Below are 56,714 nucleotides of genomic sequence, written 5' to 3' on the forward strand. Positions count from 1 at the left end.
TCGGGGGATACAAAGGTGTTCCAGGCCGCTTTGTACCACTGCAGGCTGTAGCTACTGGGCGGGAAATCCAGGTTGGAGGCGCCACTGAACGACATGACAATCATGGTCAGGATCGGCAACACCGCCAACAGCAGGATGAAGCCCGACAACACACCGGCAAACTTGCCGGTGTCGCCGGGCAGCAACGATTGGCGCTTCTTGATCAAGGTGCTCATTGCGAAGCCTCCAGCCTGCGCCGACGACGGCCAGTGATGAATTCGGACAAGGTCATGATGGCGAGCGTGGTGACAATCAGCACCACACCGGCAGCGGACGCGGCCGGCCAGTTCATCAATGGGGCGATCTGGTCGTGCACCATGACCGCCAGCATCGGCACGCGCCGGCCACCGAGCAGCAAGGGCACCACAAAGCTGCTGGCGTTGTAGGCAAATACCAGGGTGGCACCGGTGATGATCCCGGGCAGGCTCATCGGCAGCACCACTTGGCGAAACACTTGCAGGCGACTGGCCCCCAGTGTCGCGGCCGCTTCTTCGTAGGTACGGGCGACGCCGCGCATGGCACTGGCAATCGGCAGCACCGCCAACGGGAAGGCGGTTTGCACCAGCCCCATCAACACACCGTTCTGGTTGTACAACAACATGACCGGCCGCTTGATCAGGCCCAGGCCCATCAAGGCTTGATTGAGCATGCCGCCAGGCCCCAGGATCACCAGCCAGCCGTAACTCTGCAGCAACAGGTTAACCAGCAGCGGCAACAGCACCGCCGCCAGGAATACCCGACGCAGCAAGGGTGAGGTCAGGCGTGACATGGTGTACGCCACCGGAATCGCCAGCAGCACCGCGATCACCGCGCTGATCAAGGCCAGGCGCAGGGTCAGCAGCAAGGATTTGAGGTAATAGGGTTCCAGCAACTGGGCATAGCTGGCCAGGCTGAAACCGCTCCACTCCGCGCCTTTGGTGCCCACGCTCATGCGCAGCACCAGGAGGCTGGCGGCAATCAGCACGCCGAGAAACAGCATCGACGGCGACAGGAAAAGCCAGGCCCGCGTCGTCGGCGAAACGCCACGGTTCGGGCGCACGGCAGCAGCGCCAACCGGGTGGGTCAGGGGTTGGTGTTCCATAGCAATGATCTCGTCAGGGTACAACCGGGACATCATGGCGAGTGCTGCGCACTCGATCGCGGGCAAGCCTCGCTCCTACAGGGATCACCTCGCTCTTGTAGGAGCGAGGCTTGCCCGCGATAAGGTCCGAAGGACCTTCCAGCGTCATCGGATCAGGAAGAAAAGATTTCCGTGTAACGACGGATCCACTGGTCATGCACCGTCGCCAGGAAGGCGTTGTCGTGCATGATCGCCTTCTCGGCAATCTGCTCCGGCGTCAGGATGTACGGGCTCTTGCGCGCTTCGGCGGAAATGATGGCCTTGGCGTTGACCGGGCCGTTGAAGATGTCTTCGGCCATCTTGCCCTGCACCAGCGGGTCGAGGGAGTGGTTGATGAAGGCGTAGGCCAGGTCGGTGTCGCCAGGACGATTTTTCGGCATCACCGACAGCATCAGGTCCGTGTAGAACCCTTCCTTCATGCCGAAGGTGGCCCCCAGGCCATACGCCGGGTCGCGGATCTGCTTGGGGAAAAACGCCGGGGCGTAGAGGCCGCCCATGTCCAGGGAGCCGGTGCGGAACAGCTCGGCGATCTGGTTGGGGTTTTCGCCCAGGGTTACCACGCGGTCCTTGAGCTCGGCGAGCTTCTTGAAGCCCGGCTCGATGTTGTGCTCGTCACCGCCGGCCAGTTTCGCGGCGATGATGATCAGGTCCATCGCCTCGGTCCAGTTCGGTGGCGGCAGGAAAATGTTCGGCGCCAGGTCGGCGTCCCACAGCGCGGCGTAGCTGTCAGGCGTGTCCTTGACCGTGCGCGTGCTGTAGACCAGGCTGTTGCACCACAACAGGTAACCGATGCCGTGGCCATTAGCCCCGGTGCGGTACTGCTCGGGGACGTCGACCAGGTTAGGGATGCGGTTCAGATCGGGCTTTTCCAGCAGGCCCGCAGCGGCCAGGCCTTCGGCACCGACGCCGGCCAGGGTGATGATGTCGTACTGCGGGCGATCACCCCCGGCCTTGAGCTTGGCGACCATTTCCGAGGTACTGCCGGTACGGTCGGCGATGACCTTGGCACCGGTCTTGGCTTCGAATGTCGCGGCAATGTTGCGCAGCGCCGCAAGCCCGGTGTCATCGGACCAGGTCAACAACCGCAGGGTCTTGCCCTGGAAGCGTGTGTCGCTGGCATTGGCGCGAATGAACGGTACGCTCATGGCCGCCGCGGCAACCGAGGCGACACCGACGGTCTTGATGAATTGCCTTCTGTTCAGATCATGCTCGCCCATGAAGGACTTCCTCTATTGTTGTTGGTATGAGGTAACTGCATCCCTTGCGACCGCGCGATTGGATCCGCATCAAGGCCCCGGGACACAGGGACTTGAGCAAGGTTGCGGGTCCATCCTGAGGTCACGCAAAACGCGTAACAATCGAAAAAAAATCATTGGTGCCATGTTCCGCACGCATGCCTCACGACGAGGCATGCGTGCGCTGTTTGCGTGCCGTCAGAGCGCCCGGATCACGTGCTTGATTTCCTGGAACGCCTGCAGGCCCCACGGCCCCAGCTCGCGACCGAGGCTGCTCTGTTTGTAGCCTCCCCAGGCGGTCTGCGGGAAGATCACCTGCGGCGCGTTGATCCACACCAAGCCCGCCTGCAAGGCATTGGCCACGCGCTCGGCGTTCGCCACATCGGCGCCGACCACGCTGGCCACCAGGCCGAACTGGCTGTCGTTGGCCAGCGCGATGGCCTCCTGCTCAGTGGCGAAGCGACGCACACACAGCACTGGGCCAAAGATTTCCTCGCACCACAGCGCACTGTCCCGGGGCACGTCGGTGAAGATGGTCGGCTGCAAAAAGTACCCACGCGACAGGTCGGCCGGACGGCCGCCGCCACACACCAGGCGGGCGCCGGCGCTCAAGCCGCGATCAATATGGCCCAGCACGCGCTGGTACTGCGCCTGGTTGACCAGCGCGCCCATCTCCACGTCCGGGTCGAACGGGTCGGCCACGCGAATCGACTCGGCCTTGGCCGTCAGGCGCCGCAGGAATTCATCCGCCAGCTCATCGGCCACCAGCACCCGGCTGGTCGCTGAACACATCTGCCCGGCGTTGAAGAAACCACCGCCACTGGCCAGCTCCACCGCCAGGTCGAGGTCGGCATCGGCCAGCACCAGCAGCGACGACTTGCCGCCCAGTTCCAGGCTGACGCCCTTGATGGTTTCGGCCGCACGCTGCATCACCTGCACGCCCACCGCGTTACTGCCGGTGAAGGAAATCTTCGCCACGCGCGGATCGCCCGACAACGGCGCACCGACCGCCAGGCCCGTCCCGCACACCAGGTTGAATACCCCCTTGGGCAACCCGCTTTCGGCGATGATCGCCGCCAACTCCAGCTCCGGCAGCGGGGTGACTTCCGACGGCTTGAGCACCACGCAACAACCGGCGGCCAGCGCCGGGGCGAGTTTCCAGGCGGTGGTGACCATCGGGAAGTTCCACGGCACGATCAACCCGACCACACCGCATGGCTCGCGGCGCACGCGGGCGGCGAAGTCATCGCTGGGCAACTCGACCATGCGGTCCAACCCGCCGTCCATGGCGTCGGCCAGGCCGGCGTAATACTCGAAGGTAGCGATCACGTCATCGACGTCGATACCCGCTTCGAACTGCGGCTTGCCGTTGTTGCTCGACTGCACAAACATCAGGCGTTCACGACGGGCCTGCACCCCGCTGGCAATGGCCCGCAGGATCGCGCCGCGCTGGCGGCCGGTGGTGTGCGACCAATCGGCAAACGCCGCACTGGCGGCGGTTACCGCCAGATCGACGGCACGTTCGTCGCCGCCATTGACCGTGGTCAACAGCGCCTCGGTGGCCGGGTTGATGACCCGCAGGTGCTCATCGCCCGCCGACCATTGGCCGTCTATGTACAGACCGTCCAGGGTGATGGGAAAGCTCATGCCGACACCGCCTTCGTCCACTGGGTCTGGTCGATTTCGATCAGGGTCGGGCCCTGGCGATCCACTGCCGCACGCAGGGCCAGTTGCAGCGCTTCCACACTGTTGATGGCTTCTGCGGCGCAGCCCAGGCCCTTGGCCACGGTGACGAAGTCCGGGGTGTAGATGTCGACGCCCACCGGGGTGATGTCGCGGTTGACCATGTACTTCTTGATCTCTTCGTAACCCTGGTTGTTCCACAGCAGCACGATGACCGGGGTGCGGGCTTCGACCGCGCTGGCCAGCTCCGGCAGGGTGAACTGCAGGCCGCCATCACCGATCAGGCACACCACCGCAGGACGGGTGTTGCGCTCGCTGCCACCGCCCAGCCACGCGCCAATGGCCGCCGGCAAGGCGTAGCCCAGGGTGCCGTAGCCGGTGGACGAGTTGAACCAGCGGCGCGGGCGCTCCGGGTTGAACGTCAGGTTGCCGGTGTACACCGGTTGGGTCGAGTCGCCGACGAACACCGCCTCGGGCAGGACGTCCTGCACGGTCTGCAGGAACAGGGTCTGGGCCAGGGTCGGCGCGTCCCAGGCGCTGTTCAATTCGGCGCGCAGGGTCGCGGCGCGGGCCTGGCCCCAATCACTGCGGCGCTCGGCCATGGGGGACTTGGCCACGCCGTCGAGCAACGCCTGGGCGGCGTTTTTCGCATCGGCCACCAGGGCGACTTTCGGCGGATAGTTACGCACGGTCTGGTCCGGGTCGATGTCGACGCGCAGCAACGTGCCCGGGATCTCGAAGCCACCGGCGAAGGTCACGTCGTAGTCGGTCTCGGCCAGTTCGGTGCCAATGGCCAACACCACGTCGGCGTCCGCCACCAGGGCTCGGGTGGCCACCAGGCTCTGGGTCGAACCGATCAGCAGCGGGTGGGCCGCAGGCAGCATGCCCTTGGCGTTGATGGTCAGGGCCACCGGGGCATCCAGCCGTTCAGCCAAGAGGGTCAGTTCGGCAGCGGCATCGATGGCTCCACCACCGGCGAGGATCAGCGGGCGCTTGGCGTTGGCCAGCAGCTCGCTCATCCGCGCCACGGCCGAAGGCGCGGCGCCAGCGCGGTCGATGGACACCGGCTGGCTGTCGAGCAACGCGTCAGCGTTCTCCACCAACACGTCCAATGGAATCTCGATGTGCACCGGACGCGGACGACCGGCCTGGAACAAGGCAAAGGCACGGGCCAACACACCCGGCAATTCGGCGGCCGACATCAGCGTATGGGAGAACGCCGCGACGCCCGCCACCAGTGCGCCCTGGTTCGGCAGCTCGTGCAGCTTGCCGCGCCCACCGCCCAACTGGCTGCGCGATTGCACGCTGGAAATCACCAGCATCGGGATCGAGTCGGCATAGGCCTGGCCCATGGCGGTGGTGATGTTGGTCATGCCAGGGCCGGTGATGATGAAGCACACACCCGGTTTGCCGCTGGTGCGCGCATAGCCGTCGGCCATGAAGCCAGCGCCCTGCTCGTGGCGCGGGGTGACGTGATTGAGACTCGAACCGGCCAGCCCGCGATACAGCTCCACGGTGTGCACGCCGGGAATGCCGAACACCTGCTCAACCCCGTAACCTTCGAGTAACTTGACCAATACTTCGCCACACGTCGCCATGTCGTTGCCCTTCTTATTGAGTGAGACACTGGCCCCGCACGGCATTGGAGGCGCGCGACGAGGCTCAGTCATGCGGGTATTGGAACGGTCTGTGGGTAGCCGCAACAATCGATAAAAAGTCATACTCGCCATGTCCTCACCTCATGCCTTGGCGTTCCATGAAACGACTTCCTCCCCTTCCCGCCCTGCACACGTTCCTGATCACGGCCCAGTGCTGCAATTTCACCCGGGCGGCCGAACAGTTGCACATCACCCAGGGCGCCGTGAGCCGGCAGATCGCCGGGCTCGAGGAGCACCTGGGTTATCCACTGTTTCGGCGCCAGGCACGGGGCTTGAGCCTGACGGCCGAGGGGCTGGAATGGTTGCCACGGATTCAGCAGGTGTTCGGCCTGATCGATGAGGCGGTCGAACAGGTCGGCGCACACCGCGAGACCCTGCAATTGAAGGCGCCCACCTGCGTCATGCGCTGGCTACTGCCGCGCCTGCTGCAATGGCAAAAGGAACGCCCCGATGTGCCGGTGGAACTGACGACCACGGTGATGCACGGCGTGGACTTTCATCGTGAGCAGTTTGACGCCGCCGTCATGTACGGCCCACCACCGGACAGCTCGCTGAGTTCACTGCATCTGTTTGACGAGCAACTGACCCCGGTCTGCTCCCAGCCACTGCTCGACGGCTCGGTGCCCCTGCACAGCCCTGCGGACCTGGATAAGCATTTGCTGCTGCACCCCACGCGGGACCAGCGCGACTGGAAAGCCTGGCTGAACGCAGCGCAGATCAACTTCAGCACCGTGGGCAAGGGCCAACACTTCGAAACCCTGGACCTGGCCATGTCCGTGGCCTCCCAGGGCACGGGAGTGGCGATTGGCGATTGGTCGCTGATTGGCGATGACCTGAGCGCCGGCCGGCTGGTCATGCCCTTTGACTTGAAAGTCCGCACCGGACTGGCCTACTACCTGGTGTTCCCACACACCCCCGCGCCGGCACCGCAACTGCACGAGCTGCTGGAATGGCTGGTGGTACAGGCGCGGGCGCGCTGAGACTTGAAAAGCTTCGCGAGCAGGCTCGCTCCCACAGGGATTTGATGCACATCCGCCAGAGACAGGTCGGCTGATAGGCCGCCATCGCGACGGTGCGGCGAACCGACAGGCTCGCTCCCACAATGAGTCCGAGCACAACCGCTAAAAATGACCACCATCAATGTCGGGAAAAATCGGCTACCACTTCACCTCCCCCTTGGCCACCTTGGCACTCAGCTCCAACGAGCTTTCGTCCCCCAGATTGGGATAACGCTGCTTCATCGCCCCTATCAACTCGGCAGAATCCTTGGCCTTGGCGGTTTCCTCGTCAAACGCCTTGATGTAGTCAGCCGTGAACCGCACGGCAGCCAGCGAATCGCGACTGTCACCCAGAAAGTGACCGGGCACCAGCGTGTTGGGCTTGAGACGCTCAATGGTCCCCAGGGTAGCCAACCAATCGGCATGGGATTGGGCACTCTGGGTATCAGCCATCCACAGGTGAATGTTGTCGGCCACCACCACACCGCCAACCACCGCCTTGATCGACGGGATCCAGACAAAGGTGCGATCCGGTTGCGGGCCGTCCAGGCCAATGACCTCCAACGACTTACCTTCCAAGGTCAAGCGGTGGCCCTTGAGCACACCAGGCACGATGGTCTTGGCCGGCACGTCGGCGCCCATTTTCGGCCCCCAGAACGCCAGCTTGCCGTCAACGGTGGCCTTGATGTGATCCACCGTCGGCTGCGAGGCCAGCACCTTGGCCTTGGGGAAGGCGGCAGTGAGGGTGTCCAGGCCGAAGTAGTAATCCGGATCGCCGTGGCTGATGTAGATGGTAGTCAGTTGCTTGCCGCTGGCGCGGATCTTGTCCACCACCTGCTGCGCCTGGGACTTGCCGAACTGCGCGTCCACCAGGATCGCTTCTTTCTCGCCGCTGACCAGCACCGAACTCACCGGGAAGATCGCCGCCTCCCCCGGGTTGTAGACATCCAGGGTCAGCGCCGGGGCCGCGAGTGCATGGGCGCTGAAGCCCAGGGTCGCGCCGACGAGCAGCAGGCGTTTGAGTGGGGTGAAGTCGATCATGGGGTTGCTCCGTGTTCCGTTGGCCGGGTATGGCGGTGGAACAGAGCTTAGTTGCCAGACCCAGTACAAAAAATGCGATGCTGGGACATAGTTTGTTTCTGAAAGCGGGCAAATCATGGATCGTCTTCACGCAATGCAGGTGTTCGTCAGCGTGGTCGAGCTCGGCAGCCAGTCAGCCGCCGCCGATCATCTGGAGCTGTCCCGTCCGGTGGTGTCACGCTACCTGGCGGAACTGGAGGATTGGGTCGGCGCACGCCTGATGCACCGCACCACCCGCAAGCTGAGCCTGACCACCGCCGGGAGCGAGATGCTGCCCCGGTGCCGGCAGATGCTGGAGCTGTCAGGCGACATGCGGGCCGCCGTCAGCGCCCCGGACGACACCCCCCGTGGCCTGCTGCGCATCAGCGTCAGCACCTCGTTCGGCCAGGCACAACTGGCCGACGCCATGGCGGCCTACGTCAAGCGCTTCCCCGGCGTCAGCGTCGACCTGCAGATGCTCGACCGCACGGTCAACCTGGTGGACGAGCGCATTGACCTGGCGATCCGCACCAGCAATGACCTGGACCCGAACCTGATCGCCCGGCGCCTGACCGTCTGCCGTTCGCTGATCTGCGCCTCCCCCGCCTACCTGCGCGAACATCCGGCTCCGCAACGGGTGGAGGACCTGCGCCTGCACAACTGCCTGACCCATTCTTACTTCGGCAAGAGCCTGTGGCACTTCGAACAGGACGGCGAACACGTCTCGGTGCCGGTGCAGGGCAACATCAGCGCCAACGAAGCCAGCACCCTGATGCGCGCCGCGATGGCGGGTGCCGGTGTGGCCATGCTGCCCAGCTACCAAGCCTTCGAGCCGATCCACAGCGGCGAACTGGTGCGCCTGCTGCCCAACGCCGAGCCACGGCAAATGAACATGTACGCGGTCTACGCCTCGCGCAAACACATGCCGCCTGCCCTGCGCAGCCTGCTGGACTTCCTGGTGGTGAGGTTTCCCGCGACGCCGGCGTGGGATGCGGGGCTGTAGACCCCGTAGGAGCGAGGCTTGCCCTAATGCCAGTCAGTTAAGCGAAACCCACGTGGGAGCGAGCCTGCTCGCGATAGCAGTAGGTCAGTCAACGGAGATGTTGGCTGTGTTGCCGTCTTCGCGAGCAGGCTCGCTCCCACAGGTTTGGCGCCTTAACTGACTGGCATTAAGGCTTGCCCGCGAACAGGGCTACGGTGAATGAGCCAGAGGATCAGGTTGGCATTGCCGACACCTTCGCGGACAAGCCCCGCGCCTACAGGGCTGTGTGGCAACCTGGCCCACCTGGCCTATGCTGAAAGTAATACCCATGGGTATGGGTTCAGAGGCCAGCGCCATGAGCATTAAGACAAGAAGATACCTCGCGGTCTTTTTCACCTGCACCGCCGCGTTGGCGCTGTACGGCACGGCTGCCTACCGCGTTGAACAGGCCCGGCAACTGCCACGCGAGTACGCCAGTTGCAACTTCGAGCGTTGTATCCCACACAACGCCACCCTGAATGCCCTCAGGTAGCGAGCGCTTAAACCTCGCCGTCCTGCTCGGCCTTCAAGCGATCCCGAAACGCCTTGGGCGAGATCCCGACGCGACGGCGAAACAATCGAGTGAAATTGGTCGGATCGGAAAAGCCCAGCATCTCGGACATCTCATAGATGGTCATCCCGGTATAGGTCAGCAGGCGCTTGGCCTCCAGTAACTGGCGCTCGTGCATGATCTGCAACGCCGGTTGCCCTCCCAGTTCACGGCAGATGCCATTGAGGTGGGAGACCGAGATCCCCAGGCGATGCGCCAGGTCCTCGACCTTTACATGCTGGCGGTAGGTCTCCTCGACCCATTGAATGAAGCCATTGAAGTACACCCGTGCCCGCTGCGGCCGCTGGCAGGCGCTGCGACGCTGCAGCGCCTGGCGGCTGACCCAGACCATGATCGCGCTGACCAGCGCGTGCATGAGCATTTCCCGGGCCGGTTGGTGCCCGACGTATTCGCGCTGCAAGGCGCTGAACAGGCTGTGCAGATAGGTCGCGTCGTCCCCCGCCAGGTAGCTTTCGGCCAACGCCTGGGCATTCAACGCACTCCCCAGTTGCCCTTGCAACTGAGCGAGCAGCGGCGCCGCCAGCGTGACGACAAAGCCTCGTGCATCCTCGCTCAGGCGAAAGCCATGCACCGACATCGCGGGCAGGACCTGGATCGCCGGGGCGTTCAACGGCGTGCTCTGGTCATCGATTTCAAACTGCGCCTGGCCCTCGGACAGAAACAGCAACTGGCAGAGGTCAGCGTAGCGCTGCGGCTTGGTTTGCCAGTGGGGCTCGCCGCTGCCCGCGGTGATTGCCTGGCAATGCAGCAGGTCCGGGGTCGGCCACTCCTGGCTTTCGCCCAAGGGTGTGAAGGCTGGCGTCAAAAGAGGGACAGGCTTGTTCATAGCGTCAATCCAGACCTCGGCGAAACGGGCGAGAGTCACCCTTGTTGGCGGAATGTTCAGGAAACAGCAGTGTTCACCGGCCATTGACCGGTCCACAAGTGAAAAATGCAACGACTGGGTACAGCTCGTCTTGGCGCTGGGTATCTTACGAGGCTATCGAATAGCCTGCTATCGACTTACACTCACCGACATTCCCGCTCGCCCCTTCCTCGCGAGTCAATCCGCGCCCACAGGTTTTACCCGTGCCCCATCTGAACCCGCCTGACCTTCCCAAACCGGCCATCCGCAGTGTGCTGATCGCCTTGATGCTGGCGATTTTCCTCGGTGCCCTGGACCAAACCATCGTCGCCGTATCGATGCCGGCGATTTCCGCGCAGTTCAAGGACGTCAGCCTGCTGGCCTGGGTGATCTCCGGCTACATGGTGGCGATGACCGTCGCCGTGCCGATCTACGGCAAGCTGGGCGATCTCTATGGGCGGCGCACGCTGATGCTGTTCGGCATGGGCCTGTTCACCCTGGCGTCGGTGTTCTGCGGCATGGCCCAAAGCATGGAGCAACTGGTCCTGGCCAGGATCATCCAGGGCATTGGCGCGGGCGGGATGATTTCGGTCAGCCAGGCCATCATCGGTGACATCGTGCCGCCCCGTGAACGCGGGCGTTACCAGGGTTACTTCAGCAGCATGTATGCCGTGGCCAGCGTGGCCGGACCGGTGCTCGGCGGCTACATGACCGAGTACCTGTCGTGGCGCTGGGTGTTCCTGATCAATGTGCCCCTGGGTCTCGGGGCCTGGCTGGTGGCCAACCGTACGCTGGTGGGGCTGCCGGTGCCGCAGCGCAAACCGGTGATCGATTACCTGGGCACGATGCTGATGATCATCGGCCTCACGGCCCTGCTGCTGGGCATTACCCAAGTCGGTCAGGGCCTGGCCTGGCGCAGCCCCGAGGTGGTCGGCCTGCTGGCCGGCGCGGTGCTGACCCTGGCGCTGTTCGTCTGGCATGAACGCCGGGCCCGCGAGCCGCTGCTGCCGATGCACCTGTTCGCCAACCGCAACGCAGTGTTGTGCTGGTGCACGATCTTCTTCACCAGCTTCCAGGCCATTTCGCTGATCGTGCTGATACCGCTGCGCTTCCAGAGCGTCACCGGCGGCGGTGCCGACAGCGCCGCGCTGCACCTGTTGCCGCTGGCCATGGGCTTGCCGATCGGGGCTTACTTCGCCGGACGCCGAACCTCGGTGACCGGGCGCTACAAACCGATGATCCTGATCGGCGCGCTGCTGATGCCGTTCTCCATCCTCGACATGGCCTTCAGTGCACCGCAAGCGACCCTGCTGAGCAGTGCGTTCATGCTCCTGAGCGGGATCGCCAGCGGCATGCAGTTCCCGACTTCGCTGGTGGGTACGCAAAACGCGGTGGAGCAACGGGATATCGGCGTCGCCACCAGCACCACCAACCTGTTCCGCGCCCTGGGCGGCGCAGTGGGGGTGGCCTTGATGTCGGCGTTGCTCCTGGCGTTGCTGCAGGATTCGAGCTTCGCCCATCTGAGCGGTTCGGCGCTGATCGGTGAAGGTCATTCGGGGAACGTGCTGCTCGATGGGTTGAATGCCGCGGCGGGGGATGAGCAGAACGCCTTGCGCGGCGAATTGCTGCTGACCTTCCGCCATCTGCTGATGGTCAGCGCGGCGGTGTCGTTGCTGGGGTTGGCCGCGGCGATTGCGATGCCGAACCGGCTGCTGCGTGGGCGCGAGCATAATGCCCGGTGAATGAACTGTGGGAGCGAGACCGCTTTCGCGAGCAGGCTCGCTCCCACAACTACAGCTACAGCTACAGCTACAGCTACAGCTACAGCTACAGCTACAGCTATCGCCTCAAGGGCTGTAGTACCCCACCGCCACCAGCAGGTTGCCGGCCTTTTTCAGGTAGGCGTGCTTGTCTTCCACCTTGCCGGTGACCGGGTTTTTCCAGCGGTATTGGTACTCGCCCTGGTCCTGCTTGGCCATCATGGCCAGGATCGGCTCGCCGACGGGTTTGCCGTCCGGGTCCTTGATCTTGCCGAAGTCGGCGTTGATCAAGCGCAGATTGGTGCCGTGGGCCACGTAGCGCTGGGTGTCCAGGTTGACCACGAACACATACAGGTCATCTTGCAGGAAGCCGCCTTGCAGCGAGTTGATCGCGGCCAGCGTGCCCTTCTCGTCCTTGCCCAGGTCGGCTGCCGCCTTGTCGAGCAAGGCCTTGGCCTGCTCCGCCGACGCCCTTGGCAGGTAGTAACCGACGGCCAGGATCCGATCACCGATGCGCTGGTAGTACACGTGCTTGCGCTCCACCTTGCCGTCGGCCCAGTTCTGCCAGCGGTACTCGGCTTCCTGGATACCGTTACCCTCGGGCACCAGCAGGGCATGTTTGAAGGCTTGCTGCAGGTCCGGGCCGAGGACTTCGGAGACATCACGCCCGATCAGCGCCGAGGACGGGCCGCCGCTGGCCAGCATGGTGCCCTTGGTGTCGACCACGAACACGTACTTGTCCTTATCCACGAACTCACCCTGGCGACTGAACACGGCGAACGCCTTGTCGCCGTTGTCGTGGTAATAGGCCAGGGCCTTTTCCAGCAGCTTCAACGCGCCCTGATCGTCAGCCTCAGGCTTTGCGGCGGCGTGAACCGGGCCCAGGCACAACACCAGCAGCCAGCCCAGCAAGGTGGTCCTTTGCACAAACCCCATGGTGCGTCCCTCGTTCTTGTTGATGTTTCAAGAGCGTAGACGGCTTGCGGATATGTACGAGTTTACGGTGGTTACCTTTAACACTCTGTGGGAGCGGGCTTGCTCGCGAAGGCGGTGGATCAGTCGATATCAATGTCGGCTGACAGATCGCCTTCGCGAGCAAGCCCGCTCCCACGGGGGATCTCCATTGTTTGCCTCTAACCGCCCGGCTGTCGGTCGATCAAGGGCGAGCACTGATCTGCTGTTGCAGGTTCTGGATCTGGCTCTGCAGGGTGGTGATGTTGCGCGTGACCTGGCCACGGAACGCATCGAACTCAGCCACATTGGCGCCGCCTGGCGAGGACGCAGGGCGGTTGTCCTGCTCGCTCTTGAGCACCATCAACTCTTGCTCCAGGCGCTCGATGGCCACGCTGGGGTTGCCTTGTTTCTTCAGGGCGGCGATGTCGGCGCCGAGGCTCTTGAGTTGGGCGTCGAGCTTGCTGGTATCGGCCGGGGTGTTCTTCAGCGCGGCCAGTTCAGTGCTCAGGCTCTTCACGTCGGCTTGCAGCTGCGCATTGATGGCGTGCTGCTCGGTGCTCTGGGCGGCGATCTGGGCCAGGCGTTTATCCAGCTCGGTGGCTTGCCCGGCCACGCCCTGCTGCTGTTGATTCTGCTCCAGCAACTTGCTTTCCAACTGCTTGACCTGCAGCTTGAGCGCCTCGCTGTCGCTGACCACGCTCGACTGGCTGGCGACCACCTTGCCGGAAATATCCTGCAACCGTCCGGCCGCGTCCTCACTGATACGGGCGAAGCTTTCCTGGGTGGCCACCAGTTGCTGCTCCATCAGGGTGATCTGCTGGAAGCTCCACCAGGCCAGTCCCATGAAGGCAAAGAACAAGGCGCCGACCAGTGCCCACAACGGCCCGGTACTCGGGCCCTTGGCCTTGGCCACCGGCACCGCGCGCGCCTGCACCCGGGTGCGCTCGCGGACCGGGGCTGGCGGTTCGAAATCATCGTGATCGTGGATGTCGGCACGCAGGCTGGGAACATCATCGAAGTCGTCGTTGGCATCGTTACGCATGGACATGGGTCAACCTTTCAAAACCACAGTGATGGCTAAATTGCGCCGAGTATAAACTGCTTGCCCGGCGCATTGATCGACCCTGAGCCCGGCACTCGGTTCAGTGCGACGTGTGTGCTGCCATGTCCTGGGCCTTCCACCAGCCACAGAATTCGTCCAGCGCGGCCCACACGCTGACCTTCGGGTCATAGTCCAGGTACTGCCGGGCTCGGCTGATATCCAGGGTGAAGTTTTTGTTCATGACCTGCATGCCCAGTCGCGACAGGGTGGGTTCCGGACGCCCCGGCCAGAGTGCGCACACGCCCTCGTTCAACGCCGCGACGCTGTAGGCCAAGCCGTAGGAACGGTAGCGTGTCACCTGTGGGACTTCCATCTGGCGCATCACGTAATTGACCACGTCCCACAACGGGACGGGGGTGCCGTTGCTGATGTTGTAGACCTTGCCCAGCGCCGATCCCGTGGCCAGCAGGCAACTGAGCATGGCTTCGTTGAGGTTCTGCACGCTGGTGAAGTCGACCTTGTTCAAGCCGTTCCCGACAATCGCCAGCCGCCCTTTACGCTGCATCTTCAGCAACCGCGGGAAGATGCTCATGTCACCGGCCCCGGTCACGAAGCGCGGGCGCAGCGCCAGCACTTCCAGGCCAAATTCCTGGGCCCCGAAGACCTTTTGCTCGGCCAGGTACTTGGTGGCGGCATAGGGGTGCTTGAAGCGCTTGGGCACTTGCTCTTCGGTCAGCCCCAGGTGGTCGCGGCCATCGAAGTAGACCGAGGGCGAGGACAAATGCACCAGGCGCGGGACGTTCTGCTTGAGGCAGGCTTCGACCACGTTTTCGGTGACCAGCACGTTGCCCTGATGGAAGTCCTGGTAGCGGCCCCACACACCCACCGCGCCGGCGCAATGCACCACCGCGTCGACGTCCACGCACAGGTCGTGCACCAACTGGGCATCGGTCAGGTCGCCCGGCACGAACTGCGCGCCGCGCCGCACCAGGTGCTCGACGCTTTCGGCCCGGCGCCCGTTGACCCTCACGTCCAGGCCCTGCTCCAGGGCGAACCGCGCAAAGCGCCCGCCGATGAAGCCGCTTGCGCCGGTGACCAGAATTTTCATGTCGTGCTCCGCTGTGTTTCGTGATGACGTCGTTCGTGAAGTCTTGACGCCAGCCATCAGGCCAACGGCACCAGCCATTGCCCGGACGTACGCACCAGATGTTCGGTGAGCAGGCCAAGCAACTGGCCACCATTGCGCCAATGATGCCAGTACAACGGCACATCGATGGGTTTATCTGCCAGCAACTCCACCAGGGCGCCGCTTGCCAGTTGGTCACGCACCTGCAACTCCGGCACCAGCCCCCACCCCAAGCCGACCTCGGTCAAGCGGATGAAGCCTTCGGACGAAGGGCACAAATGGTGTTCGAAGCCACCATCCACACCCAGCGACGCCAGGTAGCGGTGCTGCAGGAAGTCATCCGGACCGAACACCAGCGCCGGGGTGCGGGCCAGCAGTTCGGCCTTGACCCCGTCGGGAAAGTGCCGGGCGATGAACGCCGGGCTGGCCAGGGCGCGGTAACGCATGGCCCCCAGCAACACACTGCGGCCACCGGCCACCGGACGTTCGCTGGCACACAGGCACGCCGCCACTTCACCGGCACGCATGCGCTTGAGGCCCACCGTCTGGTCCTCCACCACCATGTCCAGCAACAGCCGTTGCTCGGCGCAAAAGTCCCCCACCGCCGGGGCCCACCAGGTGGCCAGGCTGTCGGCGTTGAGGGCGATGCGCAGGCGCTCGGGCAAGCCTTCTTCATCCAGCGCCGGCACCAGGCTTTGCAGGTCGCGTTCAAGCAAGCGCACCTGCTGCACATGGTTGAGCAGGCGCCGGCCAATCTCGGTCGGCGCCGGCGGCGTGGCCCGGACCAGCACCGGCTGGCCGATCCGCGCCTCAAGCAGCTTGATGCGCTGGGAGATCGCCGATTGCGACAAGCCCAAGACCTGGGCGGCCCGTTCGAATCCCGCTTGTTCGACCACGGCGGCCAGGGCGGACAACAATTTGTAGTCGAACATCAGTTTCTCTAATGAGCGATCAGTAATATTGGTTTTTCTTATACAGCCTGTCCCCGGAGAATAGCCAGCAAGAACTCTCGGACAAGGATCAGCGAAATGGCTGGCGAAACCTCACTCAACACCCTGCTGCGCAGCATGAGCCCGCAGCTCAATGCCGGCGAATACGTGTTCTGCACCCTGGGCGACAGCCCGCTGCCCCCAGGTTGCGATGTCATCGGCAGCTTCCGCGAACAGGAAGGCCTGACGGTGATCCTTGAGCGTGCACAAGCGCTCAAGCACGGGTTCAGCTTCGATTACGTGGCGGCGTGGATCACCCTCAATGTGCATTCGGCCCTGGAGGCCGTGGGCCTGACCGCCGCGTTCGCCACGGCCCTGGGCCAGGCCGGTATCAGCTGCAACGTGATTGCCGGCTACTACCACGATCATCTGTTTGTCGGCCAGGCCGACGCCAGCCGGGCGATGTCGGTGTTGCAGCAACTGGCGGCGAACGCGGAGTAAAGGTTATGTGGCAAAGCTATGTAAACGGCCTGTTGGTCGCATTCGGATTGATCATGGCGATCGGTACGCAGAACGCATTCGTCCTGGCGCAAAGCCTGCGCCGTGAACACCACCTGCCGGTGGCGGCGCTGTGCGTGGTCTGTGACGCCCTGCTGGTGGCCGCCGGGGTCTTTGGCCTGGCGACGGTCCTGGCGCAGAACCCGACCTTGCTGGCCATCGCCCGTTGGGGCGGCGCCGCGTTCCTGTTGTGGTACGGCAGCCTGGCACTGCGCCGGGCCTGTTCGAAACAAAGCCTGCAACAGGGCGAGAACCAGGCCGTGCGCTCGCTGCGCGCGGTCATGCTCAGTGCCCTGGCGGTGACCCTGCTCAACCCCCACGTGTACTTGGACACCGTGCTGTTGATCGGCTCCCTCGGCGCCCAACAGACCGAACCCGGGGCCTATGTGGTGGGCGCCGCCAGTGCTTCATTGCTGTGGTTCTTCACCCTCGCCCTCGGGGCGGCGTGGCTGGCCCCGTGGCTGGCGCGGCCCAGCACCTGGCGGATTCTCGACCTGTTGGTGGCCGTCATGATGTTCGCCGTGGCCTATCAACTGCTTGCGTCGAGCTGATCAGGGTAAAAGGCTCTGGGACCTCTATCCCACACAGTTGCTGCGTGGTTATGCCGCACCCTCGGTGCTATGATCCGACACCTGCGCCGCAAAGAGTACAAACTCCCCGGCGCTTGTCTGGCCGCCCGTGATCGGCCTTGCGCCCACCGCAACTGACCTGATTAGGAGAATCATCATGGCTTTCGAATTGCCGCCACTGCCTTACGCACACGATGCCCTGCAGCCGCACATTTCCAAGGAAACCCTAGAATTTCACCACGACAAGCACCACAACACCTACGTCGTGAACCTGAACAACCTGGTGCCAGGCACCGAGTTCGAAGGCAAGACCCTGGAGCAGATCGTCAAGACTTCCTCGGGCGGTATCTTCAACAACGCCGCTCAAGTCTGGAACCACACCTTCTACTGGAACTGCCTGGCGCCAAACGCCGGCGGCCAACCCACCGGCGCCCTGGCTGATGCCATCAACGCCGCGTTCGGTTCGTTCGACACGTTCAAGGAAGAGTTCACCAAGACTTCGGTCGGCACCTTCGGTTCCGGTTGGGGCTGGCTGGTGAAAAAGGCTGACGGTTCCCTGGCCCTGGCCAGCACCATCGGCGCCGGCAACCCGCTGACCAACGGCGACACCCCGCTGCTGACCTGCGACGTCTGGGAACACGCCTACTACATCGACTACCGCAACGTTCGTCCTAAGTATGTCGAAGCGTTCTGGAACCTGGTCAACTGGAAGTTCGTGGCTGAGCAGTTCGAAGGCAAAACCTTCACCGCGTAAGTCCGCTTGCTGTGAAAAACCCGGCATTGCCGGGTTTTTTTATGCCCGCGCGCCCTGCCGCCAGACGGCACAATCGGTGTCGGTGCGCGGCTTGCCCTTGCCCCCGCGCCACAGCCGTCTACCATCAAGTTGGAAGAAATAGTGCGTGCAATGGCTCAAGTTGCGCAGGGTACCTACCGACACACTATTAATGAGCGCCTGCGACTGGTTACGAGCGTAATGAAACAAGGCTCGCAGACGACGCCTGTGCGGCTTGAATGTCCCTTTGACTGCCATCACGGGATTGCTAATACTCATGGCAAATTGATGCCGCCCGCACGAAACAAGGAATTACCCTTTGAAGCTGGAACTCAAAAACAGCTTGTCGGTGAAGTTGCTCCGGGTCGTGCTCCTCTCGGCATTGATCGTCGGGGTGATCTTGAGCTGCGCGCAGATTGTGTTCGACGCCTACAAAACCCGCCAGGCCGTGGCCAATGATGCCGAGCGTATCCTCGACATGTTCCGCGACCCCTCGACCCAGGCGGTGTACAGCCTCGACCGGGAGATGGGGATGCAGGTGATCGAAGGCCTGTTCCAGGATGACGCCGTGCGCAAGGCCTCCATCGGCCACCCCAACGAAACCATGCTCGCGGAAAAAACCCGCGACTTGCAGCAGTCCGACAGGCGCTGGCTGACCGACCTGATCCTGGGCAAGGAACGCACCTTCACCACTCAGTTGGTGGGTCGCGGTCCCTACAGTGAGTATTACGGCGACCTGAGCATCACCCTCGACACCGCCACCTATGGCCAGGACTTCATTGTCAGTTCGGTGATCATTTTCATTTCCGGGGTCCTGCGTGCGTTGGCCATGGGCCTGGTGCTGTACCTGGTCTATCACTGGCTGCTGACCAAGCCACTGTCGCGGATCATCGAGCACCTGACCAACATCAACCCCGACCGCCCCAGCGCGCACAAAATCCCGCAGCTCAAGGGCCATGAGAAAAACGAACTGGGGATCTGGATCAACACCGCCAACCAACTGTTGGAGTCAATCGAACGCAACACTCATCTGCGCCGTGAAGCGGAGAACAGTTTGCGGCGCATGGCCCAGTACGATTTCCTCACGGGCCTGCCCAACCGCCAGCAATTGCAGCAGCAACTGGACAAGATCCTGGTGGATGCCGGCCGCCTGCAACGCCGGGTCGCGGTGATTTGCGTCGGGCTGGATGACTTCAAGGGGATCAACGAGCAGTTCAGCTACCAGACCGGCGACCAATTGCTGCTGGCCCTGGCCGATCGCCTGCGGGCCCATAGCGGTCGCCTCGGTGCCCTGGCCCGCCTGGGCGGCGATCAGTTCGCCCTGGTCCAGGCCGACATCGAGCAGCCCTACGAAGCGGCCGAGCTGGCGCAAAGCATCCTCGACGACCTGGAAGTGCCCTTCGACTTCGACCATCAGCAAATCCGCCTGCGCGCCACCATCGGCATCACCCTGTTCCCCGAGGACGGCGACAGCACCGAGAAGCTGTTGCAGAAGGCCGAACAGACCATGACCCTGGCCAAGACGCGCTCGCGCAACCGCTATCAGTTCTACATCGCCAGTGTCGACAGTGAAATGCGTCGACGCCGCGAGCTGGAAAAAGACCTGCGCGACGCCCTCGGCCGCGAGCAGTTCTACCTGGTCTACCAGCCGCAGATCAGCTACCGCGATCACCGCGTGGTCGGCGTCGAAGCCCTGATCCGCTGGCAACACCCCGAGCACGGGCTGGTGCCACCCGACCAGTTCATTCCGCTGGCCGAACAGAACGGCACCATCATTGCCATTGGCGAGTGGGTGCTGGATCAGGCCTGCCGGCAACTGCGCGAATGGCACGACCAGGGGTTCAGCGACCTGCGCATGGCGGTCAACCTGTCCACCGTGCAACTGCACCACGCCGAGCTGCCTCGGGTGGTCAACAACCTGCTGCAGATCTATCGCCTGCCGCCGCGCAGCCTGGAACTGGAAGTCACCGAGACCGGCCTGATGGAAGACATCAGCACCGCCGCCCAACACCTGCTCAGCCTGCGTCGCTCCGGCGCGTTGATCGCCATCGACGACTTCGGCACCGGCTACTCGTCGCTCAGCTACCTCAAGAGCCTGCCACTGGACAAAATCAAGATCGACAAGAGCTTCGTCCAGGACCTGCTCGATGACGACGATGACGCGACCATCGTGCGCGCCATCATCCAACTGGGCAAAAGCCTGGGCATGCAGGTGATCGCCGAGGGCGTGGAGACCGCCGAGCAAGAGGCGTACATCATCTCCGAAGGCTGCCACGAAGGTCAGGGCTATCACTACAGCAAGCCACTGCCGGCACGCGAGTTGAGTGCCTACCTGAAACAGGCCCAGCGCAGCCGCGCCGCCATCCTCTGAGGGCGGCACATCGGCTAAAGCAGAACATTCCCCATCATGGCCCTTTACAGGTAATGCGAAAGATTTGCATTATGTCGCAGTTTTGCGCACCCCGCGCCTGTCCATCACCACCCAAGCAGGATGTTCGCCATGATTCGTATGCCTCTGGCTGCCGCCAGTTTGCTGGCCATCGCTATTTCCCTCGCCGGTTGCGGCGAAGGTAAAGACAAGGCTGCCGCTCCAGCGCCTACCCCCGCCGCCAGCACCACCGCACCCGCGGCCCCTGCTAGCGCTGGCAAAGTCGATGAAGCCGCTGCCAAAGCCGTTGTCGCGCACTACGCCGATATGGTTTTCGCTGTCTTCAGCGATGCCGAATCCACTGCGAAGACCCTGCAAACCGCGATCGACGCATTCCTGGCCAAACCCAACGCCGACACCCTGGCCGCCGCCAAGGCTGCCTGGGTCGCTGCCCGCGTACCGTACCTGCAAAGTGAAGTGTTCCGCTTCGGCAACACCATCATCGACGACTGGGAAGGTCAGGTTAACGCCTGGCCCCTGGACGAAGGCCTGATCGACTACGTCGACAAGAGCTACGAGCACGCCCTGGGCAACCCTGGCGCCGCCGCCAACATCATCGCCAACACCGAAGTACAGGTCGGCGAAGACAAGATCGACGTCAAGGACATCACCCCGGAAAAACTCGCCAGCCTGAACGAGCTGGGTGGTTCCGAAGCCAACGTCGCCACCGGCTACCACGCCATCGAGTTCCTGCTGTGGGGCCAGGACCTGAACGGCACGGGCCCTGGCGCCGGCAACCGTCCAGCGTCGGACTACCTGGAAGGCGCGGGCGCTACCGGCGGCCACAACGACCGTCGTCGCGCGTACCTCAAGGCCGTGACCCAACTGCTGGTCAGCGACCTGGAAGAAATGGTCGGCAACTGGAAGCCGAACGTGGCCGACAACTACCGCGCCACCCTGGAAGCCGAGCCTGTCGGAACCGGCTTGCGCAAAATGCTCTTCGGCATGGGCAGCCTGTCCCTGGGCGAACTGGCGGGCGAGCGCATGAAGGTGTCCCTGGAAGCCAACTCCCCGGAAGACGAACAGGATTGCTTCAGCGACAACACCCATAACTCGCACTTCTTCGATGCCAAGGGCATTCGTAACGTGTACCTGGGCGAGTACACCCGTACCGACGGCACCAAAATGTCCGGCGCCAGCCTGTCGTCCCTGGTGGCCAAGGCCGACCCGGCTGCCGACGCGGCCCTCAAGGCCGACCTGGCCGCGACCGAAGCCAAGCTCCAGGTCATGGTCGACCTCGCCAACAAGGGCGAGCACTACGACCAACTGATCGGCGCCGGCAACGCCGCAGGCAATCAGGTCGTGCGCGACGCCATCGCCGCCCTGGTCAAGCAGACCGGTTCGATCGAGGCCGCTGCTGGCAAGCTGGGTATCAGCGACCTGAACCCGGACAACGCTGATCACGAGTTCTGATCAACCCGGTTCACCCCGGCCCCCTAAAAATGCCCCGACACGTTCGGGGCATTTTTTTGCCTGCGCGAACCTCAGACCCGCAAGATGAACAACTGGGCCGCCGCGCCCTCGATCGGCAGGTGAATACCGCCGATCAGCATCACCAGGTTGTTACTGGCCTGTGCCTGACTGACCAGGTGACGGGTGGCCGTGTCCACCATGCCCAGCCGGGGTTCGACGTACTGGCGACCGTCGAGCACATTGCCCAGCACTCGCCGCAGCGACAACCAGAACACCTGCTCGCCACCCGCTCGCCTGAAGATCAGTTCGGAGACCGGGCTGAAGCCGGCGAGCATTTCGTAGTGGCTGCCCACCAAGCGCTCGGTCATCAGTTCCCTGAGGGCGCCATCGGCTCCGGAGGCCAGTGCCCGATGCAACAATGATTGGACCTCGTAGGTGCTCAAGTGCACACGATTGTAAGCGCCAGGCGCACTGTCGATCAGCCAACTGCCATTGTGGCCCCGCACCGTGAGCGGCAGCATCGACAGTGGATCAGCGACCCCGCCTGCGCTCGCCATTGGCCATGAACGCCACGCCTGCAACGTACGTCGCAGGTCGATGATCCCCCACAGCGTCAGACCATCGGCGTTGAGGCGATGAAACAGGGCGCCGGCGATCTCCAACTGCGTGCTCGCGCTGAACGTTGGAAACGCGTCCGCCACATAGGCCCCCAGGCTCTTGTCGAACGGCAGCTCCATCGGATTCAGCCACCGCGACAGGCCGCTGTTGAATTCGGCCAGCCGGGGCTGCCCGAACAGGTCGGTCCACAGTAACTGCTCGTACTGCGCGAAGGTAGTGATGGGGTGGTTCGGATCAAACATCATGACCACCCCCGGCGGCGGCTCGCCACCGGCCGGCAGGACCGGATAAAAACGCTGGTCGATCTTGATGTACTCGCGCCCCAGCAGCCATTGATCACCGGCGATACGCCGGTAGATCCCCAACTGCGCCTGCTTGAGCTCAAGCTCGACGGGGTCGATGACCTGCCCCCAATTGACGAACTGTTCGGCGGGGGGGCGGACCGGACGCGCCGGTAGCGCAGGCGGCTGGCTCGCCCCGGCAATCGGCTCGACGGGGCGCGGGCGACTGGGTCCGGCAATCGGTTCGACGACGGGCGGCTGGTCGGGCCGCGTCACGATCCCGCCGCCACTGAAGGCATGCGGTGCGTGCAGCCCCATGAGGCGCAGGCGCAGGGTTTCAAGGCTCACCACCCGGTACGGGTCGAAGGCCGTCAGGGAGGCACCGGAGCGCAAGTGTTGAACCAGGCTCAGGCCCAAATCAAGGTCCCGGTCACTGGGGAATACAAACGACTCAAACACCCGATTGGCCTGGGCCTCACCCAGAAACGGATACAGGTCCCTCAGCGCGCGTTGCGGGGAGATCCCTCCCAACGCAGGCGCGTCGTAGTGCGTGCCAATCTCCCATTGCCCCATTGCGTTGCGGCGGATCGGTGAGTAATGCCTCTGGATCGGCTTGCGCATGTCTCGCACGCGCCAGGCCTCTTCAAAGCCCTCATCGAGGATCGAGTACCACTGCTGCCGTTCATTGAGGAAGTACTGCTTGGGCCCCGCCCCGTCCGCGCGCTTGAAATAGATCCCCTGGCTCTCCCACCCCGCTAGCGGTGTCAGGCCTTCGGGCTTTTTGGCCAAGGCCATCTGCGGGTTCAGCCGACGCACATCGGGCGCAATCCTTGGCACGCTCGCGCCCGGGCCCCGGGCCATCACCGAGCCGATGGCGCCATCGGCCAACGCCCCGGTAAATTCCCCCAGCGCCCGGACGATATGATGCGCCACGCTGGCCCGATCCCCCAGGTTCGCGGCCTCCACCGCGTTGAACACCGAGATCAAGCTCCTGGCCAGGCCGATGGGCAGTGTCACGTGCACTGGCAAGACCATGGTCAGGACATCGAACACCGTCGTCGCGACGGACAGCCCGGTCTCGACATCGGTTTGCCCGGTGGTGGTGGCCTGTGCCGCCGCGTCATTGATCGCGAAATTGGCGGCGACTTCATAGGCGTCCTCAAACACATTGCCCGCGATCCTGGCCATGCTGACCATCGAGACATCGCCGCGCCCCTTCAAGGTGGCCAACACCGAAGGCCGGGAAGCCAGTTCCACCCGGCCCACCAGGTAGTCACGCCAACGGCTGTTGTGCACAAAATCGCTCATCAAGCGTTCATTGACGTACTCATGAAAGACCCGGCCGCCAGGCGCCTGTGGCGTGTAGACCACAATCGTGCCCGCGCCCACCGTTGCCGGATGAAACAACAACACACCACGCACCGACTGGCCGCGCAGCTTCAAGCGTTCGACCACAATCCGATGGCCCTCGACTTCGGCCCGCTGGTCGCTGTCGACGGGGCTGTCCAGCACCGCCTGCACCCAGTTGAAACCACGGGCCAGCCGATCGACTAAAAAATCACCGTTGATCTTGGCTTCAATCGCGTCCAGGCGCAGTTGCCGCTCCAGGACCCGGGCGAACGTGTGCTTATGCGCGAGGGCCGCCGCCGAGGTGATCAGGTTTGCCTTCAAGAAGTCCTGATAGCCCTGGCCGACGTTGACCGTGCGAATCAAGTTCTTGACCTGTTGCAGGGTCAGCCCTTCATACGCGCGAAGGGGTTCGCTGGCGCCCTCCGGCTTCAAGGTCAGCCGGGAGAAGTTCGTGAAGTTGAAGTCCAGGCTACCCAGGTTATCCAGGGCCAGTTCGGTCAATGTCCGTTGCCGGTGCACGTACAGCGCGGTGCTGGGGTCGCGAATGGTTGAGGCAGGCGCGCCGGGGGGCATGATCAGTGTCGGGAGATTAGGCTCTTGGGTGTGGACGATGATGTCATCGGGATTGACCGTCAGGCCATGCTCGGACTCCAGCGCAATACGCAATTGCCGGTTGCCGTAGGTCAGCAGCTCCTGTCGGTCACTGAACTGGTCCAGTGAGGGCAGTCCCTCGGCCGGCCCCAGGTTGGCCAGTTCCTCACTGTAGTCAGAGAAGGCGCGGGTCCAGGCGTCGCGGTCCGCCGCCGACGCGTCCTTGAGAAAGGCCACCAATCGGGCCTGGCCACGTTTTCTGAGGCGGGCATGGAGAATCGCTTCGGTGCTGAAGGCGCGACGCAGATCGGTGATCCGGTCGAGCGCACGGGGCAGGTTCGCCCGGTCGGCGTGCTCGGCCCGGGCCTGATAGTGGGCGATGGTCGAGGCGCGGTTGTGTTCAATCAGTCGGCATTGCGCCTCGATGCCGTAGACCAGCGGTGAGTCCAGGCGCTCGGGGTAGCGCAGCAGGTCGCGCACCGCCGCCTTGCGGTGCAGCGCCAGCCCCTGCGCGTGATCCTCGTCGGCCATCAGTGCCAGCAGCGTGGCGACCTCGGTGCCATGGCGCAAGCGCCGATGCAACTCGCGATCAAGGCTGGCCAGGGCGTCGAACTCTTCCAGCCCGCCATTGGGGGTAAACAACAGCACCAGGCCGACATTCTCGCTCGGCTCCACGGCGCGGGCCACCGGCGCCACGGCCTCGGCGTCCCATAACGCCTCGGAACCCGGCGGTTCCCGGGACGCCAGGATAAAGGCGCCGTGCAGGGCAAGCTCGTCGCCCTCACTGTCCTTGAGGGCCACCGCGTACACGCCCGGGCGATACCCGCGCAGCACCTGCCGGGCTGCCGCATCCGGATAGCGCAGCACTTTGTTGAACAACGATTGACCGGCCGCGCTGAGCAGGCCATCGCTCTTGAGCAAGGCCACCTCGGCGTGCAGTTGCCGGGTGCGGGATTCGATCAACCATTGTTTGTGGCTGCGGGCGTCAGTCGGGCCGCAGGGACGCGCCCAATAGGCGTCCACATACCGGCTGTAGCGCGCCGGCACGTCGCCGGCCATCTGATCGAGAAAGGCATCGAACGCGGACCCCGTGAGTGCGCGTTCGAGCGTCAGTTCGGCGCCCGCCTCGGGGCTGCGGTAGAACCGCGTGTCCGTCGCGGCGTAGTCTGCGGACTGCTGGCTAACGACGCGCTGAACCACGGCATCCATCAGGCTGGGCAGCAACGATGGGGCCTCGGCGTTCGCTTGCGGCACGCCGTCGGGCGCAGTGTCTACTTCGCGGTCGGCGCTCGCGGGCGACTCACCACGGTGGATGAAACTGCGCAGCAGGTCCAGCCGTGGGCTGAGGTCGGCAAAGTGTTGGTCGAAGGCCTGCTGCACAAAGGCATGGAAGGTGGGCTGTTGCGCGAAGCGCTCTGTCGCGTGCTGATCCAGAGCGGTGAGCGTGTGGCGCAAGGCAGTTTGTGCCGGGCTGTCGCTGGCATTCAATAGCGCGGCCAGTTCGGGTGATAAGGTCTGATTTTGCATGGTGGATGACTCGTTGGGATGAAGTGCTCATGCTGGCGCGCCGGCCACCCACGCTGGCGGTACATATGCATCGGCTGGCCTGAACGCGGAGGTGTCCACCAGCAAACGATAATTCCTCTTATTCAAAGTCCGCGGCCCTGTTAGACTTTGCCCCCTTTGTTTGGCTCGTCTTCCAGGATCCCTGATGCCTTCGCTGCCTCTTCGCCTGTCCGCACTGTTCCTGGCCCTGGGCCTGAGTGCCTGCGACGACGCCCCGCGCTTTACCCAGGCCGAGCCTGGCGAGGCGCGCTCCGGCGGTGCGGCAACCGTGCGCAAGAGCGATCAGAACGCCTTCTCCCTGCCCTCGGCCAACCTCTCGCCGACCCGGCGCCTGGACTTCAGCGTCGGCAACAGTTTCTTTCGCAGCCCCTGGGTGATCGCCCCGTCGACCACCACCGCCCGCGACGGCCTGGGCCCGCTGTTCAACACCAACGCCTGCCAGAACTGCCACATCAAGGATGGGCGCGGTCATCCACCCTTGCCCAACGCCAACAACGCCGTGTCGATGCTGGTCCGCCTGTCGATCCCCAATGCCCCCGAGTACGCCAAACTTATCGAGCAACTCGGCGTGGTGCCGGAGCCGGTCTACGGCGGGCAGTTCCAGGACATGGCGGTGCCGGGTGTCGCCCCCGAGGGCAAGGTCCGGGTCGACTACGATCCGCTGACCGTACATTTCAAGGACGGCACCGAGGTCGAACTGCGCAAGCCCAAGTTGGTGCTCAGTCAATTGGGCTACGGCCCGATGCACCCCGACGCGCTGCTCTCCGCCCGCGTCGCCCCGCCGATGATTGGCCTGGGGCTGCTGGAGGCGATCTCCGACGCCGACATCCTGGCCAACGCCCAGGCCAACACCAGGGACGGCATCGCCGGCCGGCCGAACCGGGTCTGGGATGACGCCCAACAAAAGACCGTCCTGGGCCGCTTTGGCTGGAAAGCCGGGCAACCGAACCTCAATCAACAAAATGTTCACGCGTTCTCTGGTGATATGGGCCTGACCACCCGCCTGAGACCGTTCGATGACTGCACCCAGACCCAGGTTGACTGCCTGCAAGCGCCCAATGGCAATGGCCCGGACGGCGAGCCGGAAGTCAGCGACAACATTCTGCGCCTGGTGCTGTTCTACAGCCGCAACCTGGCCGTGCCCGCCCGGCGTGACGTCAACGATGCCCACGTGCTGGCCGGCAAGAACCTGTTCTTCCAGGCCGGTTGCCAGGCGTGCCACACGCCCACGTTCACCACCGCCGCCAATGCCGCCGAGCCTGAGTTGGCCAATCAAGTGATTCGCCCCTACAGCGATCTGCTGCTGCATGACATGGGCGAAGGGCTGGCGGATAACCGCCCCGAGTTCCAGGCCTCCGGCCGCGACTGGCGCACCGCGCCGCTGTGGGGCATTGGCCTGACACAGACGGTCAGTGGCCACACCCAGTTCTTGCACGACGGCCGTGCCCGCAACCTGCTGGAAGCCGTGCTCTGGCACGGCGGCGAAGCGGCAGCGGCACAGCAACAGGTTTTAGCTTTTAATGCCGAGCAACGCGCTGCGCTGCTGGCCTTCCTGAATTCGCTTTAGCGCCATTTCCCCACCTGAAAGGGAGCCCGATATGTTTCGTCCCAAGTTGTTGTTCACCAGCCTCGCTGCCCTCGCCCTGGGTGCCTGCGCGCCCCAGGATCCACAAGCCGTGACCTCGGCGGCCATCGCCAAGCAAGTGATCCTGCCGACCTACAGCCGCTGGGTCGAGGCCGACCGCCAACTGGCCGTCAGTGCCCTGTCCTACTGCGAAGGCAAGATCGACCTGGCCACCGCCCGCGCCGACTTCCAGCACGCGCAAAAGGCCTGGGCCGAGCTGCAACCGTTGCTGGTCGGGCCGCTGGCCGAGGGCAACCGCTCGTGGCAAGTGCAGTTCTGGCCGGACAAGAAAAACCTGGTCGGGCGCCAGATCGAGCAACTGGTCACTGCCCAGCCGCAGATCGATGCGGCCGCGCTGGCCAAATCCAGCGTCGTGGTCCAGGGCCTCTCGGCGTATGAATACATTCTGTTCGACGACAAGAGCAACGTCGCCGACGCCACACAAAAGGCCCGCTACTGCCCACTGCTGACCGCCATTGGCGAACGCCAGAAACAACTCGCCGAAGAAATCCTCGCGAGCTGGAACAGCACCGACGGCATGCTCGCGCAGATGACCACGTTCCCCAACCAGCGCTACGCCGACTCCCACGAGGCGATCGCCGATCTGTTGCGCGCCCAGGTCACCGCGCTCGACACCCTGAAGAAAAAGCTCGGCACGCCGATGGGCCGCCAGACCAAGGGCATCCCCCAGCCGTTCCAGGCCGATGCCTGGCGCAGCCAGTCGTCGCTGCCAAGCATGAGGGCCAGCCTCGCCGCCGCCCAAACCGTGTGGGCGGGCGTCGACAACAAAGGCCTGCGAGGCCTGCTGCCAGCCGATCAGAAGCCTCTGGCGGACAAGATCGACGCTGCATACGCCGCGGCCTTGAAGCTATTCGACAGCACCCCGCGCACACTGACCGAGATGCTCGGCGACGATGCCGGCCGCCAGCAGTTGAACGACATCTATGACAGCCTCAACGCCGTCCATCGCCTGCACGAAGGCGAACTGGCCAAGGCGCTGGGCATCCAACTGGGCTTCAACGCCAACGACGGTGACTGATGAGGGTTCGCGCCATGCTACGACGCCAGGCTCTGACTTTGGGCAGCGTGTTGCTGGGTGCCGTGACGCTGGGCGGCTGGACCCTGTTCAAGCAAAAAGACCGGGGCCCCTTGCTGCTCTCGGCCCGCGATGACAGCGAGGGTAAGCACTACGCCGTCGGCTACCGGCTGGACGGCACCCAGGTGTTCGCCACCGAAGTCGGCCAGCGTTGCCACGACATCATCAATCACCCCACGCTGCCGCTGGCCCTGTTCGTCGCCCGGCGACCGGGCACCGAAAGCTACCTGGTGGACCTGCGCGACGGCAGCCTGCTGCAAACCGTGGTCGCGCAAGCCAACCGGCACTTCTACGGCCACGCGGTGATCCACAAGGACGGCGAGTGGCTGTACGCCACCGAGAACGACACCACCGATCCCGGTCGTGGCGTGCTCGGTGTGTACCGTTTTGACGGTGAGCGCTTGGTCCACAGTGGCGAGATTGCCACCCATGGCATTGGCCCGCACCAAGTGTCATGGATGCCTGACGGCGAAACCCTGGTGGTGGCCAACGGCGGAATTCGCACCGAAGCCGAAAGCCGGGTCGAGATGAATCTCGACGCCATGCAGCCCAGCCTGGTGCTGATGCTGCGTGACGGTACGCTGCTGAGCAAGGAAGCCCTGGGCCAGCAGATGAACAGCGTGCGCCACATGGGCATTGCCCGCGACGGCACGATTGTCACCGGCCAGCAATTCATGGGCGCGGCCCATGAGTCGTCCGAGCTGTTGGCGATCAAGCGTCCCGGCCAGCCCTTCGTCGCCTTCCCGGTGGCCGAGCAGCAGTTGCAGGCCATGGGGCACTACACCGCCAGCGTCGCTGTCCACAGCGACCTGCGCCTGGTGGCACTCACCGCCCCGCGAGGCAACCGATTCTTCATCTGGGACATGGACAGCGGCGAAGTCAAACTCGATGCCCCGCTGCCTGATTGCGCAGGGGTCGGTGCCGTGGCCGATGGCTTTGTCGTGACCTCGGGCCAGGGCCGTTGCCGCTACTACGACTGCCGCCAGGTGCCGCTGGTGGCCAAGCCACTGGAACTGCCCGCCGGGCTCTGGGACAACCATTTGCATCTGGTGTAGACCCAATGGATGCCCCCCGTGGGAGCGGGCTTGCTCGCGAAAGCGTAGTGTCAGGCGACATCAATGCTGGATCTGCCGGCCTCTTCGCGGGCAAGCCCGCTCCCACAGTGGGCCGGGGTGAAGACAAAGCTTGTGTCCAACCCCAATTCCCCGTGGGCCGGGGTGAACACAAAGCCTGTGCCCACCCAAAATCCCCCGTGGGAGCGGGCTTGCTCGCGAAGGCGTAGTGTCCGCCGACATCAATGCTGGATCTGCCGACCTCTTCGCGAGCGGGCTCGCTCCCACAAGGTCTGTGCCCTCCCACAAAGGGCGCACCAAAAAAAAAGGCCTCGCAGATGCGAGGCCTTTTCGGTGGGGTTGGATGAGCTCAACTCTGTGGTCTCATTCCCTGGGCCATGCCGAACATGAACAACAGTAAATCATTGTCGGGCTTGGTCACCCCGGGCGCCTTCGCGACCCGTGGCAACGGGCAATTCGCATCACCATGCGCCGAGCTGACGACCTGCATGCGCGACGGTTCCCAGGCCGCCACCGCCAACGAGGCAACTGCCAAGGCTCCTACTAAGAACAAACCTCGTGCAATTTCTACTTTCATCGCTATAAACCCTTGATAGCGCTGCCAAACGCCGTCTCATAAAAGTAGACGAGTTTCTCCCAATCCGCCGACTTCCACGACGAGTGGCGACGCAGTTGCTTCATATCGTGCGCCGCCGCTTGCTTGCTCAATGGACGCTTGCGGCACTTCTCCAGGTCCAGCAGTGCTACTTCGGCCTTGGCCGTTTCACCCTCGCCCGTCACCCGCAGGAAAATGTGCTTGATATACAGGCAACTGTGCTGCCAGCGCCCCTTGTGCATCCGTGCCAGGTTTTGCGCCAAGTCCAGAAGCACCTGATCATGGAACGCCTCGCCATGACGCTCACGCCCACCGCTGGCGTACCAGTCTTCGATCTCGACAAAACCGTCCAGGGCCTTGGTCACCAACAATGCGCGCCACTGGTGGACCGGATCACGCCGGGCACCACAGAACACCACTTCAGGTACACGGACATTCAGCGCGCGCAACCCCGTCAAGGCATCCAGCTCACGCAACACGGTCGGACGTCCGAACGGAAACAACCAACTGCGATAGATATGGCCGGTCTGGCGCTTGGCGTACAACAGTTGGCCATCGTCTCTACGGATCCGCTGAACACCGCTCTCCCCGCCACGCCGCACGTTGGGTTCTTCCACCCATTCTCCGTGCTGGCTCCAGAAGTAATCGAAGCGATCCTCGGGAGCCGCTTGCGCTTGAGATACCTGTTCAACTGCCATCGAAGTTACCTCTTACGCAAGATATAGACGCGCCACATGGCGTAGAGCGGGATAAAGTCCAAATGTTCCTGAATGCGAAAGCCTGCCTGCTCGAACTCAGCTTCGACTGTGGCAACCGGTAACACAAAACGGTTTTGGTACCCTTCCTGCGCCCGCTCTTTTTCTGCGCGCTTGCGTTTCCAGGCCTTGAAGTTGCCATCGACCCACAGTGAAATAATCACGCTGTCGCGGGTAACACGTTGAAATTCCTTGAGGATGGCCAGTCGATGCTCCGCTTCCCCGATGTGGTGCAACAGGCGCATGCAGAAGATGCTGTCCACGGAGTTGTCGGGCAACGCAATGTCGAATGCCGATGTCTGCAAAGGCCGTACCCGTTCGACCACATGGGCAGGCTGCGACTGGGTTGCGATCTTGACCATCGAGGCCGAGTTGTCGGCGCCAATGATCACACGGTTGGCTTTTTCCGCGAGCAGTGGCCAGAAACGTCCGGCACCGCAAGGCAAGTCCAGGACCAACCCAGGCTCACCGACACGCTTGAGCGCCGTGCGAGCCAGTTGCAGGTCACGTTTATGGGACAGTTGACGACCAAGACCATCCTTGTGCTTGCGCAGGTAGCGCTGGGCATGTTCGTCATCGTACTTGTCGGAAAATTCAAGCTTGATCGGGTCTTCCATCATCAATACCTCCTGAGCTGATGAGGGCAACCATAGGTAATACGGTGTGAGCAACAGGTCATCCAATTGTGAAAATTTTGTAGGAACCAGCCACCAATTATTACAGAATCTTACACAAACGGCGCAGGACTAGCTAACCGTCAGCGTAGGAAAATACGCAAAAAAGACAGTGACGCCAACCGCTCAAGAGGCTTTGCCGTGCAACGCCACATAGAAACGACAACCATTTGGCTCCATGGTACTCAGCTCTACGCTCCAGCCCCGGCTTTCACAGATCCGCTGCACCAGCGATAGGCCGAGGCCCAACCCCTCACCGCGCTTTTCACTGCCACGCACGAACGGTTCGAACATGGCTTCGCGCTTCTCTTCGGGAATGCCAACGCCACTGTCTTCCACCAGGAAACCGCCGGGCAGCAGGGTCAGGCGGATAAAACCGGAGTCGGTGTAGTGCAGCGCATTGCGCAGCAGGTTGCTCATCACTGCATGCAACAGCGTGGTGTTGTAACGAGTATCCAGGGGCGTGCCAGGTTCATATATCAGCTCCAGGCCCTTGGACTCGATAGGCTCGCGCCACAGTCCGAGCAAGTCTTCAGCCACCTGCTTAAGGGTTTGTTGGGGTGACATGCTGGCATCTTCACTCTGCGCACGGGCGAGCATCAGGAAGGTCTGCACCAGCTCACGCATCTCCTCACAGGCCCGGGCGATGCGTTCGACCTGGGCACGACCGCGCTGATCGATTCCGGGGTTTTCCAGCAACAATTCACAGGAGCTGGCCAGCACCATCAACGGGGTGCGCAGTTCATGGCTGACGTCGCTGGTGAACAACCGCTCCCGGCTCAACGCCTGGCGCAAGCGACCCAGGGTGGCATCGAAGGCCACGGCGAGTTCACCGACTTCGTCGGCGGCATAATCGGGGGCCAATGGCGGCGCCAGCCCCAGCAACTGGTCGCGATGGCGCACCTGGCGGGCCAGGCGCACCACCGGCGCCATGACCTTGCGGGCCAGCACCCAGCCAAGGAACACCGCAAGCGCCAGGCTGAGCACGAACCCAACCAGCACCACGGCGAACAGCACTCGCTCACGCTCTTCAAAGTCGCTCTGGTCCTGCAACAGCACGTAGCGGCGACCGTCAACGATCTCGACCATCGCGTGGTAGGACAATGGGTCGCGAAACACCTCGTGGAACCCGGCGTCCAGGTGACGCAGGTCCTTGGGCAATGCGAAGTCACCTGGGCCGCCGCTGAAGTAGAACAGTTGATCGGGCTCTGGTCGGTGGCTCCAATCGCTCATGCTGTCCATCAGCAACAAACGCTGCAGATCGCCACCCAGGCCTGCGGAAATCAGTTTCTCTTCCACCAGGTGCACTGTCGCCACGATGCCCAGGGCGAATGCGCCCGCCACCAACGCACTCATCAAGGCAAAGGCGATGATGATCCGTTGTGCAAGGCTCTGCTTAAACTCCATCTCGTCCCTCGGCCAAGCGATAGCCAACACCATGCACCGTTTGCAGCAATGGCTTGGCGAACGGCTTGTCGATCACCTGGCGCAATTGATGAATGTGGCTACGCAGGCTGTCGCTGTCCGGACAGTCATCGCCCCACAGGGCTTCTTCGAGGATCTCCCGGCGCAACACGTGCGGGCTTTTCTGCATCAGCACCGCCAGCAGCTTGAGGCCCACCGGGTTGAGCTTGAGCAAGCGCCCCTCGCGGGTGACTTCCAGGGTATCGAGGTCGTAATTCAGGTCACCGACCTGCAACGTCCGGCGCCCACCACCCTGGGTGCGGCGCATGACCGCCTCGATGCGTGCCGCCAACTCTGACAAGGCAAACGGCTTGATCAGGTAATCGTCCGCACCGGACTTGAAGCCTTGCAAGCGATCATCCAACTGGTCGCGGGCCGTCAACATGATCACCGGGGTGTCGCGTCGGGCGTCTTCGCGCAGGCGCTTGCACAAGGTATAGCCGTCGATGCCGGGCAGCATGATGTCGAGCACGATCAAGTCGTAGTGTTCGGTGGCGGCCAGGTGCAGGCCCGACAAACCGTCCTGCGCGCAATCCACGGTATAGCCTTTGAGCCCCAGGTAATCCGCCAGGTTGGCGAGGATGTCGCGGTTGTCTTCAACCAATAAAATTCGCATGGGCATTTGCTCCGTACACAGTAACGGCCGTCTTGGCTCGCGCAGCTTAAGGCCAAGTTTCGCTCAGGGCCAGCGGCAAAGCCGGCAAGTAAAGGTATTGCCCGAGATAACATTTTTTTCACTCTTGGCTCACATGTTCATAACAGCGATTCATTCACAGTTACGCACTATTTGACTAATGGAACGTGGATCAATGGACTTTCTCAAGACCGCCCCCATGCGTTTTCTGTTGCTGGTCACGGGCTCGTGGCTGGCGATTTTTGTGCTGACGCGCACCGTCCTGCTGTTCACGCACCTGGATGAGGCCGGCAGCGGCTTTATCTCGATCTATGGCATTGGACTGCTCTACGACCTGGGCTTCCTCGCCTATGCCGCCCTGCCGCTTGGCGTGTACCTGTTGCTATGCCCGCCGGGGTTGTGGCGCCGCCCCGGGCACCGCTGGTTTTTGCAGGGGGTGCTGACGGTCAGTCTGTTCGCCATGCTGTTCACCGCGGTGGCTGAGTGGCTGTTTTGGGATGAGTTCGGGGTGCGCTTCAACTTCATCGCGGTCGACTACCTGGTGTACTCCGACGAGGTGCTCAACAACCTGCTGGAGTCCTACCCTATCGGCCTGTTGCTGGGCAGCCTGGCGGTGCTCGCCGTGGTATTGAGCCTGGTGTTGCGCAGGGCCTTCAACGCCGCCGTCAATGCGCCACTGCCCACCGCGCGCAAGCGCCTGGCCTGCGCCCTGGCAGTGTTGGTGGCCGGTGGCCTGAGCCTGCAGCTGCTCAGCCAAGGCAGCCCGCGTGCGCAAGGCGGCAACGCCTATCAAAACGAGTTGGCCAGCAACGGGCCGTATCAGTTCTTCGCCGCGTTCCGCAACAACGACCTCGATTACCCGCAGTTCTACAGTACCCTGGCGCCCGACGTGGTCGCCCAGCAGATGCGCGCCGAGCTGAACGAGCCCAACGCCCGCTTCATCGGCCAGGACCCGCAGGACATCCGCCGCGAGATCGACAACCCCGGCACGCCGCGCCAGCCCAACATCGTGCTGGTGACGATCGAAAGCTTCAGCGCCAAGTACATGGGCAGCAACGGCGATAACCGCAACCTGACACCTAACCTCGATGCCCTGCGCCCGCAAAGCCTGTACTTCAACAACTTCTACGCCACCGGTACCCGTACCGACCGCGGCCTGGAGGCCATCACCCTGGCGATCCCTCCCACGCCCGGGCGTTCAATCGTCAAGCGCATCGGCCGTGAAAGCGGGTTTGCCAGCCTCGGCCAACAACTCAATGCCGTGGGCTACGACAGCGTGTTCGTCTACGGTGGTCGTGGCTACTTCGACAATATGAATGCGTTCTTCAGTGGCAACGGCTACCGGGTCGTCGATCAGAGCAGCGTTCCCGAGGCCGAGATTCACTTCAAGAACGCCTGGGGCATGGCTGACGAAGATTTGTACACCCAGACCCTGAAGCTGGCCGATGCCGACTACGCCAAACAGCAGCCGTTTTTGCTGCAACTGATGACCACGTCCAACCATCGTCCTTACACCTATCCCGATGGCCGGATCGACATCCCGTCGGGCAATGGCCGCGATGGCGCGGTGAAGTACACCGACTATGCGATTGGCCATTTCCTTGAACAGGCGCGTAACAAGCCGTGGTTCGACAATACGATCTTTATCTTCGTCGCCGACCACACCGCAGGCAGCGCCGGCAAGGAAGACCTGCCCATCGCCAACTATCAAATCCCGTTGTTCATCTACGCGCCCAAGCTGATCCAAGCCCGGGAAAGCGCTCAGTTGGCCAGCCAGATCGATCTGGCCCCGACACTGCTGGGGCTGTTGAACCTGGATTACCAATCGACCTTCTTTGGCCGCAACCTGCTGCAGGACAACCCGCTCCCGCCACGCGTGGTGGTTGGCAACTATCAGCACCTGGGACTGTTCGACGGCAAGGACCTGGCGATCCTCAGCCCGCGCCAGGGTCTGCGTCGCCACGATGATGCGCTCAGCGAAAGCCGCGAGTCCCATGCCCCGAGCAGTGACCCGCTGATTACCCGAGCGATCACCTACTACCAGAGCGCCAGCTACGGCTTCAAGCACCAACTGCTGGGCTGGAAACCGCTCAAGGCAGATGCAGGACTCGCCGTCCAGCCCTAACCCAACAGCCCCGGGCGGAGTGGCCGTCCCGATGTCGAAGCAACACCTGTGGCGAGCAGGCTTGCTCGCGCCGGGGCGCGCAGCGGCCCGATAAAAAGGACGGCTACGCCGTCCAGCGCGAGCAAGCTCGCTCACCACAAAGGGTTGTTGCCAGCCACATCGCGTCTAAGTGAACAGCATTGCGGACTCAGTCCGAGGCTTTTTCTTTCCAAGTGCTGATCTCATTCCCCCACGGTCAAAACCCGGCCAATAAAAAACCCCGCCTGCTTAACGCAGGCGGGGTTTTTAGGTATCGGGTAAGGCTGGCTTACATCATGCCGCCCATGCCACCCATACCGCCCATGTCTGGCATACCGCCGCCAGCTGGGCCGTCTTCCTTGATCTCGGCGATCATGGCTTCGGTGGTGATCATCAGGCTGGCGATGGAAGCCGCTGCCTGCAGAGCCGAACGAGTCACTTTAGCCGGGTCCAGGATACCCATTTCGATCATGTCGCCGTATTCGCCGGTAGCAGCGTTGTAACCGTAGTTACCCGAACCCTGCTTGACCTTGTCGACCACAACGCTTGGCTCGTCGCCGGAGTTGGCAACGATCTGGCGCAGCGGCGCTTCAACAGCGCGACGCAGCAACTGGATGCCCACGTCCTGATCAGCGTTGTCGCCTTTCAGTTCAGAGATGGCCTGCAGAGCGCGAACCAGTGCCACGCCACCGCCAGGTACCACGCCTTCTTCAACGGCTGCACGGGTAGCGTGCAGGGCGTCTTCAACGCGGGCTTTCTTCTCTTTCATTTCAACTTCGGAACCAGCGCCAACCTTGATCACTGCAACGCCGCCGGACAGCTTGGCCAGACGCTCTTGCAGTTTTTCACGGTCGTAGTCGGACGAAGTGTCAGCCACTTGCTGGCGGATCTGCAGGACGCGAGCCTGGATGTCAGCCTCAACGCCAGCGCCGTCGATCACGGTGGTGTTTTCTTTGGACAGGATCACGCGCTTGGCATTACCCAGGTGTTCCAGGGTAGTGCTTTCCAGGCTCAGGCCGATCTCTTCGGAGATAACGGTACCGCCCGTTAGAACAGCGATGTCCTGCAGCATGGCCTTGCGACGGTCGCCGAAGCCTGGAGCCTTGACGGCTGCGACTTTAACGATGCCACGCATGTTGTTCACAACCAGCGTCGCCAGGGCTTCGCCTTCAACGTCTTCAGCCACGATCAGCAGTGGACGGCCGGCTTTGGCAACGGCTTCCAGCACTGGCAGCATTTCGCGGATGTTGGAGATCTTCTTGTCGACCAGCAGGATCAGCGGACCGTCCAGCTCAGCGGTCATGGTCTCTGGCTTGTTGACGAAGTACGGGGACAGGTAGCCACGGTCGAACTGCATGCCTTCAACAACCGACAGTTCGTTTTCCAGGCCCGAGCCTTCTTCAACGGTGATCACGCCTTCTTTACCGACTTTTTCCATGGCTTCGGCAATGATGTCGCCGATGGAGTTGTCGGAGTTGGCCGAGATGGTGCCGACCTGAGCGATGGCCTTGGTGTCAGCGCAAGGCTTGGACAGGGCTTTGAGCTCTTTGACGATAGCGATGGTCGCTTTGTCGATGCCGCGCTTCAGGTCCATCGGGTTCATGCCGGCAGCGACGGCTTTCAGGCCTTCGTTGACGATCGACTGAGCCAGAACGGTAGCGGTGGTGGTGCCGTCGCCTGCGTCATCGTTGGCACGGGAGGCAACGTCTTTAACCAGCTGCGCGCCCATGTTCTCGAAGCGATCTTTGAGCTCGATTTCTTTGGCGACGGAAACGCCGTCCTTGGTGATGGTCGGAGCGCCGAAGCTCTTCTCGATGATCACGTTACGGCCTTTAGGGCCCAGGGTCGCTTTTACTGCGTCAGCCAGGACGTTGACACCGGCGAGCATTTTCTTACGGGCGGAATCGCCGAATTTAACTTCTTTAGCAGCCATGATCGATATTCCTTAAATACTTGAGTAGTCGCGGGAAAATGAGCGGGTCAATCAGCCTTCGATAACAGCGAGAATCTCGTTCTCAGCCATTACCAGCAGGTCTTCGCCATCAACTTTCACAGTGTTGCTGCCCGAGTACGGACCGAACACAACCTTGTCACCCACTTTAACGGCCAGTGCACGCACTTCACCGTTGTCCAGCACACGGCCGGTACCGACAGCGAGGATCTCGCCGCTGTTGGCTTTCTCAGCAGCCGAACCCGGCAGGACGATACCGCCGGCGGTTTTCTTTTCTTCTTCGCTGCGACGGATGACGACGCGGTCATGCAGAGGACGAAGCTTCATTGTCGATCTCTCCTAATTGTAGTTTCAGCGGCCGGTGTAATCCCGGCGGGGGTTGATTTCCGGCGGTGCCGGGTGCGACTCGTCGAGCGAGACGCGGAAGTCTGTCTGGTGATCACCACCAGAAACCTTGCGGTGACCGTTACATAAGGGCGCATAAGGTTATTACAAGGGCAGCTCGGTGAATATTTTTTACCTGGCTGCCCATAAAAAACCACACGGCACCCGAAGGTGCCGTGTGGTGCAGGTCGTTACTTGGTATCGCGGTGCTCGAACTCGCCTTCGATCACATCCGGTTCGCGTCCCAGCGGTTGGCGCGGGGCCGGACCGCCACGCGGTTGCAGGTCATCGGCAAACGCACGCTGGCGAATGGCTTGCTCCTCGGCACGCTGGCGCATTTTGTTGGCCAGCAGTCGGCGCGTCAGCGGCAGCATCATGATCAGGCCAAGCACGCTGCTGACAAAACCCGGCAGGATCAGCAAGCCGCCACCCAGGGCCAGCATCAAGCCTTCGATCATGGTCTGGGCAGGCAGCTCGCCCCGGTTCAGGCTTTCACGGGCACGCAGTGCCGTGGCCAGGCCCGCGATACGCAGCACGAACACACCGAACATCGAGCTCAGGATGACCAGCAGCAGCGCCGGGAAAAACCCGATGGCCGCGCTGACCTTGACGAAGACGAACAGCTCCAGCACCGGAAACAGCAAAAAGAGTAATAGAAAAGGGCGCATCAAATGGTTCCTCAACGCAAGAATGCCTTGCTAGTAAGCCTTAGATGACGTCGCCGCTTGATGATTTCAAGCCTCGGCCGCTTCATTTTTTGGCCAATGCTCGGCGCGAGCCAGTAAAACCAAAGCCTCACGTACTTGTGTCGGTGTATTGCAAACGGCTGGGAACGGCAACCAGTACAGCGCCTGGCCAATGCGCAGGTGCATGCCTTCGGTATCGATACCGACCATCTGCGCCGGCGCGCTTTGCGGCAACCCGGCCAGCTCGACGTAATGGGCGATGGCCTTGGCGTGATCGGCATTCATGTGCTCGACCATGCTCACTTCGCCCTTGCCGGCGAACGGATTGGCCAAGGTCAGTTCATTGACCCAGTGGATCGCGCCAAAGCCGCCGATGTAGCGGTGACGCACCGGGTTGAGCACCCAGAAGTCGAAGTCATGGGCCTTGTGGTAGTTCTGCGAGTCCGGGAAATAGCGATAGTAACGCTCGGCAGCGGCTTCGATGGCCGCTTGGTCTTCGATCTGCTGCGCCTCGGCGAGGTAGGTCAGGCGACCGACCGCCTGCACATCTTCGGCCTCACGCTCACCCACCAGGATCGAACACTTGGGATCCTTCTGCAGGTTGTGGGTGTGCTGGGCAATCCGGCTGATTAAGATCAGCGGCCGGCCCTGCTCGTCCAGGCAGTAAGGGACCACCGAACCAAACGGGAATCCAGGCATCGCCTTGGAGAGCGTCGACAGCACCCCACGGTATTCCTTGAGCAGCAGTTCTCGGGCATGCTTGGCAACGTCAACGCTCAATTTATGACTCCTTACATAGAATCCGTCGAAAAAACGGACAGGCTTCTGGAGAAAGTTCCAGCAACGCCGTCGGGGGCAATTCTCATGTGCAACCAGGCCATGCCTGGCGCGGATCGAGAGGCTCGCGAGAGGAGACCACTTCGACCTGCAATTGGGGCATGCGAATGCAACTCACTGACAAAGTAATCATTATCACGGGCGGTTGCCAGGGCTTAGGCCGTTCGATGGCCGAGTATTTCGCGGCAAAGGGCGCGAAGCTGGCGCTGGTGGACCTCAATCAGGAGAAACTCGACGCCGCCGTGGCAGCCTGCCAGGCCCTCGGCGCGCAAGCCAGGGCCTACCTGTGCAACGTCGCCAATGAAGAACAAGTGACGCACATGGTCACCCAGGTCGCCGAAGACTTCGGCGCGATCCACGGCCTGATCAACAACGCCGGGATTCTGCGTGACGGCCTGCTGATCAAGGTCAAGGACGGTGAGATGACCACGATGAGCCTGGCCCAGTGGCAGGCGGTGATCGACGTCAACCTGACCGGCGTGTTCCTGTGCACCCGCGAAGTGGCGGCGAAGATGATCGAGTTCAAGAACAGTGGCACGATCATCAACATCTCCTCGATCTCCCGTGCCGGCAACGTCGGCCAGACCAACTACTCCGCCGCCAAGGCCGGCGTGGCCGCCGCGACTGTGACCTGGGCCAAGGAGCTGGCGCGCTACGGCATTCGGGTCGCCGGCATTGCCCCAGGCTTCATCGAAACCGAGATGACCCTGGGCATGAAGCCCGAGGCACTGGAGAAAATGACCGCTGGCATCCCGCTCAAGCGCATGGGCAAGCCCGAAGAGATCGCCCATTCGGCGGCGTACATTTTCGAGAACGACTACTACACCGGCCGGATCCTGGAAATGGATGGCGGCTTGCGCATTTAAAGCCCCCCAGAAGCAACTGTGGGAGCGGGCTTGCTCGCGAAGGCGATAAATCAGTCAACTTATTGGTTGAATGACACACCGTTTTCGCGAGCAAGCCCGCTCCCACAATTGATCAGCGTTTATCTGGCGAAAATCAATCGTCGCTGACGCTGATGTTCGGCATCGCTGGCGTTGCCGCCTCTTGCAGCACGATCCGTGCGCCGACGTGGCGGGCCAGGTCCTGGTAGACCATGGCGATCTGGCTGTCGGGCTCTGCGATCACCGTAGGCTTGCCGCCATCGGCCTGCTCGCGGATCAGCATCGACAGTGGCAGCGATGCCAGCAACTCGACGCCATACTGGCTGGCCAGCTTCTCGCCGCCGCCTTCCCCGAACAGATGCTCAGCATGCCCACAGTTGGAGCAGATGTGCACGGCCATGTTTTCCACCACGCCCAGCACGGGAATGTTGACCTTGCGGAACATCTCCACGCCTTTGCGTGCATCGAGCAAGGCCAGGTCCTGCGGCGTGGTGACGATGACCGCACCGGCGACCGGGACTTTCTGCGCCAGGGTCAACTGAATGTCGCCGGTGCCTGGCGGCATGTCGACCACCAGGTAGTCCAGGTCGCCCCAGGCGGTCTGTGTCACCAGTTGCAGCAAGGCGCCGGAGACCATCGGACCGCGCCAGACCATCGGCGTGTTGTCGTCGGTCAGGAACGCCATGGACATCACTTCGACGCCATGGGCCTCGATTGGCACGAACCACTTCTGGTCCTTGATCTTCGGCCGGGTGCCTTCGGCGATGCCAAACATGATGCCCTGGCTCGGACCATAGATATCGGCGTCGAGAATCCCGACCTTGGCGCCTTCGCGGGCCAATGCCAGCGCCAGGTTGGCCGCCGTGGTGGACTTGCCCACCCCACCCTTGCCGGACGCCACGGCCACCACGTTCTTGACGTTGGCCAGGCCGGGGATCTGCGCCTGGGCCTTGTGCGCGGCAATCACGCTGGTGACGTTGACCCGGGCCGTCACGACGCCTTCCAGGTTTTCGATCGCCAGTTGCAACAACTGCGCCCAGCCACTCTTGAACAGGCCTGCGGCGTAACCCAGTTCCAGTTCGACGGTGACACGGTCGCCCTGGATGTCGATGCTGCGCAGGCAACCCGCGCTGATCGGATCCTGGTTCATGTAAGGGTCGGTGTACTGGCGAAGGACGGCTTCCACCGCTGCGCGATTGACGGCGCTCATGGGCAACTCCGATAGCAAGACTTGAAAAGGATGGCCGCTATCGTACCTGTTCCACACGTCCGGCGGCATGCCTGGCAATGATTTGCAGGGGTGAAATATCTTTCCCGGCGCTTTATAGTGGCCGACCTCCGTTTCATCAAGTAGCCGAGCCCCATGTCCGAGCCACGCAAGATCCTCGTCACCAGCGCCCTGCCCTATGCCAATGGTTCAATCCACCTTGGCCATATGCTTGAGTACATCCAGACCGATATGTGGGTGCGCTTCCAGAAGCATCGCGGCAATCAATGCACCTATGTCTGCGCGGACGACGCCCACGGTTCGGCCATCATGCTGCGCGCAGAAAAGGAAGGCATCACCCCCGAGCAGTTGATCGCCAACGTCCAGGCCGAGCACAGCGCCGACTTTGCCGAGTTCCTGGTGGACTTCGACAACTTCCACTCCACTCACGCCGAAGAAAACCGTGAGCTGTCGAGCCAGATCTACCTGAAGCTGCGTGACGCCGGGCACATTGCCACGCGCTCGATCACCCAGTATTTCGACCCAGAAAAGAAAATGTTCCTGGCCGACCGCTTCATCAAGGGCACCTGCCCGAAATGTGGCACCGAAGACCAGTACGGCGACAACTGCGAAAAATGTGGCGCCACCTACGCGCCCACCGACCTGAAGGATCCGAAGTCGGCAATCTCTGGCGCCACGCCGGTGCTCAAGGATTCCCAGCACTTCTTCTTCAAGCTGCCGGACTTCCAGCAGATGCTGCAGGAGTGGACCCGCAGCGGCACCCTGCAAGACGCGGTCGCGAACAAGCTCGCCGAATGGCTGGACGTCGGCCTGCAACAGTGGGACATCTCCCGCGATGCGCCGTACTTTGGCTTTGAGATCCCGGACGAGCCAGGCAAGTATTTCTATGTGTGGCTGGACGCGCCGATTGGCTACATGGCCAGCTTCAAGAACCTCTGTGCCCGTCGTCCCGACCTGGACTTCGACGCGTTCTGGGCCAAGGACTCCACCACCGAGCTGTACCACTTCATCGGCAAGGACATCGTCAATTTCCATGCCCTGTTCTGGCCAGCCATGCTCGAAGGCGCGGGCTACCGCAAGCCGACGGCCATCAACGTCCACGGCTACCTGACCGTCAACGGCCAGAAAATGTCCAAGTCCCGCGGCACCTTCATCAAGGCCCGGACCTACCTGGACCACCTGTCGCCGGAATACCTGCGCTACTACTACGCCTCCAAGCTGGGCCGTGGCGTCGACGACCTGGACCTGAACCTCGAAGACTTCGTGCAGAAGGTCAACTCCGACCTGGTGGGCAAGGTCGTCAACATTGCCAGCCGCTGCGCAGGCTTCATCCACAAAGGCAATGCCGGCGTGCTGGTGGCCGTCGATGCGGCGCCAGAGCTGACCGAAGCATTCCTGGCGGCCGCGCCAAGCATTGCCGAGGCCTATGAAGCGCGCGACTTCTCACGCGCCATGCGCGAAATCATGGGCCTGGCCGACCGGGCCAACGCCTGGATCGCCGACAAGGCACCGTGGTCGCTGAACAAACAGGAAGGCAAGCAGGATGAAGTCCAGGCCATCTGCGCCACGGGCGTCAACCTGTTCCGCCAGTTGGTGATCTTCCTCAAGCCGGTGCTGCCGCTGCTGGCCGCCGATGCCGAGGCGTTCCTCAACGTCGCGCCACTGACCTGGAACGACCACACGACCTTGCTCGCCGATCATCAGTTGAACGAGTTCAAGCCTCTGATGACCCGCATCGACCCGGTCAAGGTCCAAGCCATGACCGACGCCTCGAAAGAAGACCTCGTCGCCAGCCAGACCGACACCGGCACTGCGGCCCCTCAAGGCAACGGTGAACTGGCCAAGGATCCGCTGTCGGCGGAAATCGAATTCGACGCCTTTGCCGCGGTTGACCTGCGCGTGGCACTGATCCTCAAGGCCGAAGCCGTGGAAGGTGCCGACAAGCTGCTGCGCCTGACCCTGGATATCGGTGATGAGCAACGCAACGTGTTCTCTGGCATCAAGAGCGCCTACCCGGACCCAGCCAAGCTGGAAGGTCGCCTGACGATGATGATCGCCAACCTCAAGCCGCGCAAAATGCGCTTCGGTATCTCCGAAGGCATGGTCATGGCGGCCGGTCCTGGCGGCGAGGAAATCTACCTGCTGAGCCCGGACAGCGGCGCCAAGCCGGGTCAGCGCATCAAGTAAGCGACTGGCTGAACCCATCCCACCGTCGTGCACAACCGCGACGGTGGGATTTTCATATCTGCAGCCCCCATACTGCCTACTCTTTCAGATAGGCCCTTCGCTCAACCGGCACGCCCATGACCGACTTCCTGCTTACGCTCATCAGCACCGCCCTGATCAACAACGTCGTGTTGCAGTGGCCGCTAGGCGTCGATCCGTTGCTGCAGGTAACGGATGAACGGCGACAGGTGCATGCCCTGGGCTTTGCAACAACGTGCCTGATGCTGCTCAGCGGCGTGCTGGGCTATACGGCCTATCACTGGCTGCTTGCGCCGCTGGGGCTGAGCGCCCTGTACCTGTTTGTGTTTTTACCCCTGAGTGTCTTGCTGATCCAGCCGCTGCTCACACAACTGGCACGCGCCCTGCCCTCATGGCCATTCAACGGCCTATGGCCCTTGCTGCTGGGTAACGCTGGTGTACTGGGGCTAAGTTTGCTGGGGATGCAGAGTGACAAGGGCCTGGCCTGGCAAGTTGCCTTGAGCCTGGGCGCCGGTCTCGGCTTTTGGCTGGTGCTGGGCCTGTTCAGCGATCTGCGCCAACGCACACTCAATCACGATGTGCCTCTGCCCTTTCGTGGCCTGCCGATCGACTTGATCAGCGCCGGGCTGATCGCGGTGGCATTTCTCGGCTTCAACGGACTGATCAAGACATGAGTCTGATTCAACACATCGACGCCCTACTGCCGCAGACCCAATGCGGCAAATGTGGCCACCCAGGATGCCAGCCCTACGCTGAAGGCATCGCCAATGGCGAGGCCATCAACAAGTGCCCACCGGGCGGGCGCGAAACCATCGCCGCCCTGGCCGAGCTGCTGAACGTGCCGGTTCTGGAACTGGACATCAGCCGTGGCCCGGCCCCGGCGCAGATTGCGTTCATCCGCGAGGCGGAATGCATCGGCTGCACCAAATGCATCCAGGCATGCCCGATCGACGCCATTGTCGGCGCGGCAAAGTTGATGCACACCGTGATCATCGACGAATGCACCGGTTGCGACCTGTGCGTCGCACCGTGCCCGGTGGACTGCATCGAAATGCGCCCGCTGACGGGCACGCCGGTACTGCCGATTGTCGGCGGCCTGGCCGTAACGCCAGAAGACCTGCAAGCGCGAACCCGCAAACGCAATCACGCCCGTCAACGCTTCGAGCAACGTAACGCGCGCCTGCACCGGGAGGAACAACAAAAGATCGCCGAACGCGCTGCCCGGGCGAAAAATCCGGTGCACCCCAGCGACACGGCCAACAACCCCGTGCTGGACGCTATCGCCCGCGTCCAGGCCCAAAAGGCCGAAACCGCCGACGCCGCACTGAAAAAAGCCAAGATCAACGTGGCGATGAGCCGGGCGCAACTGCACAAGTCGCTGAAAGCGTTCGGGCATCCGCCGACATTCGAGCAGCAAGCGCAGTTGATCACGCTTGCGCAACAACTTGACGCTGCAGAGCTCGCGCTGCACACCGCCGAAGACGCCAGCGAGAAGCCAGCACCGCAACTGGTCCGCATCGAAAAGCGCCCGATCGATCCGCAACTCAGGCAACTCAAGACTGAGTTGGCCTACGCCCGCGCCGACTTGAGCAAACTTGAACGCCAGGCGAACACCCCCACCGAGTTGCTGGACAAGGCCCGCGCCCGACTCGATGAAGCGCAGCGCCAGGTGAATGATCATGCCGCCCCTTGAAGCCGTCGATGATCGCCTGCAACAGGCGATGAAACGGGTGTTGCTGGCCACCGTGCCGGGCATGCTGGTGATGTTCTGGCTGTTTGGCTGGGGAGTCCTGATCAATCTGCTACTGGCCTGTAGCAGTGCGCTGGCGGTCGAGGCTGCGGTGTTGCGGTTGCGTAACCGCCCGCTCAGGCCATCGCTGCTCGATGCAAGTGCGCTGGTCAGCGCCACCCTGCTGGCGCTGGCGTTGCCGCCCTATTGCCCGTGGTGGTTGACCGTCTGCGCGGCGATGTTCGCGATGGTGTTCGGCAAGCACCTGTATGGCGGCGTGGGCAAGAACCCGTTCAATCCGGCCATGCTCGGTTTTGCCTTGGTACTGGTGTGCTTTCCACAACACATGACCCTGTGGCCAGCGCCCCACGCCATGAATCTGCTCGATGGCCTGCAACAGGTTTTCGGCCTCGACTTCAGCGGCACCGAGCGACCTGATGCCTGGTCCCAGGCCACCGCCCTGGATAGCCTGCGGATCAACAAGAGCCTGACCATGGATGAGCTTTTTAACGCTAATCCAGCGTTTGGCCACGTAGGCGGCAAAGGGATTGAATGGGTCAACCTGGCGTTTCTCGCCGGTGGCGCATTCCTGCTGCAACAACGGGTGTTCAGTTGGCACGCGCCAGCCGGCATGCTCGGCAGCCTGTTTGTGATCAGCCTGCTGTGCTGGAACGGCTCAGGCTCCGACTCTCACGGCTCACCGCTGTTTCACCTGCTGACGGGCGCCACCATGCTCGGAGCATTCTTTATCGTGACCGAGCCCGTATCCGGGGCGAAAAGCCCCAAGGCTCGACTGCTGTTCGGCGCGGGCGTGGGTCTTTTGACTTACTTGATACGAACCTGGGGCGGTTATCCCGACGGGGTGGCCTTTGCCGTGTTGCTGATGAACCTGTGCGTGCCTGCCCTGGAACGCCTTTTCGCGGAACAACCAGAGCGGCGCACACCATGAAGCGGACCCTCAGCCTGCTGGTCCTGGTGATACTGATCGCCATCGGTGCGTGCATGACGGTTCTGCTGCAGCGAACGGTGGCACCTCGTATCGCGGCCGAGCAGCGCTTGATCGAAAGCCGCAACCTGCTGGACATGCTGCCCGCCGAACGCTACGACAATCACCCCTTGGACCAGCCGCTCCCCTTCAAGAATGTCGAGTTGCGCAACAGCACGCTGCTGGGGGGATACCTGGCCACACTGGCCGGCAAACCCAGCGCGGTGATACTGCAAAGTCGGGTACTGGGTCACGAGGCAGCGATTGACCTGCTGATCGTCATCGATAGCCACGGCAGGTTGCTGGGGGTCAAAACCCTCAAGCAGGCAGAAACCCCAGGACTGGGTGGAAAAATCGCCGCCTGGCCCAATGCCTGGCTCGGCAGTTTTTCCGGCAAGTCGCTGGCTGATCCCAACGATAGCGGTTGGGCATTGAAGAAAGATCAGGGACAGTTCGATCAATTGGCAGGCGCAACCGTCACCTCGCGCGCGGTCATCAACGCGATTCATGATGGATTACGCTATTTCGACGAACATCAGCCGCAGTGGCTGGGGAGCGGGCAATGAACAGAACGTCATTGCTGCAGGGGTCGGTGATGCTGGCACCGCTGATCGGGGCCAGCGACTCATTGGTTGGCGCCGTGGGCCTGTCGCTGCTGTCGCTGCTGATCATCAGCATCTACGGGATGAAAATGAGGGTGCTGCGACCGCGAATTATCCCGCCTTTGCAGTTACTCACCAGCATCGTGCTCGCCGCCGCGCTGACCAGTTTCGCCGCGCTGGCGCTACAGGCCTGGTCGCTGGAGCTGCATCGACAACTGGGCATCTACATTGCGCTGATCGCCCTGCAATGCGTGGCGCTGGAGCACAACGGTTTCTTCACTCGAACCCATCTCCCCGGACAACTGCGCCTGGCCATGGTGTTCGCCTCGCTGATGGTTGTTCTGGGCATCTTGCGCGAAGCACTCGGCAGAAGGTCATTTGCCGCCGGCATACCGTGGCTGACGGATAGCGCCCTTGCCACGGATGGTGGCATACGGTTGGCGGTCATCGCCCCGGGCGGATTCATCCTGCTGGGCCTGCTTTTGGCGGCGATACGAGCACGGCCTGGTCACTCCACTTCACCCTGAACGCCTTCAAGGAACCGCTCTGCCCATGAACGCTGCAAAACGTCTGGAAATTTTCCGCCGGTGGCACGAAGACAATCCGGAGCCCAAAACCGAACTGGCCTACTCATCGCCCTTCGAACTGCTGATCGCCGTGATTCTCTCCGCGCAGTCCACAGACGTCGGTGTCAACAAGGCCACGGCCAAGTTGTTCCCGGTGGCCAACACACCTGCAGCGATTCATGCGCTTGGCGTCGAGGGGTTGTCCGAGTACATCAAGACGATTGGCCTCTATAACAGCAAGGCCAAGAACGTCATCGAGACCTGCCGCCTGTTGGTCGAGCGGCATGGCGGTGAAGTCCCGCAGACCCGCGAAGCGCTGGAAGCCTTGCCCGGCGTAGGCAGAAAGACCGCAAACGTCGTGCTCAACACCGCATTTCGCCAGCTGACCATGGCCGTCGACACCCATATTTTTCGAGTCAGCAACCGGACGGGGCTCGCGCCAGGCAAGAACGTCGTCGAGGTTGAAGCCAAGCTGATGAAGTTCGTGCCCAAGGAGTTTCTACTCGATGCGCACCACTGGCTCATCCTGCATGGCCGCTACGTGTGTATTGCTCGCAAGCCGCGCTGCGGGAGCTGCAGGATCGAAGACCTGTGCGAGTACAAGCAAAAGACCTCTGACGATTGAGCCACTATTGCTGTTATTGATTTATCGATTGAAAAAATCTTTTTTACCCGACAGAGGATTGTCGATATAAGGGGCGCCAATGGCAGTCTTAGTCTGGAGTTGACCTTATGAGCAACGGCAAAGAACAACTGGACGTAGAAGACGACTTCCCCCCTGTTGAGGCCGATGATGCAGAGCCGGTGGCTGAGGTGGCAAAGACCAACCTGAGCAAGCGTCGTACCATCGATAATCTTCTCGACGAGCGCCGCCTGAAAAAGCAGTTGACCGATTACGACTTTGACCTTTAACCATTGAAAGCCTCCCGCACCGGAGGCTTTCATCAAGCGCTCACCTGCTGAAAACGGCTGCTCGGTGCATTCGCGAGGGCAATCAATTCAGACTCAACGAACCCGCAACAGGTCGTTGAGCGGGGTGAGGCACCTGATTTTTCGAACGATCTCCAGACCGGTGCCCCCGCAATCCGTCACTGTGCGCGACACAGAATGCCAACCAACAAACTCAAACAAGGCCATTGCGCTGTGCCAGTTCGATCAGATCAACCAATGATCGAGCATTGAGCTTCAGGAGCAAACGTGTCTTGTAAGTACTGACGGTCTTGTTGCTGAGAAACATACCGTCGGCGATTTCCTTGTTGGTTTTGCCTCGGGCCAACTGCTGCAGCACCATCATCTCCCTGCCGGAAAGACGCTCCACCATGTCTGCCTCACTTGCATTGCCCAAACTTGAGCGCACCGAGTGCAACGCCTGATTGGGAAAGTAACTGTACCCGGACAGCACCGCTTTGATCGCACTGAGTAACTCAGTAAGGTCCTGCTGTTTGCAGACATACCCAGCGGCCCCGGTTTGCATGCAACGCATTGAAAAATGCCCCGGAGTCTGCGCGGTCAAAATCAGTACTTTTATTGGCATGACCATAGAAGATAAACGAGCCATGACTTCCAGCCCGTCAAGTTTCGGAATACCTATATCCAGTATTACGATATCCGGCGTTTGTTCGCGAGCAAGTTGCAAGGCATCTACGCCGTTATCCGTCTCAGCAACAACTTCGTAGCCATGACGTTCCATAAGCATACGTACAGCAAGACGAATGACGGGGTGATCATCCACGATCAGCACTTTATTCATGGGCAAGTCCAATTTTCGCTGTTCGAATTTTTAGAGCACGCACAATAGCGTAGTCGCTTACACCTTGGGATGCTGACCACCCCGGCCAGCCACACCAAAAGACAATCCCTACAAACATAAAGGAATTACCCTACAAGAATTCACAAAAAACTATGTCTCTTAAAGTTTAATAGCACCCACGCCCCATTCCTGGCCGGCTGTTCAGCTCACCTTACAAACTGCCAGACGATCTATCTACGCACACTTCAGCGCAACATTTTCTCTGCCTTGATCTACCATTAACACTAGACACCAAGATCTGCCCAGCGCTCACATCGGAGTAGCACCCATAACTTTCATACCCATAGAAACAAATAGAAAACCTTAACTACCCACAACCACAGCGTAAAAAATATAACTTAAAAACGTCAACAAGATCAGACTAAATAACACTTCAAACAGCACCACCCCACAAATCAACTCAAACCCAAAACCACAAACAACCCTCAACACCCCAGCAATGAGCACAAATACAACCGGACCAAAGAAATATGAAAATACCTAAAAAAAAAGCTATCAACCCAATGGCAATTATTGCGATATTCGCGACACTTTCAGAAACGTCTGCAGCGATATCATTACCCTTTCTTGATAACCAAGAGCGCCAGATCTATATATGGTTCTTGATCAGCTTCCCTTTTTACTTGCTGTTTCTGTTCTTTATAACACTCAACTTTAATTACAAGTCCCTGTATGCACCTTCCGACTTTCAAAAGAGCAAACAGTTTTTAAAGGTTATCGATGATGCCGCCCGAACGGAAAAGAACAAGGACTCCCTCGCCCTTGAACCGCGTGACAACGATTTATCGGCGGCCTCTGGCAAGGCATACGCCGAGTCGCTGACGAAAAAACATCAGGGCCACACGCACCTGAAAGGAAAACCCGATTACCTGCTGCAAAGCCTGCAAGACCCACCCGATGGTCATGTATCCACGCTCGGTGATGTGTCCGCCCAACTCCAGATGTCACGACTCACCTCGGTGGACTGCCTGCACATCATCGACGCGCGCTGGTTGCGAAAAAAAAAGCACATCAGCAGCCTGATGGAGAGAATCGACAAGGGTGGGAACAACAAAAAAATGGTGGTCGTGTTTCTTACCTGCTCGGAATCGGAGCACTTGCTGAATGAAAAAGCACTCAACAAATCAGGCGCAAGCATTCTTCGCAGCAAGGATTTTGCGTGCTTGACGTACAACCTGAGTACGCAGGCTGTCACGGAGATTCGCCGAAGCCGGAATCCATCGAGCAACGAACAGCACGATAAATGACTTCGTAAAAGCACTGATGGGAAACAAGCGTGAGGCGCAGAAACGAATGTTTCAGCCTCTGAGAGATGGATTCAAAACACAGACTTTCGACCCCATTGTGGCCGCGCACAGTAAAGCGCGGCCACAATTGAGTCTCACGACAAACGCATCAAAACAACTTGCGGCCTTTGTTGGCGGCAATGCGCATGCGCAATGCATTGAGCTTGATGAAGCCAGCTGCATCAGCCTGATTGTAGGCGCCGCCATCCTCTTCGAAGGTAGCAATGTTGGCGTCGAACAACGACTCATCGGACTTGCGACCGGTCACGATCACATTCCCTTTGTACAGTTTCAGACGAACCACGCCGTTCACGTGTGCCTGGGAAGCGTCGATCATTTGTTGCAGCATCAGACGCTCAGGGCTCCACCAGTAACCGGTGTAGATCAGGCTGGCGTACTTAGGCATCAACTCGTCTTTGAGGTGAGCCACTTCGCGGTCCAGGGTGATCGACTCGATCGCACGGTGAGCACGCAGCATGATGGTGCCACCCGGTGTCTCGTAGCAGCCACGGGACTTCATGCCCACGTAACGGTTCTCGACGATGTCCAGGCGACCGATGCCGTGTTCGCCACCGATACGGTTGAGTGTCGCCAGCACAGTAGCCGGGGTCATCTCAACGCCGTCCAATGCAACGATGTCACCGTTGCGGTAGGTCAGTTCCAGGTACTGCGGCTTGTCAGGAGCGTTCTCCGGGGAGACGGTCCATTTCCACATGTCTTCTTCGTGTTCGGTCCAGGTATCTTCCAGCACGCCACCTTCATAGGAGATGTGCAGCAGGTTGGCGTCCATCGAGTACGGCGACTTTTTCTTGCCGTGGCGCTCGATCGGGATGGCGTGCTTTTCAGCGTAATCCATCAGCTTTTCACGGGACAGCAGGTCCCATTCACGCCAAGGAGCAATCACTTTCACGCCTGGCTTGAGTGCGTAGGCGCCCAGTTCGAAACGAACCTGGTCATTGCCCTTGCCGGTTGCGCCGTGAGAAATAGCGTCAGCGCCAGTTTCATTGGCGATTTCGATCAGGCGCTTGGCGATCAAAGGACGTGCGATGGAAGTACCCAGCAGGTACTCGCCTTCGTAAACGGTATTGGCGCGGAACATCGGGAATACGAAATCGCGCACGAACTCTTCGCGCAGGTCGTCGATGTAGATTTCTTTTACGCCCATGGCTTGTGCCTTGGCGCGAGCCGGTTCGACCTCTTCGCCCTGACCCAGGTCCGCCGTGAACGTCACCACTTCACAGTTATAAGTATCCTGCAGCCACTTGAGGATCACCGAAGTGTCCAGGCCGCCGGAATACGCCAGAACGACCTTGTTTACGTCCGCCATGCCATCACTCCACGGGGTTCTACGGAAAGCCGGGAAGTCTAACGCTGCATGAAGATAATTTACAGTGGCGCGACAGCTTATGACGACGAAGCGACAGATTATGTCGAGCGAGCGACGATTCCAGCGACCTCAGGAGGTCGCTGAAACACTGGCGCTCGATGTGACTTGCGGGGCCGGATTTGGTGCAGGTTCGACACGTTCAAGCTGCACACTGACCCGCCGATTTTTCGCTCGATTGGCGTTGTTGGTGTTGGGAGCCAGGGGGTATCGCTCGCCGTGAAAACGCAGGGTGATTTGCGACTCGGCAATGCCATTGGCCTTCAGGTAATCCATCACCGCCAGAGCCCTGCGTCGGGACAGGTCGCGATTGGTCAGGCGATTGCCACTGTTGTCTGAATGACCGTCGAGCTCGATATGATTGACCGTCGGGTCCGCCTTCATGAAGGCCAGCATCACCTGCAACTTGGCCTTGGCCTGGGCGTCCAGTTCAATCCCGCCCCCCGGGAAACCGACCGAGGCTTGCTTGACCTGTTCGTAATTCATGGGCAACAACTTGGCGACGCAGCCTTGGTAATCGGCGTAGGCCTTGTTGAACCTGACCGGCAGCAAGCGTACTTCCGATACCCGCCCGTCACGCGAGTGATGCCGGACCAAGGGGCTGCGGCCCTCTATCAAGCCACCAATGAGACGCCCGGCCTGAAACTGAGAACTGTTGAACAACACATCACCGCTGCCAAGCTTCACCGAGCCCAGGTTGATGTCTTCGCGCCCGGGCTGCCAGGGTGCCGCCGCCGCCAGCAGGGTCGCCGAACCGCCGGTGAGCATCGGGTTGTAGGCCTTGAGTCGAAAGGTCGCCTGCTCGCCCGCCCGCCGCACGAACTCGCCGGTACCAAAATCAGTAATCGGTTGTGCCAGGCGGCATTCGAACTTATCGCCCTCGACCTTCCACTCAATGCTCTCCAGGCGGGTCTGGAAAGTGAGCGCCATCGCAGGAAGGCTGGCAAACACGCTGAGCAAGGCTAAATAACGCTGGCGCACGGGAGGCTCCACTGGCTTCTACAACAAAAAGACCGACACACATATTTACGGCATACCCCCGGGATATCGGAAGCTTGTGGCAAAACTTGATAGCGAGTGCCTGCAAGAGTCTTTTCCGGTAGCATTCCCGTGAGTTTGACCCGCCTGGAATCCCCAATGTCCGACCGCCTGACCCTGCTGCGTCCCGACGACTGGCATATTCATCTTCGCGATGGTGCTGTGTTGCCTAATACTGTCGCGGATGTCGCGCGCACCTTTGGTCGCGCGATCATCATGCCCAACCTGGTACCACCGGTGCGAAACGCCGCTGAAGCCGACGCCTATCGCCAGCGCATTCTCGCTGCGCGCCCGGCCGGCAGCCGCTTCGAACCACTGATGGTGCTCTACCTGACCGACCGCACAAGCGCCGAGGAAATCCGCACGGCCAAGGCCAGCGGTTTCGTTCACGCTGCCAAACTGTACCCGGCCGGTGCGACCACCAACTCCGATTCTGGCGTAACCAGCATCGACAAGATTTTCCCGGCAATCGAAGCCATGGCTGAAGTTGGCATGCCGCTGCTGATTCATGGCGAGATCACCCGTGGCGACGTCGACGTGTTCGACCGCGAGAAAATCTTCATCGACGAGCATATGCGCCGTCTTGTAGAGCGTTTCCCGACGCTCAAGGTGGTGTTCGAACACATCACCACTGGCGATGCCGTGCAGTTCGTCAATGAAGCCTCGGCAAACGTGGGGGCCACCATCACCGCCCACCACTTGCTGTACAACCGCAACCACATGCTGGTTGGCGGGATTCGCCCGCATTTCTATTGCCTGCCGATCCTCAAGCGCAATACCCACCAGGCAGCTCTGCTTGACGCCGCTACCAGCGGCAGCGAGAAGTTCTTCCTGGGCACCGACTCGGCTCCCCATGCCCAGCACGCCAAAGAAGCCGCGTGTGGCTGTGCCGGTTGCTATACCGCCTATGCAGCCATCGAGATGTACGCCGAGGCGTTTGAACAACGCAATGCACTGGACAAGCTCGAAGCCTTCGCCAGCCTCAACGGCCCACGCTTCTACGGCCTGCCAGTGAACACCGATCGTATTACCCTGGTCCGCGAAGAGTGGACCGCCCCCGCCAGCCTGCCGTTTGGCGAGCTGACTGTCATCCCGCTGCGCGCCGGTGAAAAACTGCGCTGGCGCCTGCTGGAGGAACACCCGTGAGCGAAGACCATTACGACGACGAACAGGAAGGCCAGGGCAGTGGTTCGCGCCACCCCATGGCAGCCAGGTTCCGAGGCTACCTGCCGGTAGTGATCGACGTTGAAACCGGCGGTTTCAACTGTGCCACCGATGCCTTGCTGGAAATCGCCGCAACGACCATCAGCATGGACGAAAAGGGATTTGTGTTCCCTGATCACACCTACTTCTTCCGTGTCGAGCCCTTCGAGGGCGCCAACATCGAAGCGGCTGCCCTGGAGTTCACCGGGATCAAGCTCGATCACCCCTTGCGCATGGCCGTGAGTGAAGAAACAGCCTTGACCGATATCTTCCGCGGTGTGCGCAAGGCGCTGAAGGCCAACGGCTGCAAGCGAGCGATCCTGGTCGGCCACAACAGCAGCTTCGACCTGGGCTTCCTGAACGCCGCCGTCGCGCGCCTGGACATGAAGCGCAACCCGTTTCACCCGTTCTCCAGCTTCGACACGGCAACGCTGGCCGGCCTGGCTTACGGTCAAACCGTACTGGCCAAGGCCTGCCAGGCGGCGGACATCGATTTCGACGGTCGCGAGGCCCATTCGGCTCGCTACGACACCGAGAAAACCGCCGACCTGTTCTGCGGCATCGTCAACCGCTGGAAGCAAATGGGTGGCTGGGAAGACTTCAACGACTAATCACGTCGCCGGTTTCCAGCGCCCATAAAAAAACCGGACAATGTCCGGTTTTTTTATACCTTGAACGTGGCTTACAGCTTGCCAGCGTTCTCGGTCAGGTAGGCCGCAACACCTTCTGGCGAAGCGTTCATGCCTTTGTCGCCTTTTTTCCAGTTGGCTGGGCAAACTTCGCCGTGCTCTTCGTGGAATTGCAGGGCGTCGACCAGACGAATCAGCTCTTCCATGTTACGGCCCAGCGGCAGGTCGTTGATGATCTGCGAGCGGACAACGCCTTTGTCATCGATCAGGAATGCGCCACGGAACGCCACGCCGCCTTCGGACTCAACGTCGTAGGCCTTGGCGATGTCGTGCTTCATGTCGGCAGCCATGGTGTATTTGACTTTACCGATGCCGCCATCATTGATGGCGGTGTTGCGCCAGGCGTTGTGGGTGAAGTGGGAGTCGATGGAAACGGCTACGACTTCAACATTACGCGCCTTGAAATCGTCCATGCGGTGGTCCAGGGCGATCAACTCGGACGGGCAGACGAAGGTGAAGTCCAGTGGGTAGAAGAACACCAGGCCGTATTTGCCTTTGATGGCAGAGGACAGGGTGAAGCTGTCAACGATTTCGCCATTGCCGAGTACGGCCGGAACGGTGAAGTCAGGGGCTTGTTTGCCTACGAGTACGCTCATTGGATATCTCCTGGTGTGGTGGCGTGAAGAACGCTATCGACCCAGTCTGGCGTGGTTAAACGACAGGCTGATGAATCGAGTGCCCTTCGCAAGGACCGACCATCATACACCGCGTTTTTGACCTGTCCTTAACGGTTTTTGCTGCACCTTCGAAAACCCTTCAGGGGAATGCATGGCCCGACGTCGACCACCGTTCGTCTGCTCGACAAGGATCTGACACAAAGCTGACTGAAACAACTTTGACAATCATTCTCGTTAACATTAAGATCCATCGCAACTGAGCCATAACCAGCGATGGGTTATCACTTTATGTATGTATGCCTCTGCACTGGCGTCACCGACGGTAAGATCCGCGATGCAATCTACGAAGGTTGCTGCAGCTACCGTGAGGTGCGTGAAGCCACCGGC

Annotated in this window: 52 protein-coding genes (2 of these 52 cut by a window edge); 26 read left to right on the plus strand and 26 right to left on the minus strand. The window is 61.5% G+C overall.

What is annotated here, in order from left to right; translation table 11 throughout:
- From BMW74_RS15810 to BMW74_RS15830, 5 genes are all read right to left on the minus strand, one after another.
- A protein-coding gene (locus BMW74_RS15810; RefSeq protein WP_093422889.1) for an ABC transporter permease crosses the window boundary here: on the minus strand, positions 1-215 show its start. 634 nt of this gene lie to the left of the window's left edge; 215 of the gene's 849 nt are visible here — the first part of the coding sequence; it begins with the start codon at positions 213-215; its stop codon lies beyond the left edge, outside the window.
- Positions 212-1,120: an ABC transporter permease gene (locus BMW74_RS15815; RefSeq protein ID WP_093423236.1), complete on the minus strand. Its 909-nt coding sequence runs from the start codon at positions 1,118-1,120 to the stop codon at positions 212-214. Before BMW74_RS15815 ends, BMW74_RS15810 begins: the two co-directional genes overlap by 4 nt.
- Before the next feature lie 152 nt (positions 1,121-1,272).
- A complete protein-coding gene (locus tag BMW74_RS15820; protein ID WP_093422894.1) occupies positions 1,273-2,376 on the minus strand; it encodes an ABC transporter substrate-binding protein in 1,104 nt (367 codons plus the stop codon).
- Positions 2,377-2,592: 216 nt separating this feature from the next.
- Positions 2,593-4,041: an aldehyde dehydrogenase family protein gene (locus tag BMW74_RS15825; protein ID WP_093422899.1), complete on the minus strand. Its 1,449-nt coding sequence runs from the start codon at positions 4,039-4,041 to the stop codon at positions 2,593-2,595.
- The gene (locus BMW74_RS15830; protein WP_093423240.1) at positions 4,038-5,675 is read right to left on the minus strand and encodes a 5-guanidino-2-oxopentanoate decarboxylase; all 1,638 of its coding nucleotides are present in this window, start codon (positions 5,673-5,675) and stop codon (positions 4,038-4,040) included. Before BMW74_RS15830 ends, BMW74_RS15825 begins: the two co-directional genes overlap by 4 nt.
- Positions 5,676-5,833: 158 nt before the next feature.
- Here BMW74_RS15830 and BMW74_RS15835 point away from each other — a divergent pair, with 158 nt between their 5' ends.
- Positions 5,834-6,715 carry a LysR substrate-binding domain-containing protein gene (locus tag BMW74_RS15835; protein ID WP_093422903.1) on the plus strand — a complete coding sequence of 294 codons (882 nt, stop codon included), beginning with the start codon at positions 5,834-5,836 and terminating at the stop codon, positions 6,713-6,715.
- Positions 6,716-6,892: 177 nt separating this feature from the next.
- On the opposite strand, the gene BMW74_RS15840 is transcribed toward BMW74_RS15835, so the two are convergent.
- A complete protein-coding gene (locus BMW74_RS15840) occupies positions 6,893-7,774 on the minus strand; it encodes an MBL fold metallo-hydrolase (RefSeq protein ID WP_093422907.1) in 882 nt (293 codons plus the stop codon).
- 115 nt (positions 7,775-7,889) lie between these two features.
- Between BMW74_RS15840 and BMW74_RS15845 the strand changes: the two genes are divergently transcribed.
- Together BMW74_RS15845 and BMW74_RS25240 are read left to right on the plus strand one after the other, a co-directional pair.
- On the plus strand, positions 7,890-8,795 hold the full coding sequence (locus BMW74_RS15845) for a LysR family transcriptional regulator (protein ID WP_093422912.1): 906 nt from the start codon (positions 7,890-7,892) through the stop codon (positions 8,793-8,795).
- 334 nt (positions 8,796-9,129) lie between these two features.
- Positions 9,130-9,306 carry a hypothetical protein gene (locus BMW74_RS25240; protein WP_175479236.1) on the plus strand — a complete coding sequence of 59 codons (177 nt, stop codon included), beginning with the start codon at positions 9,130-9,132 and terminating at the stop codon, positions 9,304-9,306.
- 7 nt (positions 9,307-9,313) lie between these two features.
- On the opposite strand, the gene BMW74_RS15855 is transcribed toward BMW74_RS25240, so the two are convergent.
- On the minus strand, positions 9,314-10,210 hold the full coding sequence (locus tag BMW74_RS15855; RefSeq protein ID WP_093422927.1) for a helix-turn-helix domain-containing protein: 897 nt from the start codon (positions 10,208-10,210) through the stop codon (positions 9,314-9,316).
- A 242-nt stretch (positions 10,211-10,452) separates the two neighbouring features.
- On the opposite strand from BMW74_RS15855, the gene BMW74_RS15860 reads away from it, so the two are divergent.
- Positions 10,453-11,970: an MDR family MFS transporter gene (locus tag BMW74_RS15860; protein WP_093422930.1), complete on the plus strand. Its 1,518-nt coding sequence runs from the start codon at positions 10,453-10,455 to the stop codon at positions 11,968-11,970.
- Positions 11,971-12,075: 105 nt separating this feature from the next.
- Here the strand turns inward: BMW74_RS15860 and BMW74_RS15865 are convergent, their stop codons facing one another.
- From BMW74_RS15865 to BMW74_RS15880, 4 genes are all read right to left on the minus strand, one after another.
- Positions 12,076-12,924 carry a cache domain-containing protein gene (locus BMW74_RS15865; RefSeq protein WP_093422934.1) on the minus strand — a complete coding sequence of 283 codons (849 nt, stop codon included), beginning with the start codon at positions 12,922-12,924 and terminating at the stop codon, positions 12,076-12,078.
- A gap of 220 nt (positions 12,925-13,144) precedes the next feature.
- The gene (locus tag BMW74_RS15870) at positions 13,145-13,990 is read right to left on the minus strand and encodes an ATPase (RefSeq protein ID WP_175479237.1); all 846 of its coding nucleotides are present in this window, start codon (positions 13,988-13,990) and stop codon (positions 13,145-13,147) included.
- Between the two features lie 94 nt (positions 13,991-14,084).
- Positions 14,085-15,092 (minus strand): NAD-dependent epimerase/dehydratase family protein, encoded by a 1,008-nt coding sequence (locus BMW74_RS15875; protein ID WP_093422938.1) that lies wholly within the window; start codon positions 15,090-15,092, stop codon positions 14,085-14,087.
- Positions 15,093-15,148: 56 nt separating this feature from the next.
- On the minus strand, positions 15,149-16,042 hold the full coding sequence (locus BMW74_RS15880) for a LysR family transcriptional regulator ArgP (RefSeq protein ID WP_093422943.1): 894 nt from the start codon (positions 16,040-16,042) through the stop codon (positions 15,149-15,151).
- A gap of 96 nt (positions 16,043-16,138) precedes the next feature.
- On the opposite strand from BMW74_RS15880, the gene BMW74_RS15885 reads away from it, so the two are divergent.
- The 5 genes from BMW74_RS15885 (at position 16,139) to BMW74_RS15905 (ending at position 21,779) form a co-directional block, all read left to right on the plus strand.
- The gene (locus BMW74_RS15885; protein WP_093422947.1) at positions 16,139-16,540 is read left to right on the plus strand and encodes an ACT domain-containing protein; all 402 of its coding nucleotides are present in this window, start codon (positions 16,139-16,141) and stop codon (positions 16,538-16,540) included.
- A gap of 5 nt (positions 16,541-16,545) precedes the next feature.
- Positions 16,546-17,148: a LysE/ArgO family amino acid transporter gene (locus tag BMW74_RS15890; protein ID WP_093422951.1), complete on the plus strand. Its 603-nt coding sequence runs from the start codon at positions 16,546-16,548 to the stop codon at positions 17,146-17,148.
- Positions 17,149-17,323: 175 nt separating this feature from the next.
- Positions 17,324-17,920 carry a superoxide dismutase gene (locus tag BMW74_RS15895; protein ID WP_093422955.1) on the plus strand — a complete coding sequence of 199 codons (597 nt, stop codon included), beginning with the start codon at positions 17,324-17,326 and terminating at the stop codon, positions 17,918-17,920.
- Positions 17,921-18,257: 337 nt separating this feature from the next.
- Positions 18,258-20,309, plus strand: coding sequence for a putative bifunctional diguanylate cyclase/phosphodiesterase (locus tag BMW74_RS15900; protein WP_093422958.1), 2,052 nt, complete (start codon positions 18,258-18,260; stop codon positions 20,307-20,309).
- A 129-nt stretch (positions 20,310-20,438) separates the two neighbouring features.
- Complete coding sequence (locus BMW74_RS15905; RefSeq protein WP_093422961.1) at positions 20,439-21,779, plus strand: imelysin family protein; 1,341 nt, start codon at positions 20,439-20,441, stop codon at positions 21,777-21,779.
- A gap of 71 nt (positions 21,780-21,850) precedes the next feature.
- Here BMW74_RS15905 and BMW74_RS15910 read toward each other — a convergent pair whose 3' ends face one another.
- Positions 21,851-26,146: a dermonecrotic toxin domain-containing protein gene (locus BMW74_RS15910; RefSeq protein ID WP_093422966.1), complete on the minus strand. Its 4,296-nt coding sequence runs from the start codon at positions 26,144-26,146 to the stop codon at positions 21,851-21,853.
- 184 nt (positions 26,147-26,330) lie between these two features.
- Between BMW74_RS15910 and BMW74_RS15915 the strand changes: the two genes are divergently transcribed.
- From BMW74_RS15915 to BMW74_RS15925, 3 genes are read left to right on the plus strand one after another with little or no spacing between them, the layout of a single operon-like run.
- Positions 26,331-27,752, plus strand: a complete 1,422-nt coding sequence (locus tag BMW74_RS15915) for a di-heme oxidoreductase family protein (RefSeq protein ID WP_093422969.1) — start codon at positions 26,331-26,333, stop codon at positions 27,750-27,752.
- Positions 27,753-27,783: 31 nt separating this feature from the next.
- Positions 27,784-28,848 carry an imelysin family protein gene (locus BMW74_RS15920; RefSeq protein WP_093422972.1) on the plus strand — a complete coding sequence of 355 codons (1,065 nt, stop codon included), beginning with the start codon at positions 27,784-27,786 and terminating at the stop codon, positions 28,846-28,848.
- Between the two features lie 14 nt (positions 28,849-28,862).
- A complete protein-coding gene (locus tag BMW74_RS15925; protein ID WP_093422975.1) occupies positions 28,863-29,960 on the plus strand; it encodes a DUF1513 domain-containing protein in 1,098 nt (365 codons plus the stop codon).
- A gap of 367 nt (positions 29,961-30,327) precedes the next feature.
- On the opposite strand, the gene BMW74_RS15930 is transcribed toward BMW74_RS15925, so the two are convergent.
- From BMW74_RS15930 to colR, 5 genes are all read right to left on the minus strand, one after another.
- The gene (locus BMW74_RS15930) at positions 30,328-30,555 is read right to left on the minus strand and encodes a hypothetical protein (protein ID WP_093422978.1); all 228 of its coding nucleotides are present in this window, start codon (positions 30,553-30,555) and stop codon (positions 30,328-30,330) included.
- A gap of 2 nt (positions 30,556-30,557) precedes the next feature.
- A complete protein-coding gene (locus BMW74_RS15935) occupies positions 30,558-31,271 on the minus strand; it encodes a lipopolysaccharide kinase InaA family protein (RefSeq protein WP_093422981.1) in 714 nt (237 codons plus the stop codon).
- 5 nt (positions 31,272-31,276) lie between these two features.
- Positions 31,277-31,945, minus strand: coding sequence for a class I SAM-dependent methyltransferase (locus BMW74_RS15940; protein ID WP_093423246.1), 669 nt, complete (start codon positions 31,943-31,945; stop codon positions 31,277-31,279).
- A 183-nt stretch (positions 31,946-32,128) separates the two neighbouring features.
- Complete coding sequence (locus BMW74_RS15945; protein WP_093422985.1) at positions 32,129-33,409, minus strand: sensor histidine kinase; 1,281 nt, start codon at positions 33,407-33,409, stop codon at positions 32,129-32,131.
- Positions 33,399-34,082: a two-component system response regulator ColR gene (colR, locus tag BMW74_RS15950; protein WP_093422988.1), complete on the minus strand. Its 684-nt coding sequence runs from the start codon at positions 34,080-34,082 to the stop codon at positions 33,399-33,401. The genes BMW74_RS15945 and colR overlap by 11 nt, the downstream gene beginning before the upstream one ends.
- Before the next feature lie 193 nt (positions 34,083-34,275).
- Here colR and BMW74_RS15955 point away from each other — a divergent pair, with 193 nt between their 5' ends.
- The gene (locus BMW74_RS15955; RefSeq protein ID WP_093422992.1) at positions 34,276-36,225 is read left to right on the plus strand and encodes an LTA synthase family protein; all 1,950 of its coding nucleotides are present in this window, start codon (positions 34,276-34,278) and stop codon (positions 36,223-36,225) included.
- A gap of 307 nt (positions 36,226-36,532) precedes the next feature.
- Here the strand turns inward: BMW74_RS15955 and groL are convergent, their stop codons facing one another.
- The 4 genes from groL to BMW74_RS15975 all read right to left on the minus strand — a co-directional run bounded on the left by groL (position 36,533) and on the right by BMW74_RS15975 (position 40,044).
- Positions 36,533-38,176, minus strand: a complete 1,644-nt coding sequence (gene groL, locus BMW74_RS15960; protein WP_093422996.1) for a chaperonin GroEL — start codon at positions 38,174-38,176, stop codon at positions 36,533-36,535.
- 51 nt (positions 38,177-38,227) lie between these two features.
- The gene (locus BMW74_RS15965; RefSeq protein WP_019827816.1) at positions 38,228-38,521 is read right to left on the minus strand and encodes a co-chaperone GroES; all 294 of its coding nucleotides are present in this window, start codon (positions 38,519-38,521) and stop codon (positions 38,228-38,230) included.
- 248 nt (positions 38,522-38,769) lie between these two features.
- Positions 38,770-39,246 carry an FxsA family protein gene (locus BMW74_RS15970; protein WP_093423000.1) on the minus strand — a complete coding sequence of 159 codons (477 nt, stop codon included), beginning with the start codon at positions 39,244-39,246 and terminating at the stop codon, positions 38,770-38,772.
- Between the two features lie 66 nt (positions 39,247-39,312).
- Positions 39,313-40,044: a HugZ family pyridoxamine 5'-phosphate oxidase gene (locus BMW74_RS15975; protein ID WP_093423004.1), complete on the minus strand. Its 732-nt coding sequence runs from the start codon at positions 40,042-40,044 to the stop codon at positions 39,313-39,315.
- 164 nt (positions 40,045-40,208) lie between these two features.
- Between BMW74_RS15975 and BMW74_RS15980 the strand changes: the two genes are divergently transcribed.
- Complete coding sequence (locus BMW74_RS15980) at positions 40,209-40,967, plus strand: SDR family oxidoreductase (RefSeq protein ID WP_093423007.1); 759 nt, start codon at positions 40,209-40,211, stop codon at positions 40,965-40,967.
- A 133-nt stretch (positions 40,968-41,100) separates the two neighbouring features.
- On the opposite strand, the gene apbC is transcribed toward BMW74_RS15980, so the two are convergent.
- Positions 41,101-42,195, minus strand: a complete 1,095-nt coding sequence (gene apbC / locus BMW74_RS15985; protein ID WP_093423012.1) for an iron-sulfur cluster carrier protein ApbC — start codon at positions 42,193-42,195, stop codon at positions 41,101-41,103.
- A 153-nt stretch (positions 42,196-42,348) separates the two neighbouring features.
- On the opposite strand from apbC, the gene metG reads away from it, so the two are divergent.
- From metG to BMW74_RS16025, 8 genes are all read left to right on the plus strand, one after another.
- On the plus strand, positions 42,349-44,400 hold the full coding sequence (gene metG, locus BMW74_RS15990; protein WP_093423017.1) for a methionine--tRNA ligase: 2,052 nt from the start codon (positions 42,349-42,351) through the stop codon (positions 44,398-44,400).
- 116 nt (positions 44,401-44,516) lie between these two features.
- Complete coding sequence (locus tag BMW74_RS15995) at positions 44,517-45,092, plus strand: electron transport complex protein RnfA (RefSeq protein WP_093423021.1); 576 nt, start codon at positions 44,517-44,519, stop codon at positions 45,090-45,092.
- Positions 45,089-46,111, plus strand: a complete 1,023-nt coding sequence (gene rsxB / locus BMW74_RS16000; RefSeq protein ID WP_093423026.1) for an electron transport complex subunit RsxB — start codon at positions 45,089-45,091, stop codon at positions 46,109-46,111. The genes BMW74_RS15995 and rsxB overlap by 4 nt, the downstream gene beginning before the upstream one ends.
- Positions 46,098-47,096: an RnfABCDGE type electron transport complex subunit D gene (locus tag BMW74_RS16005; RefSeq protein WP_093423031.1), complete on the plus strand. Its 999-nt coding sequence runs from the start codon at positions 46,098-46,100 to the stop codon at positions 47,094-47,096. The genes rsxB and BMW74_RS16005 overlap by 14 nt, the downstream gene beginning before the upstream one ends.
- A complete protein-coding gene (locus BMW74_RS16010; RefSeq protein WP_093423036.1) occupies positions 47,093-47,698 on the plus strand; it encodes an RnfABCDGE type electron transport complex subunit G in 606 nt (201 codons plus the stop codon). The genes BMW74_RS16005 and BMW74_RS16010 overlap by 4 nt, the downstream gene beginning before the upstream one ends.
- The gene (locus BMW74_RS16015; RefSeq protein WP_093423040.1) at positions 47,695-48,261 is read left to right on the plus strand and encodes an Rnf-Nqr domain containing protein; all 567 of its coding nucleotides are present in this window, start codon (positions 47,695-47,697) and stop codon (positions 48,259-48,261) included. The genes BMW74_RS16010 and BMW74_RS16015 overlap by 4 nt, the downstream gene beginning before the upstream one ends.
- 25 nt (positions 48,262-48,286) lie before the next feature.
- On the plus strand, positions 48,287-48,925 hold the full coding sequence (gene nth / locus BMW74_RS16020; RefSeq protein WP_093423047.1) for an endonuclease III: 639 nt from the start codon (positions 48,287-48,289) through the stop codon (positions 48,923-48,925).
- A gap of 107 nt (positions 48,926-49,032) precedes the next feature.
- On the plus strand, positions 49,033-49,212 hold the full coding sequence (locus BMW74_RS16025; RefSeq protein WP_093423051.1) for a PA3496 family putative envelope integrity protein: 180 nt from the start codon (positions 49,033-49,035) through the stop codon (positions 49,210-49,212).
- Positions 49,213-49,423: 211 nt separating this feature from the next.
- On the opposite strand, the gene BMW74_RS16030 is transcribed toward BMW74_RS16025, so the two are convergent.
- Entirely contained in the window at positions 49,424-50,050 is a 627-nt protein-coding gene (locus BMW74_RS16030) for a response regulator transcription factor (RefSeq protein ID WP_093423055.1), read from the minus strand.
- A gap of 530 nt (positions 50,051-50,580) precedes the next feature.
- Here BMW74_RS16030 and BMW74_RS16035 point away from each other — a divergent pair.
- The gene (locus BMW74_RS16035; RefSeq protein WP_093423059.1) at positions 50,581-51,357 is read left to right on the plus strand and encodes a hypothetical protein; all 777 of its coding nucleotides are present in this window, start codon (positions 50,581-50,583) and stop codon (positions 51,355-51,357) included.
- Between the two features lie 148 nt (positions 51,358-51,505).
- On the opposite strand, the gene BMW74_RS16040 is transcribed toward BMW74_RS16035, so the two are convergent.
- Together BMW74_RS16040 and BMW74_RS16045 are read right to left on the minus strand one after the other, a co-directional pair.
- Positions 51,506-52,723 carry an argininosuccinate synthase gene (locus BMW74_RS16040; RefSeq protein WP_017738284.1) on the minus strand — a complete coding sequence of 406 codons (1,218 nt, stop codon included), beginning with the start codon at positions 52,721-52,723 and terminating at the stop codon, positions 51,506-51,508.
- Between the two features lie 129 nt (positions 52,724-52,852).
- On the minus strand, positions 52,853-53,761 hold the full coding sequence (locus BMW74_RS16045) for a flagellar protein MotY (protein WP_093423062.1): 909 nt from the start codon (positions 53,759-53,761) through the stop codon (positions 52,853-52,855).
- A 156-nt stretch (positions 53,762-53,917) separates the two neighbouring features.
- Here BMW74_RS16045 and pyrC point away from each other — a divergent pair, with 156 nt between their 5' ends.
- On the plus strand, positions 53,918-54,964 hold the full coding sequence (gene pyrC, locus BMW74_RS16050) for a dihydroorotase (protein WP_093423065.1): 1,047 nt from the start codon (positions 53,918-53,920) through the stop codon (positions 54,962-54,964).
- Complete coding sequence (rnt, locus tag BMW74_RS16055; RefSeq protein ID WP_093423068.1) at positions 54,961-55,632, plus strand: ribonuclease T; 672 nt, start codon at positions 54,961-54,963, stop codon at positions 55,630-55,632. The genes pyrC and rnt overlap by 4 nt, the downstream gene beginning before the upstream one ends.
- 71 nt (positions 55,633-55,703) lie before the next feature.
- Here rnt and BMW74_RS16060 read toward each other — a convergent pair whose 3' ends face one another.
- Positions 55,704-56,306 carry a peroxiredoxin gene (locus BMW74_RS16060; protein ID WP_093423072.1) on the minus strand — a complete coding sequence of 201 codons (603 nt, stop codon included), beginning with the start codon at positions 56,304-56,306 and terminating at the stop codon, positions 55,704-55,706.
- A gap of 309 nt (positions 56,307-56,615) precedes the next feature.
- On the opposite strand from BMW74_RS16060, the gene BMW74_RS16065 reads away from it, so the two are divergent.
- A protein-coding gene (locus BMW74_RS16065) for a bacterioferritin-associated ferredoxin (protein ID WP_093423249.1) crosses the window boundary here: on the plus strand, positions 56,616-56,714 show its 5' portion. 120 nt of this gene lie beyond the right edge of the window; the window shows 99 of its 219 coding nt (coding positions 1-99); the start codon lies at positions 56,616-56,618; its stop codon lies off the right edge, out of view.

It is taken from the genome of Pseudomonas sp. ok272, from assembly GCF_900109995.1.
Taxonomy (GTDB): Bacteria; Pseudomonadota; Gammaproteobacteria; order Pseudomonadales; family Pseudomonadaceae; genus Aquipseudomonas.

Bases quoted from the DNA above. Each gene is read 5' to 3' on its own strand.
- BMW74_RS16030 (WP_093423055.1), bottom strand. From the start codon at position 50,050: ATGAATAAAGTGCTGATCGTGGATGATCACCCCGTCATTCGTCTTGCT.
- BMW74_RS15940 (WP_093423246.1), bottom strand. From the start codon at position 31,945: ATGGAAGACCCGATCAAGCTTGAATTTTCCGACAAGTACGATGACGAA.
- BMW74_RS15920 (WP_093422972.1), top strand. From the start codon at position 27,784: ATGTTTCGTCCCAAGTTGTTGTTCACCAGCCTCGCTGCCCTCGCCCTG.
- BMW74_RS15925 (WP_093422975.1), top strand. From the start codon at position 28,863: ATGCTACGACGCCAGGCTCTGACTTTGGGCAGCGTGTTGCTGGGTGCC.
- BMW74_RS15910 (WP_093422966.1), bottom strand. From the start codon at position 26,146: ATGCAAAATCAGACCTTATCACCCGAACTGGCCGCGCTATTGAATGCC.
- nth (WP_093423047.1), top strand. From the start codon at position 48,287: ATGAACGCTGCAAAACGTCTGGAAATTTTCCGCCGGTGGCACGAAGAC.
- BMW74_RS15845 (WP_093422912.1), top strand. From the start codon at position 7,890: ATGGATCGTCTTCACGCAATGCAGGTGTTCGTCAGCGTGGTCGAGCTC.
- pyrC (WP_093423065.1), top strand. From the start codon at position 53,918: ATGTCCGACCGCCTGACCCTGCTGCGTCCCGACGACTGGCATATTCAT.
- BMW74_RS15915 (WP_093422969.1), top strand. From the start codon at position 26,331: ATGCCTTCGCTGCCTCTTCGCCTGTCCGCACTGTTCCTGGCCCTGGGC.
- BMW74_RS15840 (WP_093422907.1), bottom strand. From the start codon at position 7,774: ATGATCGACTTCACCCCACTCAAACGCCTGCTGCTCGTCGGCGCGACC.
- BMW74_RS16025 (WP_093423051.1), top strand. From the start codon at position 49,033: ATGAGCAACGGCAAAGAACAACTGGACGTAGAAGACGACTTCCCCCCT.
- BMW74_RS16040 (WP_017738284.1), bottom strand. From the start codon at position 52,723: ATGGCGGACGTAAACAAGGTCGTTCTGGCGTATTCCGGCGGCCTGGAC.
- BMW74_RS15980 (WP_093423007.1), top strand. From the start codon at position 40,209: ATGCAACTCACTGACAAAGTAATCATTATCACGGGCGGTTGCCAGGGC.
- BMW74_RS15930 (WP_093422978.1), bottom strand. From the start codon at position 30,555: ATGAAAGTAGAAATTGCACGAGGTTTGTTCTTAGTAGGAGCCTTGGCA.
- apbC (WP_093423012.1), bottom strand. From the start codon at position 42,195: ATGAGCGCCGTCAATCGCGCAGCGGTGGAAGCCGTCCTTCGCCAGTAC.
- BMW74_RS15905 (WP_093422961.1), top strand. From the start codon at position 20,439: ATGATTCGTATGCCTCTGGCTGCCGCCAGTTTGCTGGCCATCGCTATT.
- BMW74_RS15835 (WP_093422903.1), top strand. From the start codon at position 5,834: ATGAAACGACTTCCTCCCCTTCCCGCCCTGCACACGTTCCTGATCACG.
- groL (WP_093422996.1), bottom strand. From the start codon at position 38,176: ATGGCTGCTAAAGAAGTTAAATTCGGCGATTCCGCCCGTAAGAAAATG.
- BMW74_RS15890 (WP_093422951.1), top strand. From the start codon at position 16,546: ATGTGGCAAAGCTATGTAAACGGCCTGTTGGTCGCATTCGGATTGATC.
- BMW74_RS25240 (WP_175479236.1), top strand. From the start codon at position 9,130: ATGAGCATTAAGACAAGAAGATACCTCGCGGTCTTTTTCACCTGCACC.
- colR (WP_093422988.1), bottom strand. From the start codon at position 34,082: ATGCGAATTTTATTGGTTGAAGACAACCGCGACATCCTCGCCAACCTG.
- BMW74_RS16060 (WP_093423072.1), bottom strand. From the start codon at position 56,306: ATGAGCGTACTCGTAGGCAAACAAGCCCCTGACTTCACCGTTCCGGCC.
- BMW74_RS16005 (WP_093423031.1), top strand. From the start codon at position 46,098: ATGCCGCCCCTTGAAGCCGTCGATGATCGCCTGCAACAGGCGATGAAA.
- BMW74_RS15820 (WP_093422894.1), bottom strand. From the start codon at position 2,376: ATGGGCGAGCATGATCTGAACAGAAGGCAATTCATCAAGACCGTCGGT.
- BMW74_RS16035 (WP_093423059.1), top strand. From the start codon at position 50,581: ATGAAAATACCTAAAAAAAAAGCTATCAACCCAATGGCAATTATTGCG.
- BMW74_RS15945 (WP_093422985.1), bottom strand. From the start codon at position 33,409: ATGGAGTTTAAGCAGAGCCTTGCACAACGGATCATCATCGCCTTTGCC.
- BMW74_RS16015 (WP_093423040.1), top strand. From the start codon at position 47,695: ATGAACAGAACGTCATTGCTGCAGGGGTCGGTGATGCTGGCACCGCTG.
- metG (WP_093423017.1), top strand. From the start codon at position 42,349: ATGTCCGAGCCACGCAAGATCCTCGTCACCAGCGCCCTGCCCTATGCC.
- BMW74_RS16010 (WP_093423036.1), top strand. From the start codon at position 47,093: ATGAAGCGGACCCTCAGCCTGCTGGTCCTGGTGATACTGATCGCCATC.
- rsxB (WP_093423026.1), top strand. From the start codon at position 45,089: ATGAGTCTGATTCAACACATCGACGCCCTACTGCCGCAGACCCAATGC.
- BMW74_RS15870 (WP_175479237.1), bottom strand. From the start codon at position 13,990: ATGTCCATGCGTAACGATGCCAACGACGACTTCGATGATGTTCCCAGC.
- BMW74_RS15995 (WP_093423021.1), top strand. From the start codon at position 44,517: ATGACCGACTTCCTGCTTACGCTCATCAGCACCGCCCTGATCAACAAC.
- BMW74_RS15895 (WP_093422955.1), top strand. From the start codon at position 17,324: ATGGCTTTCGAATTGCCGCCACTGCCTTACGCACACGATGCCCTGCAG.
- BMW74_RS15935 (WP_093422981.1), bottom strand. From the start codon at position 31,271: ATGGCAGTTGAACAGGTATCTCAAGCGCAAGCGGCTCCCGAGGATCGC.
- BMW74_RS15875 (WP_093422938.1), bottom strand. From the start codon at position 15,092: ATGAAAATTCTGGTCACCGGCGCAAGCGGCTTCATCGGCGGGCGCTTT.
- BMW74_RS15880 (WP_093422943.1), bottom strand. From the start codon at position 16,042: ATGTTCGACTACAAATTGTTGTCCGCCCTGGCCGCCGTGGTCGAACAA.
- BMW74_RS15830 (WP_093423240.1), bottom strand. From the start codon at position 5,675: ATGGCGACGTGTGGCGAAGTATTGGTCAAGTTACTCGAAGGTTACGGG.
- BMW74_RS15955 (WP_093422992.1), top strand. From the start codon at position 34,276: ATGGACTTTCTCAAGACCGCCCCCATGCGTTTTCTGTTGCTGGTCACG.
- BMW74_RS15965 (WP_019827816.1), bottom strand. From the start codon at position 38,521: ATGAAGCTTCGTCCTCTGCATGACCGCGTCGTCATCCGTCGCAGCGAA.
- BMW74_RS15865 (WP_093422934.1), bottom strand. From the start codon at position 12,924: ATGGGGTTTGTGCAAAGGACCACCTTGCTGGGCTGGCTGCTGGTGTTG.
- BMW74_RS15885 (WP_093422947.1), top strand. From the start codon at position 16,139: ATGGCTGGCGAAACCTCACTCAACACCCTGCTGCGCAGCATGAGCCCG.
- BMW74_RS15815 (WP_093423236.1), bottom strand. From the start codon at position 1,120: ATGGAACACCAACCCCTGACCCACCCGGTTGGCGCTGCTGCCGTGCGC.
- BMW74_RS15825 (WP_093422899.1), bottom strand. From the start codon at position 4,041: ATGAGCTTTCCCATCACCCTGGACGGTCTGTACATAGACGGCCAATGG.
- BMW74_RS15855 (WP_093422927.1), bottom strand. From the start codon at position 10,210: ATGAACAAGCCTGTCCCTCTTTTGACGCCAGCCTTCACACCCTTGGGC.
- BMW74_RS15970 (WP_093423000.1), bottom strand. From the start codon at position 39,246: ATGCGCCCTTTTCTATTACTCTTTTTGCTGTTTCCGGTGCTGGAGCTG.